We start from the raw sequence: 57,671 nt of genomic DNA on the forward strand, positions 1-57,671 counted from the left end.
AATCCGGGGACGCAATAATTAATGATCCCTTCAATTATTCAAATGAATGGGATAATTATCCGGTAGATACATTTGAGTATTTGGGATCCCACACAATGGATACAGGAGAACCAGGGCAGCCGGAAGAGCCTAAAGCAGATGCTGTAACAGCTTCCCAAGCTCCTGGAACAGTTTCCGCAGGTACAAGCATAGCATTATCTTCCACAACTGAAGGTGCAAAAATTCATTACACAACAAATGGTACAGAACCGACTGTGGACAGTCCTATTTATTCTGAACCAATTGTAATAGAGCAAACAACAACTATTAAAGCAATGGCAGTTGCGGATGGAATGGATAACAGTGAGGTAAAAACGTTCACCTATATAGTAATGGGGGAAGAAGCTATTAGTTCCATTGCTAGTGCAAGAGCTAAAGAAATCGGTGAAACAGTAACGATTAAAGGTGTCGTTGCAGCAAAGCTGAAAAATACTATTTCTGTGCAGGATGAAACAGGAGGAATTGCTGTTCGCCCAACTAGCTTAGACGCACAATTAGGGGACGAAGTAACATTAACTGGAAAATCGGCAGACTTCAGGGGACTTCGTCAATTAGATAGTGCTTCAATTGTTGCAAAAGGCTCCAATATCGGTGTCCCTAAATCGAAAACGATTACTGGTGATGAGGTTACTGAAATCAATGAATCTCAACTTGTTACCGTTGAAGGCATTATACTCACGCTTGATTCAGAAGGAGCAGGATGGAAAAACTATAAAGCAACAGATACTTCTGGTAAAACGTTTTTAGTTCGTGATGAAAGAGCAGATCTAGGTTTATTAGTAGATACAAATTATGAGTCTATAACAGGGATTGTTCAGCAATTTGATAATGACTATCAAATTATTCCACGTGGAGAGGCTGATATTGTTTTAGACAGTACAACATTACAACCAGCAATTGCTTCTCCATCGGGAGGAACATACGTAGGAGCACAAACTATTAACCTTACTGCTACAACCGCTGGAGCGGAAATTTTTTATACATTAGATGGCACACAGCCAACTATAAATAGTACAAAATATGAAGGTCCGATTACAATTAGTGAAAGTACAACAATTAAAGCGATAGTAAAGGCACAAGATGGAACATTAAGTGAAGTTTCTACATTCGACTATAATATTACCGATAGTTTACAAATTCATGATATTCAAGGAGAAGGTCATAAGTCACCTCTTGTAGGAAATGCAGTAGAGGATATTCAAGGGATTGTGACATACACATATAAAATCGGGAGTGGAAATTACTTCCATATGCAGACACCAGATAATTTAAAGGATGATAACCCAAAGACATCCGAAGGGATTATTGTTTATACAGGAAATCAGGTTGTAGCGAAAAAAGGTAATTTTGTAAAGGTGTCAGGTACTGTAGATGAATTCTGGATTGACGGTTATAATGATTCGAAGAAAGAGACTGATTTGTCTGTAACGCAAATTAATGCGAGAAATGACCGTGGTGGTATTATTACAGTAGTAGAAGAAAATGTAGCCCTTCCAGACGCTGTAACAATTGATACAAAAAACCTTCCAGCAAATGTAATTGATAATGATGGCTTTGCAGAGTTTGATCCAGATGAAGATGCTATTGATTTCTGGGAGAGCTTAGAAGGAATGTTTGTAGAAGTAGGGTCAGTAAAAGCTGTTTCTCCACAGGAACATGGCGATTTAATTACTGTGCTTGAGGATAGACAGACTGATACCATTCACGGAGGCGTGAAATTAACAGAGCAATCAGCAAACCCTGACCGAATACAGTTTAAATTATTTGACAATAATGAAGCTAGAAACTTTGAAGTTGCCACAGGAGATAACTTTACAGGCCCAATTCAAGGTGTTGTGAACTACGGTTTCCAAAACTATAAAGTTTATGTCGATTATGATTATATGAAGGCAAAACATCAAAAAGGAAATACAAAGCCTGAAACAACAACGATTACAAAGGATGATAAGAAATTAACGATTGCGTCTTATAACCTTGAGAACTTCTCGAATAATACGAAAGAAACATCGGAAGATAAAGCTCGTAAATTAGCTAGAGCTTTCGTGCAAGATATGAAAAGCCCTGATATTATCGGTGTAACAGAAGTGCAGGATAATAATGGTTCAGAGAGTGGTGATTCCAAGGCAGATCAAAGCTATCAACGTTTAATTAATGCAATTAAGACAGCAGGTGGCCCTAAGTATAAATACTTAAATATAGACCCGGTGAATAATTCAGATGGTGGAGCGCCAGATGCCAATATCCGTGTTGGTTTCCTTTACAACCCTGCACGTGTAGCATTACCAGATGGTATCCAAGCTGGGAATGCTACAACAGCTGTGGATTATCAGGATGGAAAATTAACGCTTAATCCAGGACGTATTGATCCAACAAATGCAGCATTTATTAGCAGTCGTAAACCATTAGCAGCACAATTTACGTTCCAAGGTGAAGATGTAATTGCGATTGTTAACCACTGGAATTCAAAATCTGGCGATACACCGTTATTTGGTCAAGTGCAGCCTCCTGTGTATGAAAGTGAAGTACAACGCAAAAAAATCGCTCAAATTGTTTATAATTTTGTAGAGGATATTAAAAAGAAAAATCCGAACGCCAACATTGTATCAGTAGGTGATTTTAACGATTTTCAGTTTACAGATGCTTTAAGAACCCATGAAGGTCAATTAATGACGAATATGATTAATAAAGTAGACCCAGCTGATCGCTACACATACTTGTTCCAAGGGAATTCACAAGTATTAGACCACATTTTGGTATCGAATAATTTAGTAAATAAAACAGAGATTGATATTCTGCATATCAATGCAGACTTTACAGATATGGCAGGTCGTGCGAGCGACCATGATCCAGTGATGGTTCAAATTGATTTGAAAAATGACTCAAGTGTTGAACCAATCCAAGCTGAAAAGGTCTATAATTTTAAGATCTTTAAAACAGATAATTTGACGATTACAAAACCAAGTGTGGCAGTACATTTAGATGCTCAATCTGTTATTACAAAGGGTATTCTCTTTAAAGGCAACTATGCTGAATTACATGGTGAAGGATTTAAGACAACAGATGTGACAATAAATCCTGAAAATGCTGGCGCAATTATTGATTTAAAAGGCAATGCTATGAAATCTATCACAATTGACGGTTCAAATGTGAGCGAAATTAGGGGGGCTGATAATATTGATATCCAATCAATAAAATATATCAATGGTGCAGTTCCAGAGAAAATTAAATTTACTGATTCAAAAGGGGGTCCCATTGTGGATCCTTCTTTACCTTCTGAAAACAAGCAACCTATCATTAAAAAGCCTATTACAAATAAAACGGTGACTGCTGGAGAGGAAATTCAGCTTGATTTAACAGATCACTTTTCTGACCCGGATGGTGATGACCTTACTTTTACTTCTACAAAAGGCTCTATAAACGGAAAGATACTAACACTTAATTTAAAAGAGGGTAGTCATATTGTTGGGGTTACAGCATCAGATGGTAGAAGTAGCGTTACTACAAATTTCAGTGTGACAGTATCCACATCGAATGATTATTATGCAGGTGCATTGAATAAAGAAGGACAGGCATTAAAAAATGCACTACATGATATTATCTCTAAGCAAAAAGTACTTTCTTATAGTAATGTTTGGGATGCCATAAAATATACTGATGAAGATCCAAATAATTCGAGTAATGTCATCTTATTTTATTCTGGAAAATCCAGTTCTAAGACAAACAGCGGTGGGAATGTAGGGAACTGGAACCGAGAGCATACTTGGGCGAAATCGCATGGGAATTTTGGAACTAGTAATGGGCCAGGTACAGATATCCATCATTTACGTCCTACTGATGTGCAAGTCAATAGCTCTAGAGGAAATTTAGACTTTGACAATGGCGGAAGTCCTGTAGCAGGTTGTAATGGTTGTTTGAAAGATTCAGATTCATTTGAACCGCCTAATCGGGTAAAAGGTGACGTTGCACGAATGTTATTTTATATGGCAACGCGTTATGAAGCAGGAGATAAAGTAAATCTTGAATTAAATGAGAAGGTCAATAACGGTACCGCTCCTTATCACGGTAAACTTTCAGTTCTTTTACAGTGGCACAAGCAAGACCCTGTCGATAATTATGAAAAACAAAGAAACAATAGAATTTATGAAGTCCAAGGCAATCGCAATCCATTTATCGATCATCCTGAATGGGTAGAGATGATATGGAAATCTAAATAAATAACATTTATTCTTCTACTCCTTATGGAGGAACTAGTGAATGACCAAATGCATGAAAGTAATCTTGTGATTATTGTAAGGCCCTAAAAACATTATTATTATTTATATTTGTATATGTAATTGTTTATTAGAAGATAGGTATAAATAAAACTTTCTTAAGCACTCTCAATTGGGGGTGCTTTACTTATTGCTTTTACCACTTCGATTTGGGGAAAGTAACTATTTCTAGATAATTTTGTAGGAATTATGTAAGTGAAGAATTCTTGAGAATACAAACTCTTCAAATAACCAATTCAATTATACCTTGATGTCTACAAATTATTTTAAGAATAGTGAGTGATAGTGATATAGAATCCTTTGTTATTACCTCTAATTACTTAATACGATTACATCTTCCAACCTAGTGATTTTATGAAGGTAGTAATCCTCACAAATTTTCATTTTTTCTCCCAAAAGTTAATGTAACTTTTTTTAATATAACGAGTCTACTTACTAGAAATACTATTTAATTTAGATTACAAAGTGACCAAATCAAATATTATTCATACATAGATGGAAATGAATTTTTTAATAATCAGCTTTATTTCTTTAAATTTCATTGCAAAGGAGGTTATATAAAAGAATTTATTCAGAGGCAATAAGTTTGATAGAAAATATGCATGGTATTTTGGAATACCTTTTATCTTACATGAAGCTTTTGAAGGAGAAAGGCTAGCACTCTAGTACCGAATTCTACTTTATTCGATAAAAATCCCACATTTTGGGCTTTGTTCATGTTAAGATGGTAGAGACGATTTTAAGAGGAAAAAAGGAGATTGAGATGTTTAGAAAACTAAAGACTACATGTATTGTATCAGCAGTTGCGTTGGCTACGATTTTGCCAGGACAAGCGTCTGCATCAGCTACTAGTAACAAGGGAATTCAGATAAAAAACAATGTTTCGATTACGATTAATGGAGAAGCAATCAATGTTAATGATCCTATTTTAAACAAGTCGGACTTCTTATTATTACCAATGCGTGCATTATATGAAGCGGTTGGTGCAAGTGTGGATTGGGATAAGGAAACGTTGACTGCATCGGCGATTCGCAATGGTAAGATGGTTGATTTAACGATCGATTCGAAGACGGCTTTAGTAGATGGTCAAGAGGTAGCAATGGATGTTGCGCCATTTATGTATAAGGATCGTACTTATATGCCATTACGTTTCGTCAGTGAAAACTTTGATGGTGTTGTGAATTGGGATGAGGCTACCCAATCGGTAGATATTACATTATCAGATGAAACAACAGCACCACCGCAGGAAGACCCATATATCTTACATATCAATAATAAACGTATTGTCATGAAAGATCCGATTGTTTCAAAGGATGGAAGAACCTATTTACCTGCTAGCTATATTTATGATTATTTAGATGATTCATCTGGCACTTGGCAACCTGATGGTTCCTTTGAATTGTTAATTGGTGGGATGAGCTTTATTTTCAATGATAACAGCAATCAGGCTCTGATTAACAATGAGGCAGTGACAATGATCGAAAAGCCATTTATACAAAAGGGCAAAATGTATGTTCCTGCTAAGTTTCTTGTGGATGCATTAGGCGGGAATTTGCGTTATATCACAGAAAAGAAAGAAATGTATATTTATGTATATCGTTATATGTATACAAGCTCTTTCCTTGAAAAATCATACGGCACTACGTCATCGCCAGAGGTTGTTCCTTCTGCTCGTTTAGAAGGGGATCGTGATCTATTTATTAGTGATAATCCAGAAACATTAACACGCAAGCTTGTACCAATAAATAATGTAACACTTGCACAATACGACGTAAAACCAACGACAGCAATGAATAAGCACCGTGTCTTTGGCTGGCACTATAACACGCTAGGAACAGATGTCAATATTGGCATTACTGTCCAAAACAAGTCTATGACAGAGAGCATTAAAGTGACTGACTCGAAAGGCATTAACCAAAAAACTGGTAATAGCTGGGTAGGTCATGATATTGGTTTAACAATTGCGGATGCTGTATTAAATAATAAACTAAAAAAATCAGAGAGTAGTGGCATTGTTATCGCACCAGGTGAAACGAAGCTAATTGAAACATATGACCTACACTATGATTATATTATCGGCTTTTTACATGATTTAGATATTCAAGCAGTCAATGGTGGAAAACCTGAGTATACAATACGTACAGTGCTTTCAAAGGATAATACGGATTTAACAACAATCAAATCGGACCAGGTTGCGGTGGATGAGTATGCGAAACATCCAAGAGGTGCGTGGCCAAGTGCTACAATTCTAGCAGAGCTACCAGCCTATACAGTAGATACTCCTGAGGTAGGCTATAACATTTCTAATGGCCGTACAGACCATCTACAAACGGCTGAAAATTCACTTTCTCAGATTAATGGTGCTGTAGGAAACCCAGGTCACTTCGGTATGAACTACAAAGTTTCCATTCCAGTTGTCAATCCAACAGGCTCTACAAAAACGATTAAGCTGAAACTAGCTGGTCGAGGAGGATTATACAGCGGAGCGATTAAGGTGAATGGCAAAGTGTATTTAGTGCCTTCTTTAAGAGTAGGGGCAGAGTATGTTGAATTACCAGATTTCAAGATGAAGGGTTCGAAAGATACGATTGAATTAGAACTAATGCATGCTGGTGGTGTCAATCTTCCAGTAGCGATCTATGTAGAAACAAAATAAAAAAGTCACTGGCACGGGCCTTGTGACATGGTACGTGCCATACTTTGAATTAATTCGGAGTGAAAAATGGCAAGAAAACTAATAACGATTATTGTTGTCCTATTCATGCTTACACTAACAGTTAGCCCCATTAATGGACAAGCTGCTGGTTTAGGCAATAAAGTCAGTGAAGTTAAAACAGAGGTTTCACCACAGGTAATCCATTCACAGCAAAACTATACGTCAGGTTCTATACGTCAGTTTGTAAATGTTTTAGATGTCAATTTAAATAATACATATACAAAACTAGAAATTGGTATGCCTAATCCTATTAATTCATTAAAGACAACATCAGCGATGGCTAAGCAAAACACCTTTGATGGGCACCGCGTTGTTGGAGCTGTTAATGCCTCTTACTTTTTAGGAAATGGTATGCCTGCGAACTTGTTAGCAGAAAATAATGAAATTGTGAACTATGGTATTTTGGGAGATACATATGATAGCCCAACACAAAAGCCAGTTGCATTTGGTTTATCGAAATCAGGGAAAGCGATAGCAGACTATTATTCTACGAATCTAACTTTCCAAGTGAATGGCAAAAGCTATCCTATTGATCTTATTAATAGTGAACGAGGAACAAATAAAAACGTTTTATATACACCTGATAAAAGATCAACAGGGACAAATACATGGGGTGTAGAACTTGTTGTGTCGGGCGCTAGCCAAGATACAAGCACCTTGCATTTTGGTGACCAGTTCTCAGGCACAGTATCACATGTAACAGCCTATGGAGCAGAAGGTAACTCGACTGTCCCAGCAGATGGCTTTGTTATCTCTGTACAAAATAAAGAATTAGCTGCTGAATTAAGTAGTATTACAGCAGGTACAAGCGTGGATGTCAGCTTATCAATCGATCAAAAATGGATGGATGCACAGTTCATTTTAGCTGCTGGACCGATGCTTGTGCGTAACGGTAAAGTGGATATTTCTATGCCAACGAATTCAGGGTTTGCTTCCACACGTAGCCCACGTACAGCGGTAGCTATCGATGCTACAGGTACAAAGGTATCTCTTGTAACGATTGATGGTCGCATAAGTGGTCATAGTAACGGTGTTAATTTATCAGATTTAGCTGCTCATTTAATTTCGGTGGGTGCTACTTCGGCTATTAACCTAGATGGAGGCGGCTCTACAGCAATGGTCGTGCGTAATCCAGGGGGTTATTTCGCCAATCTCGTAAATAGACCATCAGAGGGCAGTGAGCGTCGTGTATCAGCGATTTTACAGGTTGTGAATACAGCGCCACCAGGGAAAGTAAAATCCATTACGTTAAGTAGCGTTGGTCAAGTAATGAAAGGTTCTTCTGTAGATATGCAGGTTGTAAGTGCCTATGATCAATACTTGAATCCAATGACCATCAACCCAGCAAATATGAACTGGTCAGTTGAAGGTAATATTGGCAAGATGGACGGTGCAACCTTCACAGCAACACAAAAGGGTGAAGGGAAAATTATTGGAGAGTATGAAGGTATTCGTACGTCTACAGCTGTGAAAGTAGTAGATCTAGCAGAAAAACCTATTGTACTAGATAACTTTGATAATACGTCATCTTGGACAACAGAAGTGGCGAAAGCTAGTGCTTCATTAGCAAGCTCTAAAGAGTATGCAAGACAGGGAGCTGCTAGCTTACAATTAAACTATGATTTCACAACAGCAGGCACAGGCACAAAAGCAGCCTATATGGTTGCGAAAACACCAATTGCTATTTCAGGGCAGCCTAAAAATATCGGTCTTTGGGTATTTGGCGATGCTGGTAAGCATTGGCTAAGAGGCGTTGTGATTGATGGTACTGGAGCTAAGCATACAATTGATTTTACAAGCCAGGGTGGTTTAGACTGGAGTGGTTGGAAGTACGTAACGGCGAATATTCCGAGTGACTTACCTCAGCCATTGAAATTCGAGCGTATGTATGTTGCTCAGCCAACAGCTTCTCTTCAGAAGAAAGGTCAGCTGTATTTCGATCAGTTACAAGCAGTTTATAAAGACAATCATGAGGAATTAGTTTATACAGATGTGACAAAAGGGCATTGGGCATTTTCAGAAATCCAAAGTCTATACGATCAATCCCTTATTAAAGGATACTCAAATGGAACGTTCAAACCAGAGGCATCCATTACACGTGCAGAGGCAGCTACGATTATTGCCAGAGCGCTGAATCTAACGACTACGAAGGATTCTAGCTTTAAAGATGTAAGTAAGAGTCATTATGCATACAGTGCCATTGCCGCAGTTGAGCAGGCTGGCATTATTAAAGGGCAAGAGGCAGGAAAGTTTAATCCAAACGGACAGCTTTCACGTGCTGAAATGTCTGCCATTTTAACAAGAGCCTATAAATTAACAGGTACAAGCAAAGTAAGCTTCTCAGATGTGAAATCAACACATTGGGCATACAGCCATATCCAAGCACTTGTCGCAAATGATTTAACTGGAGGCTTCCCAGATAACACATTTAGACCAGATGCACAAATTACACGTGCTCAATTTGCAAGTTTCTTAAATAGGTGTTTATCATTAAAATAAAAATGACGAATCCCCTGTAGTAATCTACAGGGGATTTCTATTGTAAAAAAAACCGCCTTGTCCATAAAAGGACGAGGCGGATTTGGATTAGAAAACGATATATTTCACATATTGCTTCCAAGTTAATTCTTTAAAATGGCTCCATTGTATTTTCTCAACAGGTAATGTTCTGAAGGTATAGGCTTCGAGATTACGTTTCTCATTCGAGAGCATTGGCGTACCTTCATCAAGATAATCCATAAAAATAGCTGACTTAGCCGTTTTAAATTGCACATTGACATCAATTAGCTGAATTTTACCGTCCTGATTGATGATATATAACTTTTTGTTCCCTTTTTTAGCTGTAGCTAGCCATGATTTATCGACTTTATAAGAATCAAATGCTTCGTTGACAATAATAGAGGCTTTGCCAGTTGTCGAAAATGGGATGTCCTCGAGTGGGGCATCTTGCTGTAAGGTCACTTCATAATTAGTTGGTTGTGGTAAGGTAGCGGTTCTGGCTAGCTCATTTGCCCAAACTGTCTGATCGTCAGTAGCAATCGTTTGTTTTTCTAATACGATGCCAGATAGATCATCCTTGACATGTTTCACCTTGAAATCTACAGTTTGCCCTTCCTCCACCTTTTGCCATTCCTTTTCTGATAAATAGGCATACATTGCTTTTTCATTCGAATAGATTTCAAAAGTTAGCGCACCAGCTTCTTCCTTAATCGCTGCCACCACACCATCAATAGGGCTGACAATACCCTGACGAGATTGAATTTGTGTAATTTGGGCTTCAAGTAATGCAATTTGACGATTTGTTTCAGCAATATGTCGGTTTAACAGCGCAACTGCTGTCGAAGCAGAATTTTGTTGAGCAAGCTCTAATTTTAGCGTTACGGATAGCTTATCATTGATTTGATCCGTATTAATGGAGCTTTTTGGATTAGAAGCGTCTCCATATTCATCCTCAATTTGATCAAGTGCATCCTGTAAATCTTGTAGTTCTGTTTCATAGGCTGTGCGTTCAGATTCAAGCTTAGTTAACTCCTCGTCCACCTCATCTGTTTTATAGGTAGCGAGTACATCATTCATCATCACTTCTTGGCCACGCTTTACATTCACAGCTGATAAGTTAGTTGCATCCGCAGTAATTGTGTATGTCTCAGCAGGTGCTACAATAGTTTCTTTAGTAACACGCTCTGTATTTGTGCCGACATAAGCCTTTTGAAACTCATCGATAAAGTAGGATCGTGTCACACTGCTATTATCTTTAAAAACAAAATAAGCATTTATACTGATTACTAGCAATGCTAACACGATGGTCATAGTTGTCCATGGTCTTGTTTTGATAAATGCCATCATCCTAACCCCCTAGCAATCCATTCTTTAATTGGTAGCACACTGATCAAGCCTACAAAAAGGGCCATAAATAGCTGCACAGCAATCAATTTGATTACTAACATTTTTCTACTAGCTTCTTCCTCCCATTTCGATAGGAAGAGATACTGAACAATAATGATTAAAACCGTTGTTACCGTCAACTGATTGATCGTAAATAACACGAAATCTGTTTCAATCACCTGTAAGGCAGCAGGAGCCAAGGAGAAGAAAGAAAACATGGTCGTATAGCCTACTGCATAGAAAACAGCAAAGAGGACTGCTTTTTCAATTAATAGAAAGGCCACAACATAAAGCTGGACTCTTTTTATCCAAGTATAAGGAATGTCCGTTAATAGATGTAATAGATAGGTAACACCATAATAGTGGAAGCAAAAATAGACGATTGCCCATAAAACGGCACCAAGCATCGAAAGTATACGTGCTACATAGTATTCATTTTGTAAATCCTTTGCGAATAAGGACGTTAAATTTTCTGTCCCCATTCCCCAGTATTCGCGAGCAGCAAACAACAGGATGAAAAGAATGAACACCGTTAGTACTCTTTTTTTATATCCGATGACCTCGCCTTCCTCTACGATGCTAGTAAAGTAGGTAGGATTTTTTAAGCTATGCCAGAACTTATAATGGTAAAACATAAAACAGCGTCCTTTCTTCCAAAATAGGATATCAAAGTTGTAGTATACACCTTGTAAAGATATTATGACATATGAAAATAGCTGTTTTTTTCCAATAAATTCATTGAAAAAACATAATCTCTTATTATATGTCAATTGATGAAAACCTTATATAACACCATTGTATAGTATAATTGAAATAACTTCCTGTTTTTCTAGCTAGTAATTTAGAAAAATTACTTTTGATATGTCTCATTTTGTAAATATATTAGAATGGCTTGAAATCAAGCAATTTTTACCGATACTAAAGTCATAAATTCTAAATGAAAATGAATACAATCATTTTCCTATACATAAACGATGAAAGGGTGGTTCGATTGAATCGAAAATTGACAGCAGGGGTCATAACGGGTCTTTTATTGGCACCTACGGCTATAGCGAACGCACAGGAAAATGATGCACAATCCCGCGTCACAACACATACGGAGCAAGTTGCCTATACGAATCAGATAGCAGCTGCAACGACAAGAGAGCAGCTTATTGCACAATTTGGTAAGCTGTCGGAAAACTCATCGGCTGATGATATGGTCATTGCAAAAGGAGATCTTCAAGTTTTAAGTGCTGCAGGCTTTAATGAACACGAAGTTGCATTTATTGAAGCAAAGTATCGCTATGTGGAGGAGCAGCGTAACTTATTAAGTGAGCTACAAAAATTAGGAAAAGAAATGACGGGAATCTCGTTTACAAGTAAAACATTTATTGCAGAGGTAGCCGCTTTCGATACGAAATATAATAACTTTTTAAATATTGGCAAGGATGAACTAAAAGCGTATGTAACTGTTCAAAAGGAATTTGAAGCAGCTGTCAATGAGGCGCTAGTGAATAATGCAAAAGACATTGCCAGTACAATTCGCGGCACATCTTTACAATACGGCTATACCGATGCAGAACGCAATGCCTACTTTAAAGGCAAGGGGATGGATGTTGACAAATTAAATAAGTTAAAAGTGGATGCGACTAAAGCAGAAGGAGTAGCTACAGAATTAGTTCTGTTAGTTGAGTTATTGGAAAAATCCTCAGATTACTCAGCTGTTTTGCCTAAAATAAATAGCTTTAAGGCGAATTATAATGGGTTAACAACAGAGCAAAAGAAAGTAATTGAAGCGTACAATCCAAATGATGATAAGGTTACACCTTTTAAAAAGTATAAGGATGCATTAGCAGGTTTGTCTGCTCTAGAAAAAGTGACTTCTAGTATTGCAGAATTAAAAGGCAAACAGCCAGCAGATTTCACTTCAGCCTCAAGCTTTATTAATGCGGTAGCAGCAATTGATAAAGCCTACAATAATCTGGATGCAGCGTCTAAAAATTTAGTAGAAACAGAATATAAGAGCATTGAACAATATCGTCAGGCGACCAATATTTCGAAAAGCATTTCTACATTACGTGTATCCAAAGAAGACGCATATCGTAGCGCAGTTAATGAGCTAAAAACAAAATACAATAACCTAACAATCAATAAAGACTTTGTTAAAAACGCGAACGAATTACAATCAGCAATAGCCAATATTACTGTAGCTGAAAGTATCGAAGCCCTTATAAAATTGATTGAGCCTAAAGCAGACAGTGAAAAAGTAGCTGCCATTAAAGCAGCACGTGCAGCTTATGATAATCCACCTGCTCCAACTGGAATAACAATCAATCCAAGCAATGTAAAAAAAATCGTCAGTAATTTAGCCGAGCTGACATCTTGGGAGAAAAATTTAAGTGCTGCGTTAAAGGTAGATAAGTTAATTGATAGCCTAGATCCAACTGCAAAAACTTTTGAAAGTAAGACGCTCTCTGCCTGGACTACCTATAACAAATTAAATGAAAATGATAAAACGTTAGTGCAAGGAGCTGCAAAACTAACACTGTTTCAAAAATACGCTGATCTATCAAAAACAATCAATACATTAAAACCCTCAGCAGATTACAGCGGACAGCTTGCCGCATTAAAAAACGAAGTAGTTAAATTAGATGCACAAGGTAGTGGCTATGAAGAAGCTCTTTACAATTTAAAAACACAGCTGATTGAAAAAATAGAGGCTTTAATTAATGAAGAAAAAGCGGTAAAAGAAGTTATAGAGGAAATTGATCTGCTAGATAAAAATATAGCTATTGAAAAAATATTGGATGCACGAGCTCACTATAATGCGTTATCACCAACAGCTAAAAAGCGTGTGACAAATATTAAAGTGTTAACAGATTTAGAGAAATCCTATAAATCAGTCGTTAATGTCATCTCTCAATTTGAAAAATTGGATCCTTCCTCTAAAAGCTATATTTCTAAAGCAAAATCAGCTTATACGGCTTACTCCAAACTAGATAATGCTAATCAGGAGTTTGTTTTAAATTATAAGGGCTTGAGTAAAAAAGTACCTGTTATAGATGTTATTGTTCAAATTGATGCTTTAAATACTTCAAAAAAGACCTATAAAGATGATGTGCAAAAGGCAACGGGTGCTTATAACGCATTAAATAATATAGAGCCAAAACTTCAAGACGAGGTCATCAATTATGTACACCTAACAAACGCACAAGGCTATATCAATACGGCCAAAGCATTTGATGACCGTATTCTAGCCTTAGCAAATGAAGGCCCTGACACATTTGTCAAAAAGGTAGCAGAACTTACATTAGAATATAAAGCAATGGATAAGAACGCGCAGAAGCTAGTGGAGCAAGCCAAAGTGTTAAGCTCCTACGAAAAGGATAATAAGGCAGTAATCAAGGTGATTCAAATGATCGATGCCTTAAATCCAACAAATAAGGATTATACAAAAAAGGTTCTTGATGCACGTAAAGCCTATAATGCACTTGATCAAGTCTCCCAAAAGCGAGTAACAAACTATGCTAATCTCACTGCTGTAGAGGATGTTGCTTCCTTAATTGGTCTCATTGCGTCGTTAAAACCAACAAGTAAAACTTTCTATCAAGATATGAAAACAGCGCGTGAGCTTTATGATGCCTTGCCAGCAGAGAAGCAGCAAGCGATCGTAAACTATGATGCACTGGTAGCAGCAGAAAATGAACAGGGATTAGCACAGAGTGTAGTCGAGCTAATTAAATTAACAGAAGTGCAAGATGCTGACTATTTAACGAAGCTGATGAATGCGCGTGTAGCATACGATAAGCTGTCATCTGACCAAAAGAAATTAGTGACGAATATTAAAGATTTAACAACACGTGAAAAAGCAGTGAAACCAATTTTAAGTGTGATGGTTCAAATTAATGAATTAGATCCAGAATCAACAAGCTTTGTTAGTAAGGTAAACTCAGCACGTAAAGCGTATGATAAGCTATCGAAGGATCAAAAAAAATACATCGATAATATTAATATTCTCTTAAAATTTGAGCCTGTCTCGAGTGTGATGGAATTGATTAGTAAACTAAAATCTTCAAGTAACACATTCCTTCAAGATACATCGCGAGCACGCTCACTTTACGATGCACTACCTGGCGATATGAAGCAATATGTGACAAACTACTATTTATTGCAAGCAGCGGAGTCTAGTATTTTAGGGGCTGGTAATGTCATGCAAATGATTAATGACTTACCATCCGTTGATCCAAAGCAATATGTGAAACGTATCCAAGAAATCCGTGCTGCTTACAATGCTTTACCAAAGGATCAGCAACGAGCTGTTCAAAATTATAAAGTGCTACAAGATCAGGAAAAGCTAATAAAGCCTGTAATGAGTATTGTAGAAGATATTGATCGATTGCTAACGGCAAAAGATATGAATAGCCAATACCAAAAGATTTTAAAAGCCTATGATAAGCTCAATGCTGATCAACGACGCTATGTTTATAACGACCAGCTATTGCTTTCACTAGATAATGTTATAAAGGTTTATAATAATATTGCTAAATTGAATCCAAAGGATAAATATTACTTTGGTATGGTGGAAGCGGCGCGTAAAGAGTATGATAGTTTGAATACGACAGATAAACAGCGTATCTCCAATTATTCTCTTTTACTCGAAGCAGAGAAAAGTTTAGCTGATGTGAAGAAGGTTGTGGAGATCATAGCGGGACTGTCTCCAAGCTCGTCGACATATATTGAAGATGTGGCGAATGCCGTTGCTGCCTATAAGGCATTGGACTCTAAAATTAAAGGACAGGTCATTAATGAGGATGTCTTAAAGCAGGCTGAAAAAGATGTGGCTGCCGTTCTCAAAGTTGTTCAAGCGATCGGAAATATTGATCCAGACAGCTCATCATTTGAGAAAAAAGTGCTAGCAGCTCAAAAAGATTATAGTAATTTGTCGATTGAGCAACAGGGCTTAGTGTATAATTACCGCATTCTAGAAGACTATCTTAAAATGATTCAATAGTATGATAAAAAAGGAGTTTTCCCAATGAATATAACGGGAAAACTCCTTTTATAAGTAAGAAAAAATGAATCCTAATATTAATTTCCAAAAAAGTGAAACTATATCATCTGAAATTCGTATCTTATAGTATAAATGGTCACTTTGATTGGGAGGTACCATTTCATACATTTTTATTTTGCCAACGTGAGGAGGTCGCCCTGTTGAAAAAATTATTGAGTATAATGGTACTTTCAATAGCTGCAACCGTAGGAAGTTTAACTAGTTTTAGTCAAGTAGAAGCAGCATCTGCTAAGGCAGTAGATGTGACAAATTCATACTGGGCAAATGCCTCGATTCAACATATGCTCACAAAACAATATATGACTACATATCACGACAACACTTTTAAGCCAGAGCAAGCTATTACAAGGGCAGAGGCTGCCGCTGCCATTGCTCGCTCTCTTCAAACTAACATTGACATTGAGAACCCTGTTAAATTCAAGGATGTTCCTATAACGCATCCATATTACAAGGAAATTTGCCAGCTTGTTAAACTGGGAGTCATTCAAAAGAGTGAGGCCTTTCATCCAGAAGAGCCTTTAAAGCGTATGCAGGTGGCAAAAATGCTAGCACTAGCTTACCAAATTAAAGTAGATAGCAAAAATAATAGCCAGTTTGCGGATATTACGCGTACTCATTGGGCAAAAGATTATATCGAATCCTTAGCAGATATCGGTATTATTGGTGGGGTGGATGCTAAACATTTTGCACCTGACCAATTGGTAACACGTGCACAGTTTGCTGTATTTGTTGAGCGAAGCATGGCTTTTCAGCAAAAAATTAAGGCATTGGAAGTAGTCTATGACTATCTAGCAAAGGATTATATCCCAACTGTAAACCTTTCTTCTGAGTGGTCTAAAAAGGTGATTGAATTAATAAATGTTGAAAGACAGAAGAATAAGCTAGAACCTGTTGCTTATGATTCGGAACTTACTCAAATTGCCATTATCAAAGCACAGGACATGGTAAATCGCCACTATTTTGAACACGTTTCCCCATTTTATGGGGCACCTTGGGATTTAGCGACATTATTTGATTACAACTATACAAGTTTTGGAGAGAATATTGCTAGAAATATTAAAACACCTGAAATTGCTGTTAAGGCATGGATGGCTTCACCTAGCCATCGAGATAATATTTTAAAAGAGCACTATACGAACACAGGTGTTGCAATAGCACAGGATAGCAAAGGAAATTACTATTGGGTCCAAATGTTCTCTAGTCAATAAGTTGTTGTGTAACAAAGCATCGCTAATATTACAGAAATGTTACGAAAGTTCCAAATTACGATAAAAAAATCCCCTTTTTAACGCTGGAAATACCGCCAAACGTTGGTATTACAGCGTTTTTTTGCTGTCTAAAACCGTTACACAATTGAAAAATAACATTCGCCTCTTTTGTGATAGTCTATGTATAGGCAAAAAAGTTTTGAGAGGGGTATAACAAAAGTATGAATAAGAAATGGTTATTACCGATTTTTGCATCATTTATGTTATTTTCAACTACTAATATTAATACTGCTGAAGCAGCGTCTAAAGCAGATTTAACTGATACAGCTTCTAAATATTTAGGTGTTCCATATAAATACGGCGGTACAACAACAAGCGGCTTTGATTGCTCTGGCTTTACTTCTAAAGTATTTTCGGACTTAGGCATTCAATTAAACCGTACGTCAGGATCTCAATATCAACAAGGTACTGCAGTAGCCAAGAGTGATCTTCAAGTTGGCGATTTAGTATTTTTCAATACAAGTGGTAGTGGTATTTCACATGTGGGGATATACATAGGTGATGGTAAAATGATCCACTCTCAAACTGGTCAAGGTGTAAGCTATTCAAATGTTAATGACCCATATTATTGGGGCGATCGTTATGTAGGTGCTAAACGTGTGGCAACATTTGATGCTCAACAACAAGCTGAAGTAAAACAAGCAGCTATTGACTTTTCCGTATATGCTTCTCGTGCAGAGGTAGCAGTACAAATTGCAAAAGCTTTAAACTTAGATACATCTGATACTACTACTGGTTTCGTAGATGTAAAACCTACATATGCTCATGCAGGTGCTATTGCAGCTGTAGCAAAATTAGGTATCTTTGAAGGCGATGCAAATGGTAAATTCAACCCGTCTTCACCAATTACGCGTGCACAAATTGCTAAAGTATTAGTGCTAGCATTTGGTCTTGAAAATAATGGTGGAAGTGTAGCTTTTAGTGATGTGCCTCAAAAGAGCTGGGCTAATGAATATGTTTCTACGCTAGCATCAAATGGCATTACAAATGGTGACGGAGACGGTAGCTTCGGTTCTGATGAATTATTAAAAATCGAACAATTAAAAGTATTTATTGAAAGAATTCAACAATAAGTTCATAAAGTTAACACTTTAATTGTGTCATAGATTGCAAGAAATGATCTTTTGAATAGCGTATAATGGAAGAAGGGTTTGCAATAGCAGACTCTTCTATTTTTATGATAATTTTGTAGGAAAGGATGTGAATTGGAAAATTAAATTTTAACAGTTCTATTGTATGATGCTTTATTTAGCTAATTTTGTTAAAATGGACACGTTAAGAGAACAAGAAGGGAGGAAATAAGACATTGAACATCAAAAAAATTAGTCTTATCTTGTGCGTCTTATTCATTTCGGCTTCTATGTTTACGATACATAGTGCAAGTGTCAGTGCAGCTAACAATTCGAATATTACATTTGAAGATGTTACTAAAAATCACCCAGCCTATGAAGAAATCAATTATTTAGTAAATTTGGGGGTAATTCAAGGTTACTTTGTGAATGGTAAGAGAGTCTTTGGCCCAAATAATAGTGTAACAAGAGGACAAGCAGCTAAAATGGTTGTTGTTGCCTCTGGTAATAAACCATTAGTTGTAAATAAATCTAGCTTTTCAGATGTTACAGTCGGCACTGAAATGTCAGGTTATATAGAACGTGCTGTACAGCTAGGATTTTTCGACAAAAATATAAAAGGTCAATTCTTACCAAATAAGCCTCTAACTCGTGGAGAAATGAGTTATGTATTAACAAAGGCTTTTAATTTAGATACTAGTGAGTATGAGGGGATCGACTCACCATTTACTGATGTAGCAATCACACATGAATATGTGAAATACATCAATACAATCTATTATAATGGTATTACAAACGGAACAGGTAATACGTATTTACCAAATGGTACTGTAACACGTTCACAATTCTCATTATTCGTGGCGCGTGCAAACAGTGAAAAATATCGATTAGAGCTTCCTGTAAAAGGTGTACAAGTTCCAGATACATCACAAGTAATAGGCTTAGTGAAGGTCACTACAGATGGGCTAAACATCCGTAAGACAAAAGATTCTACTTCAAGCACGAACATTGTAGGCAAAGTCAATACAGGCGGTAAATTATCAGTCTACGCTATAGAAAGTAATTGGCTAAAGGTTACTTATAAAGGCGCTTATGCCTATATCTATAAGCAATATGCAGAATTTGTAGATGCAGATGGCAATGCGTTAGGAACAGTCGAAAAAGAAGTAACAACAAAAAATGCTGTCAATTTATATGTGAAGCCTACTTCATCAGCAAAAGTAATTTCATCGATTAAAGCGAACGAAAAGCTTCCCGTTTACAAAACAACAGGTGGCTACTACTTAACACAAGTAAATGGTTTACCAGGTTATATTGTAGCGAATAGCACTACGGATATTGTGGAGGAAGAAAAGCCAAATCCAAATCCAACACCACCAGCTTCTGGTGATGTGCTAGGAAGAGTAACGGTAGCTAATTTAAATGTTCGCAGTCAAAGTAACTCTACATCAGCCGTGTTATTTAAGCTGAATAAAGGAGAGTATGTCCAAGTTAATAACATCAATGGTTACTGGGCAGAAATCACCTATAATGGCCAATCAGGCTATGTTCACAAGTCTTATTTGAAAATATTAAATCAAACAGCTAAACCTTTACAAAATCGTATTATCATCCTAGACCCAGGTCATGGTGGTAAAGATCCAGGTACAGTAAAGGGCTCTGCTTCTGAAAAGAACATTACATTAAAAGTCAGCACACAAGTGAAACAATTACTAGAGAATGCTGGTGCAAAAGTTTATATGACACGTACTGGTGATACGTATCCATCCTTACAAGATCGCGTAGACTTTACACAAGCAAACTATGGTGAAATTTTTGTAAGTGTTCATGTCAACTCTGCTGCTAATACGTCAGCGTCTGGTACTGAAACATATTATGCAATATCTACAGGAGATATGTATCAGGAAGACATTGATTTAGCGACATTTGTTAATAATCAAATTGTCAACAATTTAAATATGAAAAATCGTGGTGTCAAGCAAGAGCAATACTACGTAATTCGTAATATGGTGATCCCGTCTATTCTAGTAGAACTTGGTTTCTTAACGAATGCAGAGGATAACAGTAAAATGACAAATGATCAATACGTTAAATTATTTGCAGAATCTATTTATAATGGTATTTTGCAATACTATAAAAAACAATAATTGATTAAGAGACGATTCCAAAGATGTACTAGCCTTTGGGATCGTTTTTCTTATTCTCTATATACCCACATAAGAGAAAGACAAACTAATTGATAGAAATGGCTATAAAATTTTCTCTAATCATACAAATAATAGCTAAATTGATTGCTACGGCTAGCTAGTATGAAAGATAAGGAAAAGACACTTTTGCACATGGGTGATTGGAGTGGAGCTAGCGTCACAGAGGATACCCTGGAGCGAACGTAAGTAAGTGAAGCTGCTCATCGGACGTCCCCTTGAAAGATCGCTGGCGGAACGGAAATCCACCTCCTGCCTTATGAAAAGGCCTTTTTTGCTAGTGACTTTATCTTTTTTCAACAACAATAAATGGCTGTCTCATTTATTAGAGACAGCCATTTACATTATTTCGCAGTATTGATGAATTTAATATAATCCTTACTTATATATCCTGGTTCAGTGTTTAGTTTATCCGAAACAACTTGATACCAACCGTTAGAGCTAGTATCTGTGACGATGACAGGCATATTACTCTTACTAAATGTGAAGAGCGGACTTTGACTTGTTGATGCATCTGCACGAACATTCAGTCCAGCCGTTGTTGTGAGTGCAATTTTATAAGGATTATTCGCATCTTTAAAGCCTAGAGCTTTTTCTGCACGATAGTAATGTCCTGCAATTTTTGCGCCCCAGAATGGATCTGAAGCGTATTTTACATTGAAGCCGATAGCCTTAGAGCCAACAACTGCGCCATTGGTATAACGTCCACCTGGCGTAATATAATTTGGCTGTAAGAATTTTTCAACCAACTCATAAATATTGGCTTCGACACTATCAAACTTCTTGTTCAGAGGATTCGTATCATAGACATATAATCCAAATAGATTGTTTAGGTTTTGCGCGTGATCACTCATACCATAGGCACTCTCATGCTGTGCTAGAGATAAAATAAGCATAGCATTGATATGAGAATTTGCTTCCACTTCTTTTAATACAGAGCCTAAACCAAGTAGTTTACTTTTAGTTGTGGCATTTTTATAAATCGAAGCACCTGAGCTTTCAACCTCCGCTAATTTTCCCACAATATATTGATCTAGCTCATCTGCTGTATATTGAGTTGTAGCACGAGCGGGTAAGAATTGATAGTAGTTATAGGCTTCTCCCTTTGAAGAACCATCAGCATTGGTAAAGTTAATGCCATCCCAGCTAAAGTATTTCTCACCCTGCTTCATAAAGCTAGGTGCCTTGCCATACACGTAACTAGCAGAATATTTATTGGTTTTATAATCATATAAGGTATGTTTTATTTCACCGTACTCATTTGTGTAATAAGAACGGCCTTTCACTAAAGCAGAAGGAATTAAGCTAACGTCAGCCTGCTTTAAATAGCCAGTATGACCAGCTAAGCGTACTTTAACTTGTGTGGCATCACTACCTAGATACTCCATTTCTGTATTACCCGCAACTGCGATTTGATCCTTAATGGTTTCAGAATTTAGAGCAACATAATTATTCGTTACAACATAGCCTGAAGTCATTTTAATAACTTTATCATTTTGAGTAATCACGAAGGAACTATTCGTCATCGCCTTTTCAGCTGCTTCAAAGCTAGTAAAGGTTTGCTTGTCTACCAAGTTACCATTAGAAATTTCTTTGACGATATATGTGGTAGTATTACCATTATTACCAGTATTATTGTTGTTCCCATTATTATTAGTATTACCGTTATTTTCGGAGTTACCATTGTTTTCATTTTTACCAGCATCAAGCTGATCAGCAAGAAGAATTAATCGTAGAATAAATGTCGATGCCTCACCAATTGTGGCATTGTCTCTTGGTAAAAACATGCCATTGGAGCTTCCTTTAATAAGTCCTAATTGTGCACCGATTGCAACATCCTGACGGAAATCTTTAAAAATAGTTGCATTGTCTTTGAAGGTAATAGAAGAAGTACCTTTTGGTATTTTTAAATAATCAACTGCTCTGATTAGCATCACTGCCATATGCTCTCTTGAAATACGGTCATCTGGCTTAAATGAGCCATCCGTATAGCCAGTAATAATTCCAGCAGTAGCGGCAAGCTTAATTTCATTTGCAAATAAATATGTGTCTGACACATCTGTAAACGTTATCTCGTTCTTTGTGTCCAAATCTAAAGCTTTTGCTATGTATGTGGCGAATTCACCGCGTGTAACCGTAGCATTTGGACGATAGCTTCCATTTGCATCCTTCAGCAATGCGTCTTTCTGAATTAAATAGCGCAAACCACTCTCATGCATATGTCCTGATAGCTCATCTGCAGAGACCGATTGGGGTTGCCAAATGACTAGACTAACAAGCATCATGAGCAACATAAAAATTGATAGTTTTTTCATAGTTTTACCCTCCTAAACTGATATCATTTTAACAAAGTTACACAAGCAAGATAAGGGTCAAATGTTAGAAATACCATAAAATATACCAGCCCTTTATAGGCAATAAGTATGCTTTTATAATTTGAAGTGTGAGTTAGTTTTAAAGGTCCTTTGTCAATTGTTGGGGTGACAAACGAGAGAAGTAAATTTTTTAGTTTACAAGAATCACTTTTCCTGCCCCATCCATTGCTTACGAAGCGTAGCGAGGAAGCAATGGATGGGGCAGGTCGGCTCGTTTCATTTTCTCACCCAACATATAATCCTATTTTTCTATACATGTGTCCTAATAATATTTTCGCTTTAAAGTGCTCATATTTGCGGAAGCCATAAGCATTTCGTTTGAGCACTTTTGATTTATTATTAATACCTTCTAAAAAACCATTTGAATAGTTGAATACAAAGCTATTTAAGATTTCTACCTGCCAGTTTTTTAACGTTTGTATTCGCTTTCTAAATGCAGGAATAGTTGCCTCTTCTACCTTACGGTAAAATGCTTCTAATCCATTTTTAATCTTTTGAATATCCTTTTCTTCTTTGGCCTGTGTAAACCAATGTTTATAATCTTCTTTTAACTCATATGCTTTTTTCAATTCAGGTGATAAACCAAGATAATAATTTAAATACCAACGCTCTTCCTCAGTTAATTTCGCTGAATTTTTATGTAAAACAAATCGCATTTTCTTACACTTTTTGCGATCATAGGCGTGCCATTCTTTTTGAACTTTTCTTCTGACATCATCCAAAGCCCAGTGAATATACCGACAATAATGGAACCGATCTGCTACAATAATCGGTTTCGCTAAAGCTTGATAGACAGCCGCTTTAAAGCTTCCATTCATATCCATAACGACAACTTCCACATCTTGACCGTATTTTTGTAAGTAAGCTTTTATTGTTTGTAGTCGACGATTCGGTAAAATATCAATCGGTTCATGTGTCTCCGCATTCGCTATAATCAGCTGATATTTTCCCGAATCCGTATCCGCTTTATACTCATCAATGGCAATGGCTTTTGGTAAACGAAAACCTTCAGGTAACGCTACTTTGGTTTGTTTGTAGAATCTCCGAAGTATTGTAGAAATAGATGTACCAAGTGTGATTGCAGCTTCCTTAAATGTTTTCGCTTTAACAGATTGAAGGATCATAGCTTGATTTGCCTCTTTAGAAAAACGTTGATAACGCTCGATAAATGGAGCTTTTTCGGAAAAACGCTTTCCGCAAGTACAACGATAGCGACGACCTTTATACATCAATATCGTTAAACGTCCCCACATTGGAAGATGTCCAATCTTACGCATTCGATAATCATGAATTTTCGTTGTGTTTTTACCACATTCGGGACAAATATGTTCCTTTATAGGCATTGAAATATACAGCAAAATGCGATTCTCTTGTTCGATAATTTCCTCAATCTTTACTCCTTTAAATCCTGGTAATTCCATGTTAAAATTCATACAGCACAACTCCCCTTTACTAACTTGTTTCTCAACAATTCAAGTATAGTAAAATAGGTGATGTTGTGCATTTTTATTTTAGAAATTGTTTAAAAACCCCAACATTTATTATAGAACCGTTTTAAATAGGGGAAGGAAGGTGAACCGAAATTCACATGAGTTTCTTCTATTATATATGTCATTTGTGTTAACCCTAAAAAATAATGCCGTACATTGCTTACTAAGAAACAATGTACGGCATTTTATTGAAGTAATGATTAAAGCATTTCTGAAGTTGTTTTTGCTTGCATATGCAGTTGTAGGTAGTCTGGGCCACCTGCTTTTGAGTCTGTACCTGACATGTTGAAGCCACCGAATGGTTGGTAACCTACGATTGCACCTGTACAGCCACGGTTGAAGTAAAGGTTTCCTACATGGAATTCTTGACGTGCTTTTTCTAGGTTCATACGGTTTGTTGTGATAACAGCGCCTGTTAAACCGTATTCTGTATCGTTTGCAATTTCAATCGCATGGTCGAAATCTTTTGCTTTTGCAATCGCTACGACTGGTCCGAAGATTTCTTCTTTCATAATACGAGCAGAAGGATCTACGTCCGCAAACACAGTTGGTTGTACGAAGTAACCGACTGAATCGTCTGCTGTACCCCCAGCTACTAAACGACCTTCGCCTTTACCGATTTCAATGTACTCTGTAATTTTATTGAATGCTGCTTGGTCAATTACTGTTGCCATGAAATTGCTGTAATCAGTTGGGTCACCCACTGTTAAAGCGTTTGTTAACTCTTCTACGCGATTTACCACTTGCTCATACACATCTTCTACGATGACAGCACGAGAACATGCTGAACATTTTTGACCTGAGAAACCAAATGCTGATTTCACGATGGATTGTGCAGCTAATTCTAAATCTGCTTCTTTATCCACTACGATTGTATCTTTACCGCCCATTTCAGCGATAACACGTTTAATCCAAATTTGGCCTTCATTTAACACAGATGCACGTTGGTTGATACGTAAGCCGACATCACGTGAACCTGTGAAGCTGATGAAGCGTGTTTTTGGATGATCAACTAAGTAGTCACCTACTTCAGCACCAGAACCTGGTACGAAGTTCACCGCTCCTGCTGGAAGACCAGCTTCTTCTAATACTTCGATAAATTTATATGCTACAACTGGCGTTGTTGAAGCTGGTTTTAATAACACTGTATTCCCTGTTACTAAAGCAGCGACTGTTGTACCAGCCATGATGGCAAATGGGAAGTTCCAAGGGGAAATCACGATACCGATTCCTAATGGAATGTAGTCATAACGGTTGTATTCGCCTGGACGACTTTCGACTGGTTGCCCGTCTTTAATGCGTAGCATTTGGCGACCGTAGTATTCCATGAAGTCGATTGCTTCTGCTGTATCTGCATCAGCCTCTGCCCATGGTTTACCAGCTTCTTTTGTTAATAAAGCAGAGAATTCATGTTTACGACGACGTACGATTGCTGCCGCTTTGAATAGAACGTCCGCACGAATCGCTGGATCAACTTTTTTCCACGTTTTGAATGTTTCATCTGCCGCTTGCATCGCTTTTTCAGCTAAATCTTTGCTCGCTTTTGACACGCGACCAATGACTTCTGTTTTCTTTGCAGGATTGTACGAAACGATTTTATCTTCTGTTGTAATGCGCTCGCCACCGATAATGAGTGGATAGTCTTGACCTAAGTAACCTTCAACTTTATTTAAAGCCTCTACATAAGCATTGTAGTTTGCCTCTTGTGAAAAATCTGTGAATGGTTCGTGTTTGTATGGAATCATGTCAGTTTCCTCCCCATGGATAAATGGTGCCAAATGATTATGCACCTCTTAAGATTGTGTTAATTATATAATGCAATATAATTTGGCATTAATCAACTCAAATTTTAAAACTTTTTTAATTTTTGCATCTGCTTTTCATATTGGTGTTAGAATAAGCTTAATGGATTACAGGAGGACAAAATGGATAACAAGGTACTACTAAGTATTTATAAATACGTCATTGAAAAAGGCGATATGGGCATTTGTGTGGTAGACACAGAGGGTAAATTGCTTATATACAATAAAAAAATGAGAGAATTGGAAGGCGTCAATGAGGATGAGTTTGAGGAGAGGCGAGCCTTAGAGATTATTGATTTTGAAATCGAAAAAAGTGATATTTATAAGGTCCTCAGCTCTGAAACGCCAGTGCACAATATAAAAAAAACGTATTGGAATAAAAAAAATCAAGAAGTGACCTACATAAGCAATATTTATCCGTTGCACTATGAAGGCTCTTTAATAGGCGCTGTGGAATTTGCCCGAGATATAACACAGCTTGAATACATGATGTATCAGCCTCTAAGAAGATATGGCGCACCATTGACATTTGACATCATCACGGCTGTGTCACCCGTCATGAAGGATGTCATTGAAAAAGCAAAAATTGTGGCGCTAAGTAGAATGCCTGTTGTGTTAATAGGGGAATCAGGTACTGGGATTGATATGGTTGCTGAGGGAATACATCATGATCTAAAGGTGCAAAATGATATGTTTATTGCTTTAATTTGCCGTCGAGATGAGAAAACGGTATTAAAGCAATTTGAAAAATATATTGTGGAAAAGGAGAAAATAACCTTCTTTGCTGAGCGCATTGAATATTTATCTCTAGAGGCACAAGAAAAGATTGTTGAACTTTTAAATAATCATCCTAATCATCAGCATGTTTTAATTGCTAGTGTTGGCAAAGATCCAATTGATTTAATTCAAAAGCATGAGCTATCCAAAAAGCTTTACCGTCTTTTTTCTGGTATTACGATTTATGTGCCTCCTTTACGAGAAAGAAAAGAGGATATTATGCCTTTTATCGATGATTATTTCAAAAGGCATCGTGATAGCTTTGGCTCATCTATTCAAGGGCTTTCAGATGAAGTGCGAGATACTTTTTTAAAATACGATTGGCCGGGAAATTTAAAGGAATTAGAAGTCTTGCTGGATGAAATTACCTCATTGATCACCAATGAAACGATAGTGGAATCACATATGCTGCCAGTGCATTTTAAATGGAAAATCCAAAGCGCTTGTGAGGAGACGGAAAAAGAGGTTTCTACGAGTGATTTGTTTGTCATTAAAAATCAACAGGATATTCGACCATTAGATGTCTATATGAAAGAGGTAGAGGAGTACTATATTTCAAAGGCATTAGATTTTCATCAAGGAAATATTTCTAAAACGGCTGCTGCATTGGGAATTCGTCGACAAAGTCTCCAATATCGTGTTAAAAACTATAAGCTCAATAAAAAAAGCGAAAACATTGATTAACGATGTTTTCGCTTTTTTGGATAGGTTCCCAAAACTAAACTGATGAATAGTCTCAAGCTTGTGTAATTATTTCCCTTTTTTTGAAAGGCGACCTAGGGCAAATGCTGCTGCTCCTAAGCCAATTGCCATGTTCGTTTTTTTGTTAAATACCTGTTTTGTTACAAGTGCTACATTTTGTGGGCGCTCTGCTAAACGACGCATAAAGTAACCGTACCAATCGTTACCGAATGGAAGATATGTGCAGAAGTTATAACCTTCACGTGCAAGATCTAGCTGCATTTCTTTACGGAAACCGTATAGCATTTGGAATTCGAATTTTTCATTTGGAATATTGTGTTGTTTCACAAATTGCTTTACATGGTTGATCACATTATGGTCGTGTGTCGCAATCGAAGTGAATTTACCATGTAGCAAATGATATTCAATTAGTTTTAAGTAATTATGGTCAATATCAGTTTTTGATTGATAAGCCACATTTTCAGGTTCTTTATAAGCACCTTTTACAATACGTAAGCGGAAGTTTTTGTATTTCTCAATATTTTCCTCTGATTCGAAGAAGTAAGCTTGAATAACTGTTCCTACGTTATCATACTCTTTGTGTAATTCCTCTAATAATTCAAAAGAGCTATGTAAACGCTCGTAGTTTTCCATATCAAAATTCACGAAAATATTATATTGATGTGCAAGAGCTACGATTTCTTTTAAGTTTTCATAGCAAAATGCGTAATCAATATCTAAACCCAATTGTGAAGGTTTAAGTGAGATATGTGCATCAAGCTGTTCATCATGAATAGCTTGTACAACAGCTAAAATATTATTTTTGGCAGCAGTTGCCTCTGATTTTTCGTAGACGAACTCGCCTAGATTATCAACTGTACAAGAAATATTAGCCTTGTTTAATTCTTTAATCGATTGCACAACTTCTGGTAAACTTGTGCCAGCAACAACACTTTGGGCACCCATTTTTAAACCATACTTTTGTGCAGCGCTGTTTAATAATTTGTTCTCTGATAAGTAAATGAAAAAGTCACGTAATACCATCATATGCCTCCAAGAATGAAAATTTTAAATTCTTGGCGATTATAACACTTTTTTTGAAAAGTAAAATGGTTTGATTTTCAGAAAAAATATTTTACAAAGCCAGTTAGTGAGATAAAACTATTGCAGTCATTGACTTTTTCATGAAAAAAATTAAAATTAAAAAAATTTTTTTCAAAAAAAAGGACTTTTCAAAATAATAGATTTGTTTTATGTTGATTATTATATGTCTTAATTTAATTAAATGTATAATATTGGTATTTAAGAGAGCGGTTTTTAAGAATTGTCTATGGAATTAATAATATTTCAATATAATTTATTGGATAAATGATAGTGGATATCTTAGAAGCGAATCTTAGATATCCACTTTTGCATTTATTAATATAAATATCATATTAATAGTAGTTTATAGTAAAAAAAAACAGGGTGTATTATAATAAAATGGTATATAATCATGAGTGAATTATGTACATTTTGTGAATTTATAGTTGCTTTTGATTTAGAATAGTGTGTCTATATAAGCAATAGAAAAGGGAAATATGACTACTCTAAACTAAGATAAGGTGGAAAGTATGGCAAGAGGCAGAAAATTTAATTCAAATGGAGAACTAAGTAAAAAACTATTACTTGAAAAAGCGATAGAGCTATTTTCTGATAAAGGTTATCATCATACCAAAATTAGTGACATTGTAAAGGCTGCCAATGTAACTCAGCCTACTTTTTATCTCTATTTTAAAAGCAAGGATGCCCTTTATAACGATTTGAATGCGCAATTTCAAAGCGGATTCTTTGCAGTAATGAATAGTAAGTCTACGGACATTATTGAATATGGATTACAGGGTTTTGTCACGCTATTAGAGCAAAAGCTATTGAACCTGTTCGTATACATAATTGAAAATCCTGAATTAACAAAAATAGGTTTTATTGAATCCAAGCAAGCACAATTGGTAAAAAACCAAATGACTCAGCAATTGCTCCACCTTATTTATCTGCATGATTGTGACAAAGATCTACAACTGTATAGTGTGGATATAAAAATTATGATAGATTGTTTAGTAGGATCAATAGAAAGACTCATCATAACGAATTTATTAGAAGAAAAAAGGTTACCTGCAGAACTAGCAAATGACATTGTACAATTATATTTTTGGAAAACAGGTCCTTTGTCAATTGTTGGGGTGACAAACGAGAGAAGTAAATTTTTTAGTTTACAAGAATCACTTTTCCTGCCCCATCCATTGCTTACGAAGCGTAGCGAGGAAGCAATGGATGGGGCAGGTCGGCTCGTTTCATTTTCTCACCCAACATATAATCCTATTTTTCTATACATGTGTCCTAATAATATTTTCGCTTTAAAGTGCTCATATTTGCGGAAGCCATAAGCATTTCGTTTGAGCACTTTTGATTTATTATTAATACCTTCTAAAAAACCATTTGAATAGTTGAATACAAAGCTATTTAAGATTTCTACCTGCCAGTTTTTTAACGTTTGTATTCGCTTTCTAAATGCAGGAATAGTTGCCTCTTCTACCTTACGGTAAAATGCTTCTAATCCATTTTTAATCTTTTGAATATCCTTTTCTTCTTTGGCCTGTGTAAACCAATGTTTATAATCTTCTTTTAACTCATATGCTTTTTTCAATTCAGGTGATAAACCAAGATAATAATTTAAATACCAACGCTCTTCCTCAGTTAATTTCGCTGAATTTTTATGTAAAACAAATCGCATTTTCTTACACTTTTTGCGATCATAGGCGTGCCATTCTTTTTGAACTTTTCTTCTGACATCATCCAAAGCCCAGTGAATATACCGACAATAATGGAACCGATCTGCTACAATAATCGGTTTCGCTAAAGCTTGATAGACAGCCGCTTTAAAGCTTCCATTCATATCCATAACGACAACTTCCACATCTTGACCGTATTTTTGTAAGTAAGCTTTTATTGTTTGTAGTCGACGATTCGGTAAAATATCAATCGGTTCATGTGTCTCCGCATTCGCTATAATCAGCTGATATTTTCCCGAATCCGTATCCGCTTTATACTCATCAATGGCAATGGCTTTTGGTAAACGAAAACCTTCAGGTAACGCTACTTTGGTTTGTTTGTAGAATCTCCGAAGTATTGTAGAAATAGATGTACCAAGTGTGATTGCAGCTTCCTTAAATGTTTTCGCTTTAACAGATTGAAGGATCATAGCTTGATTTGCCTCTTTAGAAAAACGTTGATAACGCTCGATAAATGGAGCTTTTTCGGAAAAACGCTTTCCGCAAGTACAACGATAGCGACGACCTTTATACATCAATATCGTTAAACGTCCCCACATTGGAAGATGTCCAATCTTACGCATTCGATAATCATGAATTTTCGTTGTGTTTTTACCACATTCGGGACAAATATGTTCCTTTATAGGCATTGAAATATACAGCAAAATGCGATTCTCTTGTTCGATAATTTCCTCAATCTTTACTCCTTTAAATCCTGGTAATTCCATGTTAAAATTCATACAGCACAACTCCCCTTTACTAACTTGTTTCTCAACAATTCAAGTATAGTAAAATAGGTGATGTTGTGCATTTTTATTTTAGAAATTGTTTAAAAACCCCAACATTTATTATAGAACCGGAAAACAAAAGAAGTGATATAAAAAACCTGTCATCGATTTTTACTGTCGATGACAGGTTTTTTTATTTGTTTATTCTTATATGCTGATAGTAGCCTTTTTGATTTTTGCTACGTGCATTTGGGTGAATAAGTAGCATATATTCCTGATCCGTTAATAAAGCACTCTTAGGAGTAATAGTTAATGAACGCCCTTCAAATTTAACTGTTACGGGTACTTCCTTAGCTCCTAAAGCAACCAGTTGAATGTTGCTCTTAGCGATTTGAGAAGTAAGTGCTGTAGGAAATTTCACTGTGAATTTTTTCGTATCAGCAATATTTTTTACCGTGGAGAGTTGTTTATATTTAGGATATTTCTCCTTCAATGCATCATAATGTGCCTGGAAAATAGGTGCTGTTGTGGTTTGAACATTTGGTTTAACGCCTACTTCATGGATAATATGACCAGCTGGACCTGTAAATTTACCAACTGTAAGCTTTAAATAGCTTCCATCATGTAATGTATAAAAACCTTGCATAGCACCTTTCCCATAGGTTGTTTCTCCGTATAAAATAGCAGCTTTCTGGTCTTTTAGTGATGCGGAAAGCATTTCAGAAGCACTTGCACTATAGCGGTTTACAAGAATACGGGTATCTTTAGGAAACTTTGTATCTTGTTGAACTGCTGGTATGGTATAAGAGGCGTGAGCTTCTTCTAATAAATAGGCAACTTTAGCAGATGGAAATAATCCTGTAAGTTCTTCAGCTGTTGTCACATAACCGCCACCATTATTTTGTAAATCTAAGATAAACGATGTTGCACCACGTTTTTTTAAGTCTATCAGCGCATTTTTGACAAGCTGTGCACCATCCTCTGAAAAGGAAGCCAACGAAATATAGCCCACATTTCCAAATAGCAGATCAGTTTGTACATTCGGTAATGTGAATTTTTTACGTGTAATAGTTTTAGTAGTTTTTGAACCATCACTATTCTTTAATGTAACTTCTACCTTAGTCCCTTCATTACCGATTAAAAGGGAGGAGGTCTCTTGTGTAGAACGCCCGATAATGGATTCACCATTAACGCCAATGATGATATCTCCAGCCTGAACCCCAGCCTCAAATGCGCCACTGCCTTCGATTACTTGTAAAATATGAATGCCATCTTCGTGTTCTTCAATCACCACACCTATACCTATAGTAGATAGGTTAATGCTATTCATATAATTTTCAAATTCTTGTTTAGTGAAGTAGGTTGAGTAAGGATCAAGCATATCCATGATTTCTGAGATGGATGTAGCCTTCTCTAAGTTTCCATCAATTGTTCCAACATAAGTATCTTTAACAATCTCCTTAATCTCCTTGATAAGCTGTTGATCATTTTCAGCCGCTTGAGTGCTTGTAAAAGGGAGAAGGAAGAAGCCTAGAACAAATGCGAATGACCATATTAACTTTTTCATTGGACACCTCTTTTCTAGAACTCAAAATAAAATGTAGCATTTTATGGTATTAATTGGATGGTTACATTATGCAATTGAGTATCTGATTTTTATTATACATGAAGCTATAGCTATCGTGGTGGACTAGAAAAAGAATCTACTTGTCGCTATAGGCAAGTAGATTCTTATAAATTATTTATTTTTCAATTTATGAATAATAAAACCGATTACTGCGCCCACAATAGCTGGTAAAAGCCACCCTAAATTTTGTTCATACATTGGCAATGCTTTCAGGATAGTTTCATAAGGCGTAATTTCAACTTTCATTTGTTTTAAGCCATCATATAGACTGACAAGGAAAGTTGGAACGAGCGCTAAAATATAAACAATTTGTCCACCTTTAAAGAAGTGATCTGCTAGTGACAAGACCATTAACACCATAGCTAAAGGATAAATGATTAATAGCACAGGTAGTGATGCACTAATTATTGTTGAAAGTCCCACATTTGTAATAGCTGTACTAAAAATAGTGAAGACCACTAAAAACGTTTTGTATGAAATTTGAGGGAAGAGTTTATGGAAAAATTGTGCATTAGCAGTTAATAAACCAACAGCCGTTGATATACATGCTAGTAAAATAGTCGCAGACAAAATAATACTTCCAAGGCTACCAAAGAGTACCTCAGCTGATTTTGCAATAATATTTCCGCCATTATCAGAGATACCAATTGCAGTGATACTTGTGTTACCAATATGCCCTAGAGAGATATAAACAAAGGATAAACCAATAGCGGCAACGACACCCGCAAAAATCGTAGTTTTTACTTGTTTTCTTGTATCCTTCATCCCCATATCACGCAGGGCCTGTAAAATGACGATACCAAAAACAAGAGCACTTAGAACATCCATCGTTAAGTAACCTTGTACAAAGCCTTCAGCTAAAGGTGACACTTTATAGTTGCCAACAGCTTCTCCTGGTTCTCCCATTGGAGAAATAAAACTTTTAACAGCAAGCAATAAAATAACGAAAAGCAGGGCAGGTGTTAAAATTTTACCTACTCGATCGACGAGCTTCGAAGGATTAATAGATAAATATAAAATTAAAGTAAAAAACAAAATAGATGTGATGAAAAGTGGCGCCCAATGATCCCTCATAGCTTCTGAGAGAAACGGAGCAATGCCTATTTCATAGGACACAGATCCTGTTCGTGGTACAGCAAAGAATGGTCCAATTGCTAAGTAGACAATGGAGGTGAAAATCACCCCAAAAGCAGGGCTAACACGGTTAGCAAGCAGTTGTAAGTCGCCTCCTGCTTTGGCAACAGCAACAATCGCTAATAATGGTAGACCAACACCTGTTATAAGGAAACCAATCATAGCTACAGTGATGTTTTCACCTGCTTGTTGGCCTAATAATGGTGGGAAAATAATATTACCAGCACCCAAGAACAAGGCAAATAGTAGTAATCCTACTGCTAAATTTCCTTTGATGAAATGCAAGATGTTTTTCATAAGTATAATAACTCCTTTAAGATTGAAAAGCTAAAACTTTCTAAAAATTTTAAATACAGAAGTGTATGTTATCATAGGAACACTAATCTTGCAACGAAAATAGTATTTCAATATAGTCGGATTTCGTCGTATTCTATAAGTTTCCTATAATGTTTGAAAAATAGTCAGTTTTTCCGATTTTTCATGCCATAGTTATCTAGTATGATAGACACACAAGAGAATATTCTAGCACGAACGGAGGCACTTTGGTATGCAAAAGACAAAAAAATGGAGAATTCTTGTTCTAAGTACTTTAGCAACTTCATTTTTAGCATTACAAACAGCGGAAGCAGCAACATATACTGTACAAAAAGGAGATACTTTAACGAAAATCGCCCAAAATCATCAAGTCACGATTGGGGATATTATGAAGTGGAATAATCTATCGAAAGATACGATTTATGTAGCTCAAAAGCTTGAGATACAAAAGCAATCAAAGAATGAGGGAGTAAAGCCCTCCACTCCATCAACATCTGTAAAGCCAACAACTAGCTCACATACAGTAGCGAAAGGTGACACATTATCAAAAATCGCAAAGCTGTATAATGTGACAATTAAGGATATTATGGATTGGAATAAGCTTGAAAAGGACACAATTTTTATTGGACAAGTCTTAAAGGTTTCTCCAGGCGCAGTGATACCCGATGGTGATACTATACATAATAATGTGACTTCAGGTACGGGCACCCCATCAAAAGTAACCTCAAAAGATCCTACAGCTAATGGACAAGCGATTTATAACAAAACAGTTGAAGTTGCCAATACTTTAGTTGGAACACCCTATCTATACGGTGGAAATACACCTGTAGGCCTAGATTGTAGTGGTTTTATTTTTTATGCCTTTAATCAAGGTGGTTTAAAAATAGGAAGAGCAAGCAGTGAAGGTTATTTTTATGGAAATACAACGCATGTAGAAAATCCGGTACCTGGTGATTTAGTATTCTTCGAGAATACGTATAAAGAAGGTATTTCTCATATGGGAATTTATCTCGGTGATAATAAATTCATTCATGCAGGTACAGATGGTGTAGAAATTTCAGATGTTACGTACTCTTATTGGTCTTCTAAATTAGTAGCCTACAAACGATTTGACAATGTGAAATAAAAAGTAGCGATTTTTGCCTAGGCAAAAATCGCTTTTTGTTTTTAAAAAACCCCCTTCTGTTAAAAGTGAAGTGACCCCTAAAAGTTAGACACGGTTATTTTGTTTAGACAGCTTGGGTAAAATGAGTTCGGTACTGCACTGGACTCATTTTTAATTTTGCCTTCATACGTTTCGTGTTGTAATAGTTTATATAGTTTTCCAGTTCCTTTTTAAAATGCTCGACACTTTTAAATTCCTTTAAATAGAGAAATTCCGATTTCATGATGCCAAAGAAATTCTCCATGACAGAATTGTCGTAACAGTTGCCTTTACGCGACATACTTTGCACAATCCCTCTTGATTGAAGGGCGTGGCGATATTGTTTCATTTGATAATGCCAGCCTTGATCGGAATGCATGAGGAGCTGGTGTTCTTCTGGCAACCGCTCTAAAGCCTTTTCTACCATCTCTGAAACTAACGAATATGTAGGTCTAGAGCCAATTGTATACGTAATAATTTCGCCATTAAATAAGTCTAAAACAGGCGATAAATAAAGCTTTTCACCAATTAACTTAAACTCCGTAATATCTGTTACCCATTTCTCTTTAGGCGCTTTTGCTGTAAAATTGCGATCTAAAATGTTAGGCGCAATTTTACCAACTGTCCCTTTATATGACTTATATTTTTTCATACGAACGATGCACTTTAAGCTTAGCGCTTTCATCAGGCTTTGCACTTTCTTATGATTCACTTTTTGCCCACGATTCGCTAGCTCATCACGAATGCGACGATAGCCATAACGGCCTTCATGTTCCTTATAGATTTCTTGAATTTCGGCCTTTAACTCGGCATCTGGATCGGGACGATTCATCTTCTTTACTAAATCATAGTACGTGCTACGTGGAATTTCTGCGAACGCTACAAGCGCCTTCACCGAGTATTTATGCCTTAATTCATAGATGACGTTTACTTTGTCTTCTTTGGTGATTTTTCCTTGGCTTGAACTAAGGCGTTTAACTTTTTTAAATATTCGTTTTCCATACGTAGACGATTGATTTCTGCTTGAAGTGCTTCTGGTGAGCCTTCTACTGGTGCTTGTTTTGGTTGTTTATTTGTTTCTTTTTTCATGGATGGACGCCCCTTTTTCTTTGATTGAAGGGCATCGAATCCTTTTGTTTCAAATTGTTTTTTCCAAAAACGAAGTGTAGAAGGAGTAGCTATATTAAAGATAGCTGCCGTTTCAAGTAAGGACGTACCGTTTTCAATCATATAGTTTAGTACGTCTAGTTTAAACTGTGCCGAATAATTTGTATATCGTTTTATAAACGCTTCTACGCCGTTATACTCATATTGTTTCACCCAATTAAGAATCGCTTTGTGATCTGTTCCAATTAATGTAGCAATTTCATGTGAACTTTCTTTACCTTCTATGTAGCGTAGAACTGCTTGTAATTTTTCTTCTGATGTATATTTAGCCATATAAAAACTGCTCCTCCAATTGTTAGATGTGTCTAACAATTGGGGAGCAGTTCATAAAAGAGAAGGGGGGTTTTAGGCTATTGTGTTACACGAGCTGTCCAACGAGAGAGGTCAGCGTCTTTTGCATCAACAAGCTCTGCTGGGAATATGAATGTCCAAGGCTTTGTAGAGTTTGGTTGGACAGTTAAAATTGGATTCATTTTAAATGAACCTTTTGCAATTTGTTTTCCTGTTGCATCAATAATTTCTAACGGTAATTGCTCTAAATTGATTGCTTTCTTATGTCCATTGCGGATAAAAATGGTTGCATTTAAATTACCATTGTCAGCTAGTTTTGCTTGTAAACCAGTGAAGTTTACCTCTGTTTCGCCTAATTCTGGTAGAGTTTTGACGATTTTCGCAAGCTCTTCTTTTTGTGCCTCTGGTAATTGTTCTTCCCATGATGGATCTAATTCTAATTGATGACCACGAAGGGAAACGAGGTTAAAGGCAATTTTCCAACCATCTTCTGGCACTTCATCGGCTTTAATTGTAGCATTTTCAAACTCAAACACCCATGGACGGGCACTTTCTGCTGGAATTGTACCTAGTGCTTTAAAATCGAATTTTTTAGATGCTACAAGCTCATCGTTTTTATCCAAGATGAAAAGTTCAATTTCTCCTAGTTCAATTGCTTGGGATAAGGATGAACGGAAAAATGCACGAACAAGCCATTTACGAGTGAGTATGTCTTCTTCAATACTAATAGAAGATAGTGATAATTGATTTGGTTTCAATGGTTCTAGCTCATTCGCTAGAAAGTTAAAAATGTATTTTTGTTCTTGTGGCACATCCCACTCAGGATGGAAAGATAATTTTGTTTCTACATCACGATTATCACCAGTGTTTTTTGCAGTATTTCCTAATAAATCTTTTGAATCAATTGTGTTTTCCTGAACAACTTTATCTGATTTTTTAAAGAATGAGAATAAGCCCATTATTGTGCCTCCTGTTGTGCCTCAACTGTTTTCATGAAGCCTGTAATTTCAATGATTATTGAACGACGTAATTCTTGGAAGTTTTTACCGAATAATTCAAGTCCTTCGCGTTGGTAAATACGCATTGGATCTTCTTGCTGATAGTGACGTAAACCGATTCCTTCTTTTAAATGACTCATTGCCTCTAAATGCTTTACCCAACCGCTATCAATATGGCTAAGCATGATTTGTGGAAGTACTTCCATTACTCTTTCGTTTTCAGCAAATTTCTCCATATGACTTAACAGTTCTTGTTCAGAAGGCTGAACATCCATTAAAATTTGCTTTACTTTTCCAACTTCGCGATCGATTGTCACTGGTGTGATGAACAGGGAGTTAAGTGCGTACTCCATTTGATCATAATCCCAATCAATAGAAGATACATCTTCTGGTGCGGCGTCATGAACAGCGAATTCAACGGTTTCACGAAGCATTTTTTTTAGCTCACCCATCAAGTCTTCACCAGCTAAAATTTTGTCGCGTAAGCCATAAAGAACCGTGCGCTGATCATTAATGACATCGTCTAGCTTTAGGTTGTATTCACGCATGCCGTACTGTGAACCTTCAACAATACGCTGTGTACGGTCTATAAGCTCTTGTACCTCTTTATTTTGAATAATGCCCTTATCATCTACAATCATTTTTGCAGAGAATTTTTCTACTTCTTCTTTTGCGTAGCGGCGGAACATATCATCTTCAATAGAGAGAATGAAGCGGCTTTCACCTATATCACCTTGACGACCTGAACGTCCACGTAACTGATTGTCTACACGGCGGCTTTCATGTTTTTCAGTCCCAATTACATATAAACCACCAAGTTCATGGACATCATCACCTAGCATGATATCTGTACCACGACCAGCCATGTTTGTCGCTACAGTAATACGACCCTTTTGACCTGCCTGTGAAATAAGTTCAACTTCTTGTTCAACTGTTTTTGCATTAAGTAATTGGAATGTTAATTTTTCCTTTTTTAGATACTCAGCTACAGTTTCAGACTGTAGTATCGATGTTGTTCCAATAAGAATTGGCTGGCCTTTTTCGTGGCGCTTTTTCACCTCGGCTGCAACATACTTATATTTTGCTTCTTGTGTGCTAAAAATAATATCAGGCTGATCAACACGTTGACGTGGACGGTTTGTTGGAATTTGGATAACCTCCATGCCGTACACTTCACGAATTTCCTTTTCCTGCGTTTTCGCTGTACCTGTCATCCCAGAAAGCTTAGGATACATACGGAAATAGTTTTGAATAGTAATTTGCGCTTGAGATTTATTTTCATCCGTAATGGCTACGCCTTCTTTAGCTTCAATTGCTTGATGTAAGCCATCAGAAAGTGAACGACCTTCTAAAATACGACCAGTAAACATGTCAACAAGCTCAATTTTGTCTTCTTTCACAATGTAATCAACATCGCGCTTAAACATAACATGTGCACGCACAGCTTGGATTACATAATGGAAAAGTGTTTGATGTTCTAAGTCATACAGATTGTCTACATTGAAGGCTGCCTCAACCTTTTCTATACCTTTATCTGTAAGAGAAGTCGCCTTTGTTTCTTCATCGAAATCATAATCTTCGTCTGCTTTAAAGCGTTTCGCTAACATAGCAGCAATACGATGCAATTCATCGTTAGAAGGCATTTTACCTGCGATAATTAACGGTGTTTTTGCTTCATCGATTAATACACTATCCACTTCATCGATAATAGCGAAGTGATAAGGACGCTGTACTTTATCTGCTAAGCTATAAGCCATATTGTCACGTAAATAGTCGAAGCCAAACTCAGTACCCACACCGTATGTAATATCTGCATTGTAGGCTTCTTTCTTTTCACTTGGTTCCATCATCGGTACATTTAAACCGACAGTTAAGCCAAGGAAACGATGGATTTGACCGACTAGCTCATAGTCACGTTTCGCTAGGTAATCATTAACTGTAATGACATGAACACCTTTACCTTCTAATGCACGCACATAAGAGGGAAGAGAAGCAACAAGTGTCTTACCTTCACCAGTAGGCATTTCAGCAATATTACCTTCAGTTAATACTAGACCACCGATAAGCTGCACATCAAAATGACGCATTCCTAATACACGCTTTGAGGCTTCGCGTACTACAGCAAATGCGTCTGGGATGATTGATGTAATAGGCTCACCTTGTTCTAATTGATCTTTGAAAATAAAAGTCATTTCTCGTAATTCAGCATCTGACTTGTTAACATATTTTTCTTCAAGATTGTTAATTTGATCTACTATTTTGTAGTAGCGTTTTAATTGACGAGCACTAGTTTGCTCTTTGTTACTTTTGAAAATTGAGAACATGAAATATACGCTCCTTTAAAGTTGTCTACATGCTAGACACTCCATTATTCTATCAAATTTTGCGTATGATGACTACAATTGACTGTATAGGAATCTATTAATGCTAAAATGTACAAAATATTTGTGAAATCGTGGAAAATGTTTAGAAAAAGTATATTTCAATGCTTGTTCATGCTATAATCAATTTGGATTTCAATGTAGATTATTTATTTGAGGAGGAGAGACATGCTTTACGTGTCTTTAATAGCAGCATTCGTTGCATCCATTTTGTTAACTCCATTAGTGAAACGTTTAGCGTTTAGAATAGGTGCAGTTGATGCACCAAACTATCGAAAAGTACATGCTCGAATAATGCCAAGACTTGGCGGTTTAGCCATTTTCCTTGCCTTTATTATTGGCGTGACGATTTTATACTCATTTTTAGTCCATACGAAACATGGTAGTAACGAGGCTTTATTAGCTATCATTATTGGTGCTTGTATAATCGTGATCACGGGTGTTATTGATGATATGCGTGAGATTTCCGCTAAAGCAAAAATGCTAGGTCAGCTAGTTGCAGCACTGATCGTTGTTTTTGTAGGCGGTATTGAAATTGAAATGGTTAATCTACCGTTCTTAGGTACATTAGACTTTGGTTTACTGAGTATTCCATTAACGATTATTTGGATCATCGGTATTACAAATGCCATTAATTTAATTGATGGCTTAGATGGTTTAGCTGCAGGTGTTTCTACAATTGCACTGATTACATTAGCCGTCATGGCATTTATTATGAGCAATATGTTTGTTTTAGCGTTAGCAGCCATTTTAGCTGTAGCTTCACTTGGTTTCTTATTTTATAATTTCCACCCAGCTAAAATCTTTATGGGTGATACAGGAGCATTGTTCCTTGGATTTATGATTTCTGTGTTAGCGTTACTTGGTTTTAAAAATATTACATTCGTAGCTTTAATCATCCCAATTATTATCCTTGGTGTTCCGATTTCTGATACATTCTTTGCGATTGTTCGTCGTGTTCGTATGAAAAAGAAGTGGTCTGACCCAGATAAATCACATTTACACCATCGATTACTCGATATGGGCTTTACTCATCGACAAACAGTCCTAATCATTTACGGAATTGCAGTGATGTTTGGATTAGCAGCTATCATTTTCTCTATGGCAAAGGTGTGGGGAGCTATATTACTTGTAGCGGTCATCCTAACAGCTATTGAAATCTTTGTAGAGGTTATCGGGTTGGCTGGTAAAAACTACAAACCATTATTAAATTTTGTACGGATATTTAGTAAATAAAATATAAGCAATCATACAATTTGTATGATTGCTTTTTTTTTGTTAAACTTGTGAGTCGTTAGACAATGAGAAGCTCTTTCTAAACCGTTTTTTATGTATAAGGAATGGAAGAGAAGGGAAACTTAAATAAGCAGTTTATCGATTACAAGGAGGGGTAAATAGAAAGGGGGGTCAATCAATGAAAAAGTCACGTAAAAAGACCATAGACAAGTTATTTGTCTATGGTCTGAAAGGTCTTATTCAATAGCTGAATTTTCATCGCTGCTAGCCGCGCTGTCTGTTCCTGTATTGCCACTAGTCAGGCTCGATGATTGTTCATTTTGGCCAAGATGGTTTTTGAAAATCTCTTTTACTTCTTCAACAGAATCTTGATTTAACTGGTAATAATAAATACCAGTAGATGTATCATCCGTGCCATCTAATGTTAAGGAATCGATACGTGGTGCGCCTTTAGATAAATAAGATAAGAAGGACTTCATTTCAGTGAATGTCATATCTGTTTTCATATTATCACCAAGAGCTTTAATGACATCATCATATTTCGTAACGGACTTAACAGAAGCGACTTTTTTAATAATCGCAGATAGAATTTCCTGTTGACGTTTACCACGCTCAATATCATTATCTTGTTTACGTGTTCTTGCGAGTGCAAGTGCCTGACTACCATTTAAATGCTGTAAGCCTGGCTGTAAGTTAATTGTAAACTTATCAAACTCATCTAATTCATGTAAAGCATAAGGTACTTCAGCTTCAATACCACCTAAAGCATCGACTACATCAATAAAGGCATTGAAATTCATACGTACATAGTAATTGATTGGAATATCAAATAGTTCCTCTACTGTTTCAATTGTAGTAAGTGTTCCACCCATAGCATGTGCATGAGTAATTTTATCTTTATAACCTACTTTAGGAATATAAACGTATGAATCACGAGGAATGCTTAGCATTTTAATTGTATGAGTTTTATTATTTAATGTAGCTAAAACGAGTGCATCGGAGCGTGAATGATCCGAACCTTGCCCTCGATTGTCACTATCATCAACACCTACAAATAAAATAGAGACATTGTCTTGTACAGGCTCTACTTTCTCTACACGTTGCGTTGAAACCTCTCGACCTTCTAACTCCTCATATGCTGAGTCTGCAGCATGCTCTACCTGTTTTGTAAGGTAAACAGCATAAGCCGTTACACAAATCACCAAGCTTGCAACAAGGAGTAGTGTAACTTTTATAATTAAGGAAGCTTTAGAAGACCTCTTTTTATTTGGACCAACAGATCTTTTTTTCATAATAGATATATTCTCCTCTAATTATTGGGAATAATAATGCGATGAAGCTAAATTTTATTCAATTTAACTAAGTAATTGTGTGGACAATAAAATAGCCTAACAAAAAAATTATACTATGCATATTTAGTTTCGACAATTAAAACTATTTAATTGACAATAAATTCTACAAATTGAGCATCTTCGAAAGTGATAGAAGCCTGTCCATTAGTCAGTTCAGTTATCCAACTTCTGAACTGTTCCTCTTCCTCTTTTAGCACAGAAACAATGATTTCAACACCCTCCAAATAACGTATTTCCTCTAGGGTATATGATGAACTTCTTATTTCATTTTCAACTTTTCCTAGCCATGTATAATCAATAGCCACTTTCATGAAATGATGCAATTTACGTTCAACTACCTGTGCAGCAATCAATCCCTCTGTAGTTGCTTTTCCGTATGCACGAATAAGACCACCACCGCCGAGCTTAATGCCTCCAAAATAGCGAGTCACAACAACGACCGTATCTTTTAATCCTTGTTTTTTTAAGACCTCTAACATAGGGACGCCTGCAGTACCGCTAGGTTCCCCATCATCATTTGCCTTTTGAATATGATCATGCTCTCCAATAATATAAGCGGAGCAGTTATGAGTTGCATTATGATGCAATTTTTTTATACCATCTATAAAAGAAATTGCATCCTCTTCCGTTTCTGCACGTTCTATATAAGTGAGAAAGCGAGATTTGGAAATGACAATTTCGCTTTCACCATATCCTTTTACTGTTAAATAGTTTTCTCTCATTTGTATCAATCTCCTTTTAACTAGAGTTCTATTCTATAATTTTCATGAAGAAAAAGCATTAAATTTTAGCATGGTAATGCTATAATAGGTGTAGACTATGGAATATGTGATTTTAGTCTATTAAATTAGTAAGTAATCATAAGACATTAGACTGGGGAGTATACTATGTTTTCAAATGATACCTTCGATTTAAAGTCGCTTGATGACATTTTTAATCGAATGTTAGATACAATCATGAGCTCAAAGGATGATATCTTTATTATAAGTGAACAAAGCCGCAGAAGCTTTGAAGATATGCAAAAAGAGCTAGAAATTGTTCGAAAACAAATATCAATCGTAATTGATGATGGCGATGCATTGGAAAAAAGTACGCAGCTTGCTAAGCAACGACTTGTGCTAGTGAGTAAAGCTTTTGATAATTATACCGAAGAACAAGTTAGAGAAGCATATGAAACTGCACATGATTTTCAAGTAAAGCTCTCCGTTATTAGAACACAAGAAAAACAGCTACGGGATAAAAGAGATGATCTAGAGAGAAGATTAAGAGGATTACTCGATACGATTGAACGTGCTGATCATATTGTTAATCAGGTAAATGTCGTTTTGAATTACTTAACTTCAGATTTAAGAAATGTTGGTTTAGCCCTTGAACAAGCAAAAATGAAACAGGATTTTGGGATACGTATTATTGCAGCTCAAGAGGAAGAGCGTAAGCGTTTATCAAGAGAGATTCATGATGGACCTGCTCAAATGCTTGCAAATGTCCTTATGCGCACTGATTTAATAGATAGAACGTATCGTGAAAAAGGTATTGAAAAGGCTTTGGCTGAAATTGCCGATTTAAAGAAAACGGTGCGTAATGCTTTATCTGAGGTGCGACGTATTATTTATGATCTACGACCAATGGCACTTGATGATTTGGGAATTATTCCGACATTAAAGAAGTATTTATCGACAGTGACTGAATATAATCCAGGTGTTGAAATTCATTTCCAATCGAGAAGTACAGAAAAACGTATACCTTCAAATTATGAAGTATCCATTTTCCGATTAGTACAAGAATGTGTAACCAACGCCATGAAGCATGGAAAGTGTAAAGACATTTGGGTAAAGCTTGAATGGTTAAAAGATGCCGTCAACATTGTTGTAAAAGATGATGGCATAGGCTTCGACCCACAAGTAGTGAAAGATCATTCCTTTGGGATTTTAGGAATGAAAGAACGTATTGAAATTTTAAATGGTACAATCACCATTACGAGTGAAATCAATCGAGGGACAACGGTGTTATTTAAAATACCGTTAGAAGTAGAATGATGTAACTGTCGCAGAAATCTAGGGGGTAAAGACAAATGACAAAGATTATTATTGTAGACGATCACCAGCTATTCCGCGAAGGAGTAAAACGCATTTTAGATTTTGAAGATACGTTTGATGTAGTAGCAGAAGGTGACGATGGTACAGATGTGGTTACGTTATATGCTGAAAACGAACCAGATGTAGTGCTTATGGATATTAACATGCCAGGCAAAAACGGAGTAGAAGCAACGGCAGAGTTAATTACTGAATTTCCAGATGCAAAAGTGATTATGTTGTCTATACATGACGATGAAACATATGTTACACATGCATTAAAATCAGGTGCTCTTGGCTATATGTTAAAAGAGATGGATGCAGATGAAATCGTTGAGGCGATTAAAGTTGTTGCCAACGGCGGTTCTTATTTACACCCAAAAGTAACGAAAAACCTAGTAGCAGAATTTAAACGACTTTCAGAACATGAAAATAAAGGAAACTTCCATCAAACTGAAATTCGTCGTCCATTCCATTTGCTAACTAAGCGTGAATGCGAAGTATTACAATTATTAACAGATGGTCAATCAAACCGTACAATCGGTGAGACACTGTTTATCTCTGAAAAAACAGTTAAAAACCACGTATCAAGTATTCTACAAAAAATGAATGTAAATGACCGTACACAAGCAGTTGTAACAGCCATTAAAAATGGCTGGGTTGAAGTACGTTAATTGCTAAAACTGTTTTTAAAAGCTACTTTTTATTGAAGTAGTTTTTAAAACAGTTTTTTATTGTTTTTTGGTAATAATTTGTATTGGGCTTACATGATGAAGAACAGGTCATTCACAATTTTGTAACATTACTAATCATTAGTATGAATATGATAACTAGCAATTCATGCAACATTTTACAGCCTAATGCGTCATAAGGAAGATGTAGCACTTAAATGTTGAAAATGCACAACAAAATTCCTACGAAAGCATTTATATGCTACAATATGCGCGGGAGGTTTTTTGATGTTAAAGAAAAGTTTTCTAGCAGTTCTAATCTTATTAGTGTTAACTGCCTGTGGTAATAAAGATGAGAAGATGAGTGATGAAGAACGAGATAAAGTAATAGAGGATGGTACAGTTGGCTTTGAAATGATGGGTGGAAACGTAGAAAAGGCTGATAATGTACCAGCGGAAGATGAAAAGGCAATTTTAGCATCTTTTGATGAGTATATTGCTGCATTAAATGCTGAAGAAATTGATCGTTATATGAATACAATCTCGAAAAATCCAAAGGGTTTTAAATACGATGAAGAAAAAACATATGCATCAGAAGTATTTGATCAATTTGATATTAAGCGTGAAGTAGAAAATGTAACAATTGCAAAGTATGAATCAGAAGAGGCGCAAGTATTTGCCAACATGAAAATGCACTCACTTCAGCTTGAGACAAATGTCGAACATGAAAGTGCAGGACGTCAGGTAACAGTCTTTGTGAAAGAGGACAATGATTGGAAAGTAACAAGTGTCTTTTATATTGGTGACGACTCACAGTCAAGTACAGGAAATTAACAGAAGCTATCTTCATTCAACATAAGAATTGAGTGAAGATATGCCTATTATACATAGACAATGAATGTGAAATGGAAGCTAGCTTACTAGCACGACTCTAGAAGGGCGAGAACGGGAATCCGGCGTTCGTCATTCATTTCACATTCATTTCTTTTTGTTTTTCGTAGTTTGTGTGAAAGCAAAGTGATGGCAACAACAATTGCACCAATAAGAAATAGATTGTAAACTAAGAATCATAGGAGAGTGGACATGGATGAGGACGGCAATCGTAACAGATAGTACTGCATATATTACAGCTGAGGAACGTGCACGCTTAAACATTCACATGATACCTTTAAGTGTCAATATCTCAGGTCAATTATTTGCAGAAGAAGTAGATATCACAGCATCTGAATTTTATGATAAGGTGCGTGGTGCCAAAGAATTTCCCAAAACAACACAGCCTCCAATCGGAGAATTTGTCGCTCTTTTTGATGAGCTAGCAAAGGATTACGATGAGGTAATTTCCATCCATTTATCGAGCGGTATTAGTGGAACATACCAAGGTGCAGTGCAGGCCGGTGAAATGGTGGAAGGTATTAATGTTTATGCCTTTGACAGTGAAATATCCTGTGCTGTTCAAGGCTTTTACGTATTAAGAGCAGCGGAAATGGCGAAAGAGGGCCATTCAGCAAAAGACATACTTGCAGCATTAGAGGACATGCAACAGTCTATTCGTGCTTACTTCATCGTAGACGATTTAGCACATTTACAGCGTGGTGGGCGTTTATCTTCTGCAGCTGCATTAATCGGTGGCTTATTACAAGTAAAGCCTGTTTTACATTTTGTGGATAAGGTAATTGTACCTTTCGAAAAAATCCGAACACGTAAAAAGGCATTAAAGCGTGCTGAAGAATTGCTAGCAGAGGATGCAAAAAAGTATGCAGCGATGGACGCTGTTGTCATTCACGGAAATTGCCCTGCTGAAGCCCAAGAATGGCTAGAGCAATTAGCCGCAACGTACCCAAACGTAAACTTTAAATTGAGCTATTTTGGTCCTGTTATTGGTACTCATTTGGGTGAAGGGTCAATGGGATTAGGATGGACAAAAAAATAACGAATTGTGAGAAGTCTCTACAGCAAAAGTAGAGGCTTTTTTCTATGAAAGGGGAGGTTTTAATGAGATATAGGGGTTGGTTGTTGCCCCCAGCATTACGTGATTTTCATGAAGGGCGCATTTGGTTAAAAGAACATTCGCCATTTTCATCTGAAGATATTGAGAAAGCAATAAAACGAAAATACGTCAGTATAATAGAAGGAATTCAAATGAAGCCAACTATGAAATGCAATCGTTGTCACAATACAGACCCGCACTTATTCACAAAATTCGATTGCTCAAAATGTCAGCAACAATGTGTGTACTGCCGACACTGTATTAAAATGGGGAGAGTAAGTAGCTGTACAAAATTGATGATTTGGACAGGTCCCAAGACGATAAAAATTAACAAGCATTCAATAAAATGGGCAGGGCAATACACCGAACTCCAGCAACAGGCTGCTAATGAAACCTTGGCAAGTGTGAAAGCAAATCGCTCCCATTTAATTCATGCAGTTTGCGGTGCAGGCAAAACAGAGCTGCTTTTTCCTACTGTCTATGATGCATTAAAGAGAGGGCTACGTGTTTGTATTGCTACACCACGGACAGATGTAGTGTTAGAACTGTATCCACGCTTTCAAGAGGCTTTTCCTGATACAGTTATTCATGCTTTATACGGTGGAGCACCTCACCAAAATGGCTATGCACAGCTTGTTATAGCAACAACCCATCAGCTCTACCGATTTGATAAGGCATTTGATGTCATTATTGTAGATGAGGCAGATGCTTTTCCTTATACATTTGATGAAACTCTACAAAGAGCAGTAGAAAAGGCTAAAAAGGAAAATGCTCCTCTGGTATTTGTGACAGCAACCCCATCAGCATCATTACTCCATACTTACCAGCAAGAAAGCTACTCTTTTATTCCAAAACGCTATCATAATCATCCATTACCAGTCCCACAAGTAAGTTCTTTATGGGGCTATGATAAATGCTTTAAGCGAGGTAAAATCCCTAAAAGGTTAAAAAAGTGGGTGGAGGAGCGCTTACACCAAAAGGAACCCTTTTTACTGTTTTTCCCGACAATTGACTTAATGAAACGTGCAACTCCTCTTTTTCAAGGGTTAAATGAAGACATATTAGCTGTGCATGCAGCTGATCCAGAGCGGAAGGTGAAGGTGTTAAAGCTACGAAATAAAGCAGTTCCGGGCTTATTAACCACTACGATATTAGAAAGAGGCATTACAATCAGCAATGTACAGGTGGCTGTTATAGGGGCAGAGTCATTGATTTTTACTGCAAATGCTCTCGTTCAGATTGCAGGTCGAGTTGGGCGAAATGTTCAATTTCCTAATGGGGATGTCCTATTCTTTCATCACGGTATTACGGCAGAGATGGATGAGGCATGCGCAAAAATTCAATTTTATAATAAGAAGGGATTTTCTGAATGAATAAAATAGAACCTCGTTGTTTAATATGCACACAGCCGTTAAAAATAACTATTTCCTGGAAAATGATTCTAACCAAACAATTCTCACCGACAATATGTGAAAGATGTGCCGCTCGTTTTGTACCTTCACAATCTGCTACATCCCTTTATCAATATAATCAGGCGATGAAGGATTACTTACACCAGTTAAAGTTTCTTCAAGATGTGGCTCTTGCCAAGGTATTTCGACAGGAGCTCTATGATCGTCTCAATAAAGAAAAAGCAATTATTCTCCCCATTCCGATGCATCCTCTCAAGCAACAGGAGCGTACTTTCTCGCATACTGATGAACTATTAAAAGCGGCTCATATTCCCTTTATTCAATTATTAGAAAAGACAACGACAGAAACGCAAAGCTCCAAAAATAGAGAGCAGCGAATGCAGGCAGCTCCACTTTTTTGCTTAAAGGAGGGAGCACAAGTTGAACATAAAAATTATCTTCTTTTTGACGATATAAAAACTACAGGGACAACTCTACAGCATGCTGAAAATGTTTTAATGCAGGCAGGTGCTAAAAATGTCCAATACTTCACATTAATTGAAGGATGAAAATACCAATACATTATGTATAATAGTTAATGAACAGTATTCGTAGATAAGTTTTCTAGAAAGAGGAGGAAAGGCCAATGGCAGAGGTTCGTAATTGTCCGAAATGTAATGAATTTTTTAATTATACAGGAGTCCGAGAAGTGTGTCATAAGTGTGCACAATCAGAGGAGGAGCTTTATCAAATCGTTTATCGTTTCTTACGTAAACGTGAAAACCGTGCGGCAACTGTAGAACGTATTGTAGAAGCAACGGGGGCAGATAAAGACTTACTGTTTAAATGGGTTCGTAAAGGCCGTTTACAGCCAGCTATGTTTCCAAACCTAGGCTATCCATGTGATAACTGTGGTCATCTAACGACTACAGGAAAGCTCTGCTCGAAATGTCAAGATGAATTAAAAGCAGACTTACGGACATTTGAAGCTGCCAAAGAGTTTCGCCAAAGTGTTGAAGAACGTGACCGTGTAACCTATCACTCAGAACGTAAACGTTAATTACGCTAAGTGTGTTAATTTTAAACAAAATTAGCACACTTTTTTCTATGTGAAAACTTAACATTATGTGAGACAATCCGAAATAATAGGAAGATAGGATTTAGAGATGGGGGGTATTGAAATGAAAATTACATCTTATGGAGTTAATGCAGTAAACGCCTATAAAAACCAAGTACGCAATGCAAAATCAAATACAAACAAGGCATCTTTCGCCGATAAAATTGAAATTTCAAAGGCTGCGCAGGAAATGCAAGGGGTTTCAACATACAGTACAGAGCGAGCAAACCATGTTCAACAATTGAAAAAGGATATCGCTTCTGGTGAATACAAAGTAGACGCTCGTAAAGTGGCAGAGGATATGCTGAAATATTATCGTTTCTAGGGAATAGCAGAAAGGGTGTATAACGATATGTCTGTAGAAGCAATTAGTTCTACACTAACAATGCTAGAGAGAATGCATAAAAGCTTACTCGAACTAGCCTTTAAAAAAACAGAAATTATTAAAAGTGGCGATATCGAAGCTTTAGACCAATTGCTCAAGGACGAGCAGGCACATGTAGCGGCCATCGATAAGCTCGAGCAACAGCGTCAGAAACAGGTAACGGACTACCTTGAAGCAAAGGGACTTGCTTCATCTGACAAAACAACTGTCGCGGATGTCATCGAGGCTGCTGAACAACAAGCAGACAAAGCAACACTTTCAGCAGTTCGCGAACGTTTAATGCAAATTATCAATGACCTACGAAAACAAAATGATCTAAATCAAAAACTCGTTTTCCAATCATTACAAATCGTCAACCTAACATTAGATGCAGTAAGACCCCGTACAGAGCAAATGAACTATTCCAGCAACGAAGTACGTGGAACTAATACCATAGCTAAAAAATCATATTTCGATTCACAAGCATAACAAGGGAGGAAGAAAAATGCGCTCAACATTTATGGGCTTAGAAGCTAGTAAACGTGGCCTCTTCACACAGCAAACTGCTTTATATACAACAGGTCATAATATTTCCAACGCCAACACACTAGGCTACTCTCGTCAACGAGTAAATATGCAGGCAACACCAGGTTTCCCAACGGCTGGGTTAAATCAGCCCACTTATCCTGGACATCTTGGAACTGGTGTAGAAGCAGGCTCAATTCAACGTATTCGCGATGAATTTATTGATCGTCAATATCGTCAAGAAACGAATAAATTTGGCTATTGGGAAGCCCGTTCCAATGCGATTTCACAGATGGAAGATATTATGGATGAGCCATCCCAATTTGGCTTAAATGCAGCATTAGAGCAATTTTGGAAAGGGCTAGAGGATGTTAGTACGAATCCCGAAAATGCTTCTTCCAGAAAAGTAGCGATTGAACGAGCAAAACATCTTGCACAATCATTTAATTATATGGACACGCAGATCAAAACAATACAAGGTAATTTAGGAAACGAAATTAATGTATCTACAGATCGTATTAATTCTATATTAAAGAGAATTGCATCGATTAATAAGCAAATACAAGAGGTTGAGCCAAATGGGCATGTTCCTAATGATTTGTATGATGCGCGTGATGTGTTAATTGATGAACTAAATAGCTATATACCAGTATCGATTGAACGTGTTCCTTCAGGTGGGATTGCTAGTGAGGTGGCTGAGGGAAGTCTAACAATAAAGTTTAAGCCGTATCCATCAGGTACGCCAATAGAATTAGTTAATGGTAGAGAATATGCAGCATTAACTACTACGGGAACAGATACAACAGGTACTGTAGCAAGTATTGATGGCAATGATTTAACAAAGGCTTTTCAGGAAATAAAAATTTCCAAGTTAGGTGAACCACCAACAAAGCCTGCTGCTGATGCTGTAGGGTTGGAATCGATTAAATATAACGAACTTGAGCCTGGAAAAGGTAAACTACTATCACTTATTAATTCGTACGGATATGCTGAATATGACGCGGGAGGTGCTTTTTCAGGTATAAAAGGTTACTATCCAGAAACATTAGCAAATTTGGATAAACTAGCGTCTACCTTTGCTAATACATTTAACATTGTACATAAGGCGGGCTATGATTTGACAGGTGTGCAAAATGGATTAAACTTCTTTGAAACGATGGATGGTTCTACAACAATTAATGCTAGCAATATTAAAATAAATGAAGAATTTACCAAAGATTCTTCGAAACTAGCTGCTTCTTCTGCTCCTAATGAAGTAGGTAATGGTAAATGGGCAATTGAACTAGCCAATTTACAATCAAAAGCAATTGGTGCTGGAGGATTTACAATTTCAGTTGGTGCAAATACTGTTGTAGTTCCACCTTCAACAGAGCATCTTGATAGCGCAACTTTCAACTCTTTCTATCAAGGAATGATTGGAAAATTGGGTACAGACGGTGAAGAAGCCTATCAATTAAATAAAACCTCTGAAAACCTTTTATTATCAATAACTTATAACCGCGCATCTGTCAGCTCGGTGTCCTTAGATGAAGAAATGACGAATATGATTACGTTCCAACAGGCGTACAATGCAAATGCGCGTATGATTACAGTTGTCGATGAAACTTTAGATAAAATTATAAATGGTATGGGCCGTGTAGGACTATAAAATTACTAGAAAGGGGTTTTTTCTAACATGCGTGTGACACAAACGATGCTATCAAATAACATGCTGCTTAACCTAAACAGAAGCTATGGCAGAATGTCTAAACTACAAGACCAAATTAATTCTGGTACAAAAATTACTAGACCCTCTGATGATCCTGTTATTGCTGTAAAGGGAATGGGCTATCGTCGGGATTTGGGACGAGTTGAACAATATACACGAAATATGAATGAGGTCAATAACTGGATAGATACAACCGATGAGTCACTGAACCAAGTAGGTGAACAAATGAAGCGTGTTCGTGAACTTGTGATTCAAGCAGCCAATGATACAAATACACCTGATGAGCGTGCAAAAATTAAGACAGAAATTGATCAAATTCGCCAACAGATTCAGGATGTGTCGAATACAAAAATTGGTGACCGTTATATTTTCAGTGGTACGAATACGGATAAACCTTTATTTGTAGATGCCACTCCCCCAAATGCCGATGGTTCAAAAATAATTAATGCAGATTATCAACTTTACGATGGAACGAATATTATTTCTACTGCTGCTGATAAATTAACAGCACCCAATGCTGATGTACAAATTGAGGTCTATGATGGGATTAAATTACAGGTGAATGCACCTGGCGCTGATTTATTTGGGAATATCGATTCCTTAATGGGGAAAATATCAAACTTATTGGATCCTGAAAGAGTTCCTGGGCCAGCGACCAGCGAAGAAATTAGTAAAGCATTAGGTGGTTTTACCTCCAATAGTAAATCGGATGATATAACAAATATACACAATAAAATCCTTGAGACGCAGGCCGATATGGGGGCACGCCAAAATCGTGTTGAATTAATGGAAAACCGCTTGTCGCTTCGGGAAATTAGCGTAACTAAACAATTATCAAACAATGAAGATGTTGATTATTCAAAAGCGATAACGGAAATGGTCACTTCAGAGTCTATTCATCAGGCCGCATTATCTGTAGGGGCAAGAATTATTCAGCAAACTCTAGTAGATTTTATTAGATAATACTCACTAGTCATAATCTGAAAATCAAGAGATTATAGGGAAAAACAAAGTGATATAGGTATAGCGAACAAATTTTATAAATGAAGAAGGAAAGCGTTTGGACAATTCGTTCAGACGCTTTTATTGAAAGGAGAGGTAAAATGAGACTCCCTCAAATTCAAATTCGTACAACAGATGCCAAATTAGACCTTCATATAGGAAAACCACAACAACATATTGAACAACCAGAGGCTACTCTGCATATTGAACAACCAGCCGCTATCTTGGAGATTCATACAACAAGAGGTGTTTTAAAAATAGATTCCTCACAAGCGAGGAGAGATTTAGGGTTAATTGGACCAATTGAAGCGACTAAAAATGCTGCTAAAGAAGGTCAACAGACTGCTCTAAGTGGTATTGAGAGACGAGTAAATGAAGGGCGACAAATAATGATGTCAGCTGGTAAAGGACAAGGACGAGCTATTATGCAAAATATTGCTAAACAAAATCATGGGCCTCATCGTGTACCATTCAATATCAAATTCGTACCATCCATAGGCTCTGTAAAAATCGACTATACTCCTGGCACAACAGATGTCAATATTGAGCGGAGAGAGCCAATAATTGACGCAAAGGTGAACAAACCAATCTACGAATACACACCAGGGAAAGTAACTGGTACAATGGTACAAAGACCAAATGTTGACATTGATGTAATTGGTTAAAGGAGAGAGTAATCTAATGGATATTGAAACAAAATTTTTAGGAACAGTTGAAATTAATGAACAAGACATCTTAACATTTGAAACAGGACTGCCAGGCTTCCCAAATGCTCGTAAATTCGTCTTGTTACCTCTCGATGCAGATTTACCGTTAGTAGTCTTGCAATCTGTTGAACAACAAGAACTTGGCTTTGTGCTCGCTTATCCATTTGCCTTTAAAAAGGACTATGAATTCGAAATTGATGAGGAAGTTAAAGAGGATTTGCAAATCGAAAAAGAAGATGAGATTGTACCATACACAATTTTGACATTAAAAGAAACGTTCCAAGAATCTACAATGAATTTACTAGCTCCAGTTGTCATTAATACAGTAAAAAAACTTGGAAAACAAATTGTGTTACAAGATAGTGCAAGCTATCCATTACGCTATCCAATCGGTGCTGCGGAAGGAAGTGCCAAGTAATGCTTGTATTATCTAGAAAAAAAGGCGAATCCATCATGATTGGCGACCAAATTGAAGTCAAGATACTTGCGATCGAGGGTGATCAAATAAAGCTTGGCATCGTGGCACCAAGATCCGTCAAAGTTCATCGTTCGGAAGTATTCAAGGCAATACAGGAGCAAAATAGAGAAGCGCTTGCTACCCCAAAAGATTTATTAGAAAAACTAAAACGGAAATAACGGTTAGAAGGTGTCTAGATAGTTTATAGACATCTTTTTAATTGGTTTTAGAACATGAAAAGAAAGTGTATAGTTATAAAAAGAAGGTTAGACTGAAAAATACTCATGTAAAGGGGGAGATCAATATGAGTAAGTTAAATGCTATGCAGATACTCAGTTTTCGAGGATTGTCAGATATTTCGCTTAAAAATTTTTCTAAAATCAATTTATTTGTAGGGGAAAATAACACGGGGAAAACATCTTTGCTTGAAGCCATTTATTTACTTGCTAATTACTCAACAAAACAAGGTTTTTTACGATTAGCAAAAATGCGCGAGCAATATATTATGGAGCGTGCAACTTCTACAGAAGAATTAATTAGTTGGCTATTTAACAAAACAACAGAGCCAATTAACATAAGCTACAGTTTAGATGGTGCTAATAAAAGTATTCAATGTTCCTTAGAGGAAAAAGAGTATATTGTATTGAGTGGAAGTTCCGATGAGTATGATATAAAAGAACGAGTAGTGAAGGATCAGTTTATTAAAATAGAAGAGACTGGCAACAAGCAGGAGAAAGTGAATATTCAACATGAGTTTATTAATTCAACTGATAAAACAACAGAAGTTTTAGAAAAACAAAAAAATTTATTTGATTGTCATTTTATCTCAGCTATTCATCATCGTGTTGAACCGTTGTCCCCATATATAATTGATGATCTTGTGAAAGGCGGAGAACGTCCCGCGTTAATTGAGGCTCTACGTCAGTTTGATAACAATATTAAAGGTATTGAGTTGCTAATGCAAAATGGCTCACAGAAGTCTCCGAAGCCAATCCCTTATATTCAACACGACGATCTTGGTTTAGTGCCAATTTCAATATTTGGCGATGGTGTGAGAAAGGCACTTATTATTGCTTCACAGATCATTCGCTTCAAAGGTGGCGTTCTGCTAATTGATGAAATCGAAACAGGCATTCACACAAAAATGATTCCAGTGTTTTTTACTTGGTTAGCTCAAATATGTTACAAGCATGATGTGCAATTATTTGCTACAACCCATAGTTTAGAGGCATTAGACGGAATGTTAAAGGCGACTGAAGGAGATTCCAATCAATTATCTGTGTATCGTTTAGGCGAAGCTAATAATAAAAAGCAAGTAAAATATTTCTCAGGTGAAAAGTTAAAAGTATTAAGATACGAGCTTGGACAGGATGTGCGTTAACATGAAAAAATATTACTATTTTATTGTTGAGGGTGTCCATGATTCAGCAGCTTTAGGGCGTTACCTACTAGAAAGAAATATTCCACTCATTCGGAATATAGAACAAGTAGATTCATATTGGCAGAGGCTTATTCCTAGAAGTTTTCCGTTTAACGGTGATTTATTGATGCGCATGCCTGTGCCAATGTTTTATGAAAATGATGATTATGCTATTGCTATCCAAACAGCTGGGGGTGATTCAGGCATTACAAAAGCTTTTGATAGCCTTTTAAACCTTGAGTACGAACAATTAGCAGGTATCGCTATTTTTTGTGATGCTGATACAAAAACAGCAAAGGATTGCTTCGATCACTTGAAGCAACGCCTAATAACTGAGGTCGATGAAGAATATCATTTTATTTTTAAGACTGCTAAATTTGGAGAAGTGACGACTGAAAATCCTGCTTTCGGTGTCTATATATTCCCTAATAATGAACATGAGGGTACATTGGAAAATTTATTATTAGAGGGTGGAAGCATTGTTTATCCAGATCTAATGGAAAATGCCCAAGCATATGTAGACAGTATTTCAACAACTTATCGCAAACGGTGGAAAATATCAAGTGAACCAAAAGTATTATTTGGCGTTATGGCAAATGCATTAAAGCCTGGAAAAGCAAATCAAGTATCGATTCAAGACAACGAATGGATTAATGCTAAAACAACTGAATCCCACAGCCAATCACAACTTAGAAACTTTCTAACAGGTTTATTAGGCGAATAAAACATAGAATCACTTGATAGTCTTATATCAATTTCACAGTTTGGACAAATAAATAATCCGCTTAAAAGAGGAGAATAACGTCAAAAACCTTATCATCTCAGTGTTTGTTGGCAATTGAAATTACTTAAAACTAAAATAAAAAAATTTATAAAAACTATTAAACATTTGCAGCACATTACGATATATAGATTGTAAGGCAGAAGTAGTACATACTACAGAAACCAAGCTCTCCCACAAGGATGTGGGTTACAAAAAAACAATTCAAGGAGGAATTCCAAATGAGAATTCAACACAACATTTCTGCATTAAATGCACACCGTAACTTAGGTTTCAACAACACACAAGCTTCAAAAAACCTTGAAAAATTATCTTCAGGTTTCAAGATCAACCGTGCTGGTGATGATGCTGCTGGTTTAGCAATCTCTGAAAAAATGCGCGGACAAATCCGTGGTCTTGACATGGCTACGAAAAACTCTCAAGATGCGATTTCTTTAATCCAAACTGCTGAGGGTGCATTAAACGAAACTCACTCAATTCTACAACGTATGCGTGAATTAGCAGTTCAATCAGGGAACGATACAAACGTTAACCTTGACCGTGACGCAATCCAACAAGAAATTGAGCAATTAACAAAAGAAATCGACCGTATCGCGGGTACTACAGAGTTCAACACTCAAAAATTACTTGATGGTTCATTCTCTGGTAAATTCCAAAT

Annotated in this window: 42 protein-coding genes (2 of these 42 cut by a window edge); 28 read left to right on the forward strand and 14 right to left on the reverse strand. The window is 36.7% G+C overall.

The features are described from left to right. The 3 genes from MHB39_RS03335 to MHB39_RS03345 form a co-directional block, all read left to right on the forward strand. A protein-coding gene (locus tag MHB39_RS03335) for an endonuclease (RefSeq protein WP_342545840.1) crosses the window boundary here: on the forward strand, positions 1–4,253 show its 3' portion. It extends 478 nt beyond the left edge of the window; only the last 4,253 of its 4,731 coding nucleotides appear in the window; the start codon falls outside the window, past its left edge; its stop codon occupies positions 4,251–4,253. An 820-nt stretch (positions 4,254–5,073) separates the two neighbouring features. Beyond that, positions 5,074–6,966 (forward strand): stalk domain-containing protein, encoded by a 1,893-nt coding sequence (locus tag MHB39_RS03340; RefSeq protein ID WP_333006209.1) that lies wholly within the window; start codon positions 5,074–5,076, stop codon positions 6,964–6,966. Positions 6,967–7,032: 66 nt separating this feature from the next. Further along, positions 7,033–9,525, forward strand: a complete 2,493-nt coding sequence (locus MHB39_RS03345) for an S-layer homology domain-containing protein (protein ID WP_342545841.1) — start codon at positions 7,033–7,035, stop codon at positions 9,523–9,525. A gap of 87 nt (positions 9,526–9,612) precedes the next feature. Here MHB39_RS03345 and MHB39_RS03350 read toward each other — a convergent pair whose 3' ends face one another. Together MHB39_RS03350 and MHB39_RS03355 are read right to left on the reverse strand one after the other, a co-directional pair. Continuing rightward, positions 9,613–10,872 (reverse strand): HlyD family secretion protein, encoded by a 1,260-nt coding sequence (locus tag MHB39_RS03350; RefSeq protein WP_342545842.1) that lies wholly within the window; start codon positions 10,870–10,872, stop codon positions 9,613–9,615. After that, positions 10,869–11,546, reverse strand: a complete 678-nt coding sequence (locus tag MHB39_RS03355) for a hypothetical protein (protein WP_342545843.1) — start codon at positions 11,544–11,546, stop codon at positions 10,869–10,871. The genes MHB39_RS03350 and MHB39_RS03355 overlap by 4 nt, the downstream gene beginning before the upstream one ends. Positions 11,547–11,893: 347 nt before the next feature. Between MHB39_RS03355 and MHB39_RS03360 the strand changes: the two genes are divergently transcribed. The 4 genes from MHB39_RS03360 (at position 11,894) to MHB39_RS03375 (ending at position 20,449) form a co-directional block, all read left to right on the forward strand. After that, positions 11,894–15,904, forward strand: a complete 4,011-nt coding sequence (locus MHB39_RS03360) for a cell wall-binding protein (RefSeq protein ID WP_342545844.1) — start codon at positions 11,894–11,896, stop codon at positions 15,902–15,904. Positions 15,905–16,104: 200 nt separating this feature from the next. Continuing rightward, complete coding sequence (locus MHB39_RS03365; protein WP_342545845.1) at positions 16,105–17,172, forward strand: S-layer homology domain-containing protein; 1,068 nt, start codon at positions 16,105–16,107, stop codon at positions 17,170–17,172. Positions 17,173–17,393: 221 nt separating this feature from the next. After that, on the forward strand, positions 17,394–18,305 hold the full coding sequence (locus MHB39_RS03370; protein ID WP_342545846.1) for a C40 family peptidase: 912 nt from the start codon (positions 17,394–17,396) through the stop codon (positions 18,303–18,305). Between the two features lie 233 nt (positions 18,306–18,538). Further along, positions 18,539–20,449 carry an N-acetylmuramoyl-L-alanine amidase gene (locus tag MHB39_RS03375; protein ID WP_342545847.1) on the forward strand — a complete coding sequence of 637 codons (1,911 nt, stop codon included), beginning with the start codon at positions 18,539–18,541 and terminating at the stop codon, positions 20,447–20,449. Between the two features lie 401 nt (positions 20,450–20,850). Here MHB39_RS03375 and MHB39_RS03380 read toward each other — a convergent pair whose 3' ends face one another. From MHB39_RS03380 to pruA, 3 genes are all read right to left on the reverse strand, one after another. Beyond that, entirely contained in the window at positions 20,851–22,821 is a 1,971-nt protein-coding gene (locus MHB39_RS03380; RefSeq protein WP_342545848.1) for an S-layer homology domain-containing protein, read from the reverse strand. 284 nt (positions 22,822–23,105) lie between these two features. Further along, positions 23,106–24,314, reverse strand: a complete 1,209-nt coding sequence (locus tag MHB39_RS03385; protein ID WP_342545650.1) for an ISL3 family transposase — start codon at positions 24,312–24,314, stop codon at positions 23,106–23,108. Positions 24,315–24,571: 257 nt separating this feature from the next. Then, positions 24,572–26,116 carry an L-glutamate gamma-semialdehyde dehydrogenase gene (gene pruA, locus MHB39_RS03390; protein WP_342545849.1) on the reverse strand — a complete coding sequence of 515 codons (1,545 nt, stop codon included), beginning with the start codon at positions 26,114–26,116 and terminating at the stop codon, positions 24,572–24,574. Between the two features lie 180 nt (positions 26,117–26,296). On the opposite strand from pruA, the gene MHB39_RS03395 reads away from it, so the two are divergent. After that, a complete protein-coding gene (locus MHB39_RS03395; protein ID WP_333006698.1) occupies positions 26,297–27,634 on the forward strand; it encodes a sigma 54-interacting transcriptional regulator in 1,338 nt (445 codons plus the stop codon). 66 nt (positions 27,635–27,700) lie between these two features. Here MHB39_RS03395 and MHB39_RS03400 read toward each other — a convergent pair whose 3' ends face one another. Next, on the reverse strand, positions 27,701–28,675 hold the full coding sequence (locus MHB39_RS03400; protein ID WP_036074906.1) for a proline dehydrogenase family protein: 975 nt from the start codon (positions 28,673–28,675) through the stop codon (positions 27,701–27,703). A gap of 569 nt (positions 28,676–29,244) precedes the next feature. Here MHB39_RS03400 and MHB39_RS03405 point away from each other — a divergent pair. Beyond that, positions 29,245–30,054, forward strand: a complete 810-nt coding sequence (locus MHB39_RS03405) for a helix-turn-helix domain-containing protein (RefSeq protein WP_342545850.1) — start codon at positions 29,245–29,247, stop codon at positions 30,052–30,054. Here the strand turns inward: MHB39_RS03405 and MHB39_RS03410 are convergent. The 3 genes from MHB39_RS03410 to brnQ form a co-directional block, all read right to left on the reverse strand. Beyond that, positions 29,970–31,178, reverse strand: coding sequence for an ISL3 family transposase (locus MHB39_RS03410; RefSeq protein ID WP_342545650.1), 1,209 nt, complete (start codon positions 31,176–31,178; stop codon positions 29,970–29,972). The genes MHB39_RS03405 and MHB39_RS03410 overlap by 85 nt on opposite strands. Before the next feature lie 181 nt (positions 31,179–31,359). Continuing rightward, positions 31,360–32,733, reverse strand: a complete 1,374-nt coding sequence (locus MHB39_RS03415; RefSeq protein WP_342545851.1) for a S41 family peptidase — start codon at positions 32,731–32,733, stop codon at positions 31,360–31,362. A gap of 171 nt (positions 32,734–32,904) precedes the next feature. Further along, complete coding sequence (brnQ, locus tag MHB39_RS03420; protein WP_342545852.1) at positions 32,905–34,224, reverse strand: branched-chain amino acid transport system II carrier protein; 1,320 nt, start codon at positions 34,222–34,224, stop codon at positions 32,905–32,907. A 250-nt stretch (positions 34,225–34,474) separates the two neighbouring features. Here brnQ and MHB39_RS03425 point away from each other — a divergent pair, with 250 nt between their 5' ends. Next, positions 34,475–35,368: a C40 family peptidase gene (locus MHB39_RS03425; protein ID WP_016993741.1), complete on the forward strand. Its 894-nt coding sequence runs from the start codon at positions 34,475–34,477 to the stop codon at positions 35,366–35,368. 103 nt (positions 35,369–35,471) lie between these two features. Here the strand turns inward: MHB39_RS03425 and MHB39_RS03430 are convergent. From MHB39_RS03430 to secA2, 3 genes are all read right to left on the reverse strand, one after another. Further along, positions 35,472–36,826, reverse strand: a protein-coding gene (locus tag MHB39_RS03430) for an IS3 family transposase (RefSeq protein ID WP_342545853.1) whose coding sequence is annotated in 2 segments (ribosomal slippage) — positions 35,472–36,358 and positions 36,358–36,826 — 1,356 coding nt in all. Because the reading frame shifts where the segments join, the coding sequence is not laid out codon by codon here. A 77-nt stretch (positions 36,827–36,903) separates the two neighbouring features. Further along, entirely contained in the window at positions 36,904–37,803 is a 900-nt protein-coding gene (locus MHB39_RS03435; RefSeq protein ID WP_036076816.1) for an accessory Sec system S-layer assembly protein, read from the reverse strand. Then, positions 37,803–40,166, reverse strand: a complete 2,364-nt coding sequence (secA2, locus tag MHB39_RS03440) for an accessory Sec system translocase SecA2 (RefSeq protein WP_016994942.1) — start codon at positions 40,164–40,166, stop codon at positions 37,803–37,805. The genes MHB39_RS03435 and secA2 overlap by 1 nt, the downstream gene beginning before the upstream one ends. A 225-nt stretch (positions 40,167–40,391) precedes the next feature. On the opposite strand from secA2, the gene MHB39_RS03445 reads away from it, so the two are divergent. Continuing rightward, positions 40,392–41,459 carry an MraY family glycosyltransferase gene (locus MHB39_RS03445; protein ID WP_016994943.1) on the forward strand — a complete coding sequence of 356 codons (1,068 nt, stop codon included), beginning with the start codon at positions 40,392–40,394 and terminating at the stop codon, positions 41,457–41,459. A gap of 236 nt (positions 41,460–41,695) precedes the next feature. Here the strand turns inward: MHB39_RS03445 and MHB39_RS03450 are convergent, their stop codons facing one another. After that, positions 41,696–42,751: an LCP family protein gene (locus MHB39_RS03450; protein ID WP_342545854.1), complete on the reverse strand. Its 1,056-nt coding sequence runs from the start codon at positions 42,749–42,751 to the stop codon at positions 41,696–41,698. Between the two features lie 146 nt (positions 42,752–42,897). Continuing rightward, positions 42,898–43,533: a YigZ family protein gene (locus tag MHB39_RS03455; RefSeq protein ID WP_036076811.1), complete on the reverse strand. Its 636-nt coding sequence runs from the start codon at positions 43,531–43,533 to the stop codon at positions 42,898–42,900. Positions 43,534–43,698: 165 nt separating this feature from the next. On the opposite strand from MHB39_RS03455, the gene MHB39_RS03460 reads away from it, so the two are divergent. The 17 genes from MHB39_RS03460 to MHB39_RS03540 form a co-directional block, all read left to right on the forward strand. Continuing rightward, positions 43,699–44,847 carry a sensor histidine kinase gene (locus MHB39_RS03460; RefSeq protein WP_048392088.1) on the forward strand — a complete coding sequence of 383 codons (1,149 nt, stop codon included), beginning with the start codon at positions 43,699–43,701 and terminating at the stop codon, positions 44,845–44,847. A 35-nt stretch (positions 44,848–44,882) separates the two neighbouring features. Then, the gene (locus MHB39_RS03465) at positions 44,883–45,557 is read left to right on the forward strand and encodes a response regulator transcription factor (RefSeq protein ID WP_004227590.1); all 675 of its coding nucleotides are present in this window, start codon (positions 44,883–44,885) and stop codon (positions 45,555–45,557) included. 285 nt (positions 45,558–45,842) lie between these two features. Next, on the forward strand, positions 45,843–46,388 hold the full coding sequence (locus MHB39_RS03470) for a DUF3225 domain-containing protein (protein WP_004227588.1): 546 nt from the start codon (positions 45,843–45,845) through the stop codon (positions 46,386–46,388). A gap of 253 nt (positions 46,389–46,641) precedes the next feature. Beyond that, positions 46,642–47,484 carry a DegV family protein gene (locus MHB39_RS03475; RefSeq protein WP_342545855.1) on the forward strand — a complete coding sequence of 281 codons (843 nt, stop codon included), beginning with the start codon at positions 46,642–46,644 and terminating at the stop codon, positions 47,482–47,484. Between the two features lie 44 nt (positions 47,485–47,528). Further along, complete coding sequence (locus MHB39_RS03480) at positions 47,529–48,914, forward strand: DEAD/DEAH box helicase family protein (RefSeq protein ID WP_342545856.1); 1,386 nt, start codon at positions 47,529–47,531, stop codon at positions 48,912–48,914. Continuing rightward, positions 48,911–49,501 (forward strand): ComF family protein, encoded by a 591-nt coding sequence (locus MHB39_RS03485; RefSeq protein ID WP_112117368.1) that lies wholly within the window; start codon positions 48,911–48,913, stop codon positions 49,499–49,501. The genes MHB39_RS03480 and MHB39_RS03485 overlap by 4 nt, the downstream gene beginning before the upstream one ends. Positions 49,502–49,578: 77 nt before the next feature. Further along, on the forward strand, positions 49,579–49,992 hold the full coding sequence (locus tag MHB39_RS03490) for a TIGR03826 family flagellar region protein (RefSeq protein WP_016994951.1): 414 nt from the start codon (positions 49,579–49,581) through the stop codon (positions 49,990–49,992). Positions 49,993–50,113: 121 nt separating this feature from the next. After that, on the forward strand, positions 50,114–50,374 hold the full coding sequence (gene flgM, locus MHB39_RS03495; protein ID WP_016994952.1) for a flagellar biosynthesis anti-sigma factor FlgM: 261 nt from the start codon (positions 50,114–50,116) through the stop codon (positions 50,372–50,374). A 27-nt stretch (positions 50,375–50,401) separates the two neighbouring features. Continuing rightward, on the forward strand, positions 50,402–50,902 hold the full coding sequence (locus MHB39_RS03500) for a flagellar protein FlgN (RefSeq protein WP_016994953.1): 501 nt from the start codon (positions 50,402–50,404) through the stop codon (positions 50,900–50,902). 16 nt (positions 50,903–50,918) lie between these two features. Beyond that, entirely contained in the window at positions 50,919–52,586 is a 1,668-nt protein-coding gene (gene flgK, locus MHB39_RS03505; RefSeq protein WP_342545857.1) for a flagellar hook-associated protein FlgK, read from the forward strand. 27 nt (positions 52,587–52,613) lie between these two features. Further along, entirely contained in the window at positions 52,614–53,609 is a 996-nt protein-coding gene (gene flgL, locus MHB39_RS03510) for a flagellar hook-associated protein FlgL (RefSeq protein ID WP_258860703.1), read from the forward strand. Between the two features lie 140 nt (positions 53,610–53,749). Beyond that, positions 53,750–54,313: a DUF6470 family protein gene (locus tag MHB39_RS03515; protein ID WP_004227569.1), complete on the forward strand. Its 564-nt coding sequence runs from the start codon at positions 53,750–53,752 to the stop codon at positions 54,311–54,313. 16 nt (positions 54,314–54,329) lie between these two features. Further along, the gene (gene fliW / locus MHB39_RS03520; RefSeq protein WP_312123822.1) at positions 54,330–54,773 is read left to right on the forward strand and encodes a flagellar assembly protein FliW; all 444 of its coding nucleotides are present in this window, start codon (positions 54,330–54,332) and stop codon (positions 54,771–54,773) included. Further along, positions 54,773–54,991, forward strand: a complete 219-nt coding sequence (gene csrA / locus MHB39_RS03525) for a carbon storage regulator CsrA (RefSeq protein ID WP_258860701.1) — start codon at positions 54,773–54,775, stop codon at positions 54,989–54,991. Before fliW ends, csrA begins: the two co-directional genes overlap by 1 nt. A gap of 125 nt (positions 54,992–55,116) precedes the next feature. After that, the gene (locus MHB39_RS03530) at positions 55,117–56,193 is read left to right on the forward strand and encodes an AAA family ATPase (protein WP_258860700.1); all 1,077 of its coding nucleotides are present in this window, start codon (positions 55,117–55,119) and stop codon (positions 56,191–56,193) included. A gap of 1 nt (position 56,194) precedes the next feature. After that, a complete protein-coding gene (locus tag MHB39_RS03535) occupies positions 56,195–56,956 on the forward strand; it encodes a DUF3226 domain-containing protein (RefSeq protein ID WP_312123821.1) in 762 nt (253 codons plus the stop codon). Between the two features lie 278 nt (positions 56,957–57,234). Next, positions 57,235–57,671, forward strand: partial view of a flagellin gene (locus MHB39_RS03540; RefSeq protein ID WP_342545858.1) — the 5' portion only. The gene runs 823 nt beyond the window's last position; only the first 437 of its 1,260 coding nucleotides appear in the window; its start codon is at positions 57,235–57,237; the stop codon falls past the right edge of the window.

The sequence above is a fragment of the Lysinibacillus sp. FSL K6-4013 genome (genome assembly GCF_038630435.1).
Taxonomy (GTDB): domain Bacteria; phylum Bacillota; class Bacilli; order Bacillales_A; family Planococcaceae; genus Lysinibacillus; species Lysinibacillus boronitolerans.

Bases quoted from the DNA above. Each gene is read 5' to 3' on its own strand.
- MHB39_RS03340 (WP_333006209.1), top strand. From the start codon at position 5,074: ATGTTTAGAAAACTAAAGACTACATGTATTGTATCAGCAGTTGCGTTG.
- MHB39_RS03345 (WP_342545841.1), top strand. From the start codon at position 7,033: ATGGCAAGAAAACTAATAACGATTATTGTTGTCCTATTCATGCTTACA.
- MHB39_RS03350 (WP_342545842.1), bottom strand. From the start codon at position 10,872: ATGATGGCATTTATCAAAACAAGACCATGGACAACTATGACCATCGTG.
- MHB39_RS03355 (WP_342545843.1), bottom strand. From the start codon at position 11,546: ATGTTTTACCATTATAAGTTCTGGCATAGCTTAAAAAATCCTACCTAC.
- MHB39_RS03370 (WP_342545846.1), top strand. From the start codon at position 17,394: ATGAATAAGAAATGGTTATTACCGATTTTTGCATCATTTATGTTATTT.
- MHB39_RS03380 (WP_342545848.1), bottom strand. From the start codon at position 22,821: ATGAAAAAACTATCAATTTTTATGTTGCTCATGATGCTTGTTAGTCTA.
- MHB39_RS03385 (WP_342545650.1), bottom strand. From the start codon at position 24,314: ATGAATTTTAACATGGAATTACCAGGATTTAAAGGAGTAAAGATTGAG.
- pruA (WP_342545849.1), bottom strand. From the start codon at position 26,116: ATGATTCCATACAAACACGAACCATTCACAGATTTTTCACAAGAGGCA.
- MHB39_RS03395 (WP_333006698.1), top strand. From the start codon at position 26,297: ATGGATAACAAGGTACTACTAAGTATTTATAAATACGTCATTGAAAAA.
- MHB39_RS03400 (WP_036074906.1), bottom strand. From the start codon at position 28,675: ATGGTATTACGTGACTTTTTCATTTACTTATCAGAGAACAAATTATTA.
- MHB39_RS03405 (WP_342545850.1), top strand. From the start codon at position 29,245: ATGGCAAGAGGCAGAAAATTTAATTCAAATGGAGAACTAAGTAAAAAA.
- MHB39_RS03410 (WP_342545650.1), bottom strand. From the start codon at position 31,178: ATGAATTTTAACATGGAATTACCAGGATTTAAAGGAGTAAAGATTGAG.
- MHB39_RS03415 (WP_342545851.1), bottom strand. From the start codon at position 32,733: ATGAAAAAGTTAATATGGTCATTCGCATTTGTTCTAGGCTTCTTCCTT.
- brnQ (WP_342545852.1), bottom strand. From the start codon at position 34,224: ATGAAAAACATCTTGCATTTCATCAAAGGAAATTTAGCAGTAGGATTA.
- MHB39_RS03425 (WP_016993741.1), top strand. From the start codon at position 34,475: ATGCAAAAGACAAAAAAATGGAGAATTCTTGTTCTAAGTACTTTAGCA.
- MHB39_RS03435 (WP_036076816.1), bottom strand. From the start codon at position 37,803: ATGGGCTTATTCTCATTCTTTAAAAAATCAGATAAAGTTGTTCAGGAA.
- secA2 (WP_016994942.1), bottom strand. From the start codon at position 40,166: ATGTTCTCAATTTTCAAAAGTAACAAAGAGCAAACTAGTGCTCGTCAA.
- MHB39_RS03445 (WP_016994943.1), top strand. From the start codon at position 40,392: ATGCTTTACGTGTCTTTAATAGCAGCATTCGTTGCATCCATTTTGTTA.
- MHB39_RS03450 (WP_342545854.1), bottom strand. From the start codon at position 42,751: ATGAAAAAAAGATCTGTTGGTCCAAATAAAAAGAGGTCTTCTAAAGCT.
- MHB39_RS03455 (WP_036076811.1), bottom strand. From the start codon at position 43,533: ATGAGAGAAAACTATTTAACAGTAAAAGGATATGGTGAAAGCGAAATT.
- MHB39_RS03460 (WP_048392088.1), top strand. From the start codon at position 43,699: ATGTTTTCAAATGATACCTTCGATTTAAAGTCGCTTGATGACATTTTT.
- MHB39_RS03465 (WP_004227590.1), top strand. From the start codon at position 44,883: ATGACAAAGATTATTATTGTAGACGATCACCAGCTATTCCGCGAAGGA.
- MHB39_RS03470 (WP_004227588.1), top strand. From the start codon at position 45,843: ATGTTAAAGAAAAGTTTTCTAGCAGTTCTAATCTTATTAGTGTTAACT.
- MHB39_RS03475 (WP_342545855.1), top strand. From the start codon at position 46,642: ATGAGGACGGCAATCGTAACAGATAGTACTGCATATATTACAGCTGAG.
- MHB39_RS03480 (WP_342545856.1), top strand. From the start codon at position 47,529: ATGAAAGGGGAGGTTTTAATGAGATATAGGGGTTGGTTGTTGCCCCCA.
- MHB39_RS03485 (WP_112117368.1), top strand. From the start codon at position 48,911: ATGAATAAAATAGAACCTCGTTGTTTAATATGCACACAGCCGTTAAAA.
- MHB39_RS03490 (WP_016994951.1), top strand. From the start codon at position 49,579: ATGGCAGAGGTTCGTAATTGTCCGAAATGTAATGAATTTTTTAATTAT.
- flgM (WP_016994952.1), top strand. From the start codon at position 50,114: ATGAAAATTACATCTTATGGAGTTAATGCAGTAAACGCCTATAAAAAC.
- MHB39_RS03500 (WP_016994953.1), top strand. From the start codon at position 50,402: ATGTCTGTAGAAGCAATTAGTTCTACACTAACAATGCTAGAGAGAATG.
- flgK (WP_342545857.1), top strand. From the start codon at position 50,919: ATGCGCTCAACATTTATGGGCTTAGAAGCTAGTAAACGTGGCCTCTTC.
- flgL (WP_258860703.1), top strand. From the start codon at position 52,614: ATGCGTGTGACACAAACGATGCTATCAAATAACATGCTGCTTAACCTA.
- MHB39_RS03515 (WP_004227569.1), top strand. From the start codon at position 53,750: ATGAGACTCCCTCAAATTCAAATTCGTACAACAGATGCCAAATTAGAC.
- fliW (WP_312123822.1), top strand. From the start codon at position 54,330: ATGGATATTGAAACAAAATTTTTAGGAACAGTTGAAATTAATGAACAA.
- csrA (WP_258860701.1), top strand. From the start codon at position 54,773: ATGCTTGTATTATCTAGAAAAAAAGGCGAATCCATCATGATTGGCGAC.
- MHB39_RS03530 (WP_258860700.1), top strand. From the start codon at position 55,117: ATGAGTAAGTTAAATGCTATGCAGATACTCAGTTTTCGAGGATTGTCA.
- MHB39_RS03535 (WP_312123821.1), top strand. From the start codon at position 56,195: ATGAAAAAATATTACTATTTTATTGTTGAGGGTGTCCATGATTCAGCA.